At 42.8% G+C, this 57,671-nt stretch carries 43 protein-coding genes (2 of these 43 cut by a window edge); 29 read left to right on the top strand and 14 right to left on the bottom strand.

Annotation, left to right across the window (positions count from 1 at the left end; translation table 11 throughout):
* Positions 1-827 carry the 3' portion of a TonB-dependent receptor domain-containing protein gene (locus CDH51_RS16950; RefSeq protein WP_100629727.1) on the top strand. Its footprint begins 1,432 nt before the window's first position, so 827 of the gene's 2,259 nt are visible here — the last part of the coding sequence; the start codon falls outside the window, past its left edge; the stop codon is at positions 825-827.
* Between the two features lie 180 nt (positions 828-1,007).
* Here the strand turns inward: CDH51_RS16950 and CDH51_RS16945 are convergent, their stop codons facing one another.
* From CDH51_RS16945 to CDH51_RS16935, 3 genes are all read right to left on the bottom strand, one after another.
* Positions 1,008-1,571 carry a hypothetical protein gene (locus CDH51_RS16945; RefSeq protein ID WP_100629726.1) on the bottom strand — a complete coding sequence of 188 codons (564 nt, stop codon included), beginning with the start codon at positions 1,569-1,571 and terminating at the stop codon, positions 1,008-1,010.
* Positions 1,572-1,780: 209 nt separating this feature from the next.
* On the bottom strand, positions 1,781-2,692 hold the full coding sequence (gene moaCB / locus CDH51_RS16940; protein ID WP_100629725.1) for a bifunctional molybdenum cofactor biosynthesis protein MoaC/MoaB: 912 nt from the start codon (positions 2,690-2,692) through the stop codon (positions 1,781-1,783).
* Positions 2,693-3,952 carry a pyridoxal phosphate-dependent decarboxylase family protein gene (locus tag CDH51_RS16935; RefSeq protein WP_232724846.1) on the bottom strand — a complete coding sequence of 420 codons (1,260 nt, stop codon included), beginning with the start codon at positions 3,950-3,952 and terminating at the stop codon, positions 2,693-2,695.
* Positions 3,953-4,274: 322 nt separating this feature from the next.
* On the opposite strand from CDH51_RS16935, the gene CDH51_RS16930 reads away from it, so the two are divergent.
* The 5 genes from CDH51_RS16930 (at position 4,275) to madM (ending at position 9,217) form a co-directional block, all read left to right on the top strand.
* Positions 4,275-4,763: a DoxX family membrane protein gene (locus CDH51_RS16930; protein ID WP_100629724.1), complete on the top strand. Its 489-nt coding sequence runs from the start codon at positions 4,275-4,277 to the stop codon at positions 4,761-4,763.
* A 13-nt stretch (positions 4,764-4,776) separates the two neighbouring features.
* The gene (locus CDH51_RS16925) at positions 4,777-6,405 is read left to right on the top strand and encodes a Gfo/Idh/MocA family protein (RefSeq protein ID WP_100629865.1); all 1,629 of its coding nucleotides are present in this window, start codon (positions 4,777-4,779) and stop codon (positions 6,403-6,405) included.
* Between the two features lie 213 nt (positions 6,406-6,618).
* Positions 6,619-8,094 (top strand): acyl-CoA synthetase, encoded by a 1,476-nt coding sequence (locus tag CDH51_RS16920; protein WP_100629723.1) that lies wholly within the window; start codon positions 6,619-6,621, stop codon positions 8,092-8,094.
* A gap of 3 nt (positions 8,095-8,097) precedes the next feature.
* A complete protein-coding gene (madL, locus tag CDH51_RS16915; RefSeq protein ID WP_100629722.1) occupies positions 8,098-8,466 on the top strand; it encodes a malonate transporter subunit MadL in 369 nt (122 codons plus the stop codon).
* The gene (madM, locus tag CDH51_RS16910; protein ID WP_100629721.1) at positions 8,459-9,217 is read left to right on the top strand and encodes a malonate transporter subunit MadM; all 759 of its coding nucleotides are present in this window, start codon (positions 8,459-8,461) and stop codon (positions 9,215-9,217) included. The genes madL and madM overlap by 8 nt, the downstream gene beginning before the upstream one ends.
* Before the next feature lie 56 nt (positions 9,218-9,273).
* Here the strand turns inward: madM and CDH51_RS16905 are convergent, their stop codons facing one another.
* Positions 9,274-10,647 carry a hypothetical protein gene (locus CDH51_RS16905; protein ID WP_100629720.1) on the bottom strand — a complete coding sequence of 458 codons (1,374 nt, stop codon included), beginning with the start codon at positions 10,645-10,647 and terminating at the stop codon, positions 9,274-9,276.
* Positions 10,640-11,212, bottom strand: a complete 573-nt coding sequence (locus tag CDH51_RS16900; RefSeq protein WP_100629719.1) for an RNA polymerase sigma factor — start codon at positions 11,210-11,212, stop codon at positions 10,640-10,642. The genes CDH51_RS16905 and CDH51_RS16900 overlap by 8 nt, the downstream gene beginning before the upstream one ends.
* A gap of 132 nt (positions 11,213-11,344) precedes the next feature.
* On the opposite strand from CDH51_RS16900, the gene CDH51_RS16895 reads away from it, so the two are divergent.
* The 3 genes from CDH51_RS16895 to CDH51_RS16885 all read left to right on the top strand — a co-directional run bounded on the left by CDH51_RS16895 (position 11,345) and on the right by CDH51_RS16885 (position 13,348).
* The gene (locus CDH51_RS16895) at positions 11,345-11,977 is read left to right on the top strand and encodes an outer membrane beta-barrel protein (RefSeq protein WP_100629718.1); all 633 of its coding nucleotides are present in this window, start codon (positions 11,345-11,347) and stop codon (positions 11,975-11,977) included.
* Between the two features lies 1 nt (position 11,978).
* Positions 11,979-12,407, top strand: coding sequence for a hypothetical protein (locus CDH51_RS16890; protein WP_100629717.1), 429 nt, complete (start codon positions 11,979-11,981; stop codon positions 12,405-12,407).
* A gap of 86 nt (positions 12,408-12,493) precedes the next feature.
* Complete coding sequence (locus CDH51_RS16885; RefSeq protein ID WP_100629864.1) at positions 12,494-13,348, top strand: N-acetylmuramoyl-L-alanine amidase-like domain-containing protein; 855 nt, start codon at positions 12,494-12,496, stop codon at positions 13,346-13,348.
* A 140-nt stretch (positions 13,349-13,488) separates the two neighbouring features.
* Here CDH51_RS16885 and CDH51_RS16880 read toward each other — a convergent pair whose 3' ends face one another.
* The 5 genes from CDH51_RS16880 to CDH51_RS16860 all read right to left on the bottom strand — a co-directional run bounded on the left by CDH51_RS16880 (position 13,489) and on the right by CDH51_RS16860 (position 20,905).
* Positions 13,489-15,135 carry a M1 family metallopeptidase gene (locus CDH51_RS16880; protein ID WP_100629716.1) on the bottom strand — a complete coding sequence of 549 codons (1,647 nt, stop codon included), beginning with the start codon at positions 15,133-15,135 and terminating at the stop codon, positions 13,489-13,491.
* Between the two features lie 56 nt (positions 15,136-15,191).
* The gene (locus CDH51_RS16875; protein WP_100629715.1) at positions 15,192-17,381 is read right to left on the bottom strand and encodes a S9 family peptidase; all 2,190 of its coding nucleotides are present in this window, start codon (positions 17,379-17,381) and stop codon (positions 15,192-15,194) included.
* Positions 17,382-17,468: 87 nt separating this feature from the next.
* Positions 17,469-18,920, bottom strand: coding sequence for a CotH kinase family protein (locus CDH51_RS16870; RefSeq protein WP_100629714.1), 1,452 nt, complete (start codon positions 18,918-18,920; stop codon positions 17,469-17,471).
* A 302-nt stretch (positions 18,921-19,222) separates the two neighbouring features.
* On the bottom strand, positions 19,223-19,717 hold the full coding sequence (locus tag CDH51_RS16865; protein ID WP_100629713.1) for a cupin domain-containing protein: 495 nt from the start codon (positions 19,715-19,717) through the stop codon (positions 19,223-19,225).
* A 150-nt stretch (positions 19,718-19,867) separates the two neighbouring features.
* Entirely contained in the window at positions 19,868-20,905 is a 1,038-nt protein-coding gene (locus CDH51_RS16860; protein ID WP_100629712.1) for a cytochrome-c peroxidase, read from the bottom strand.
* 180 nt (positions 20,906-21,085) lie between these two features.
* Here CDH51_RS16860 and CDH51_RS16855 point away from each other — a divergent pair, with 180 nt between their 5' ends.
* The 3 genes from CDH51_RS16855 (at position 21,086) to CDH51_RS16845 (ending at position 23,789) form a co-directional block, all read left to right on the top strand.
* A complete protein-coding gene (locus tag CDH51_RS16855) occupies positions 21,086-22,387 on the top strand; it encodes an aminotransferase class I/II-fold pyridoxal phosphate-dependent enzyme (protein WP_100629711.1) in 1,302 nt (433 codons plus the stop codon).
* Positions 22,388-22,397: 10 nt separating this feature from the next.
* Positions 22,398-23,477 carry a serine hydrolase domain-containing protein gene (locus tag CDH51_RS16850; protein ID WP_157807147.1) on the top strand — a complete coding sequence of 360 codons (1,080 nt, stop codon included), beginning with the start codon at positions 22,398-22,400 and terminating at the stop codon, positions 23,475-23,477.
* Positions 23,478-23,597: 120 nt separating this feature from the next.
* The gene (locus CDH51_RS16845) at positions 23,598-23,789 is read left to right on the top strand and encodes a hypothetical protein (RefSeq protein WP_100629709.1); all 192 of its coding nucleotides are present in this window, start codon (positions 23,598-23,600) and stop codon (positions 23,787-23,789) included.
* Between the two features lie 74 nt (positions 23,790-23,863).
* Here CDH51_RS16845 and CDH51_RS16840 read toward each other — a convergent pair whose 3' ends face one another.
* The 3 genes from CDH51_RS16840 to CDH51_RS16830 all read right to left on the bottom strand — a co-directional run bounded on the left by CDH51_RS16840 (position 23,864) and on the right by CDH51_RS16830 (position 29,963).
* Complete coding sequence (locus CDH51_RS16840) at positions 23,864-25,567, bottom strand: sulfatase family protein (protein ID WP_100629708.1); 1,704 nt, start codon at positions 25,565-25,567, stop codon at positions 23,864-23,866.
* A 14-nt stretch (positions 25,568-25,581) separates the two neighbouring features.
* Positions 25,582-27,273, bottom strand: a complete 1,692-nt coding sequence (locus CDH51_RS16835) for a sulfatase family protein (protein WP_100629707.1) — start codon at positions 27,271-27,273, stop codon at positions 25,582-25,584.
* Between the two features lie 263 nt (positions 27,274-27,536).
* Positions 27,537-29,963, bottom strand: coding sequence for a TonB-dependent receptor (locus CDH51_RS16830; protein WP_100629706.1), 2,427 nt, complete (start codon positions 29,961-29,963; stop codon positions 27,537-27,539).
* Positions 29,964-30,180: 217 nt separating this feature from the next.
* Here CDH51_RS16830 and CDH51_RS16825 point away from each other — a divergent pair, with 217 nt between their 5' ends.
* The 3 genes from CDH51_RS16825 to CDH51_RS16815 all read left to right on the top strand — a co-directional run bounded on the left by CDH51_RS16825 (position 30,181) and on the right by CDH51_RS16815 (position 34,305).
* Entirely contained in the window at positions 30,181-31,611 is a 1,431-nt protein-coding gene (locus tag CDH51_RS16825) for a sulfatase (RefSeq protein WP_100629705.1), read from the top strand.
* 2 nt (positions 31,612-31,613) lie between these two features.
* Complete coding sequence (locus CDH51_RS16820; protein WP_100629704.1) at positions 31,614-33,071, top strand: sulfatase-like hydrolase/transferase; 1,458 nt, start codon at positions 31,614-31,616, stop codon at positions 33,069-33,071.
* A gap of 70 nt (positions 33,072-33,141) precedes the next feature.
* The gene (locus tag CDH51_RS16815; RefSeq protein WP_232724845.1) at positions 33,142-34,305 is read left to right on the top strand and encodes a sialidase family protein; all 1,164 of its coding nucleotides are present in this window, start codon (positions 33,142-33,144) and stop codon (positions 34,303-34,305) included.
* 130 nt (positions 34,306-34,435) lie between these two features.
* Here CDH51_RS16815 and CDH51_RS16810 read toward each other — a convergent pair whose 3' ends face one another.
* A complete protein-coding gene (locus tag CDH51_RS16810) occupies positions 34,436-36,568 on the bottom strand; it encodes a glycoside hydrolase family 97 protein (RefSeq protein ID WP_198514331.1) in 2,133 nt (710 codons plus the stop codon).
* Between the two features lie 118 nt (positions 36,569-36,686).
* Here CDH51_RS16810 and CDH51_RS16805 point away from each other — a divergent pair, with 118 nt between their 5' ends.
* The 14 genes from CDH51_RS16805 to CDH51_RS16740 form a co-directional block, all read left to right on the top strand.
* Positions 36,687-38,117, top strand: coding sequence for a PhoPQ-activated pathogenicity-related family protein (locus CDH51_RS16805; RefSeq protein ID WP_100629702.1), 1,431 nt, complete (start codon positions 36,687-36,689; stop codon positions 38,115-38,117).
* A 12-nt stretch (positions 38,118-38,129) separates the two neighbouring features.
* Positions 38,130-39,323 carry an alpha/beta hydrolase family protein gene (locus CDH51_RS16800; RefSeq protein WP_157807146.1) on the top strand — a complete coding sequence of 398 codons (1,194 nt, stop codon included), beginning with the start codon at positions 38,130-38,132 and terminating at the stop codon, positions 39,321-39,323.
* Between the two features lie 56 nt (positions 39,324-39,379).
* Positions 39,380-40,381 carry a sialidase family protein gene (locus CDH51_RS16795; protein WP_100629700.1) on the top strand — a complete coding sequence of 334 codons (1,002 nt, stop codon included), beginning with the start codon at positions 39,380-39,382 and terminating at the stop codon, positions 40,379-40,381.
* Entirely contained in the window at positions 40,378-41,310 is a 933-nt protein-coding gene (locus tag CDH51_RS16790) for a dihydrodipicolinate synthase family protein (RefSeq protein WP_100629699.1), read from the top strand. Before CDH51_RS16795 ends, CDH51_RS16790 begins: the two co-directional genes overlap by 4 nt.
* Complete coding sequence (locus tag CDH51_RS16785; protein ID WP_100629698.1) at positions 41,310-42,797, top strand: sodium:solute symporter; 1,488 nt, start codon at positions 41,310-41,312, stop codon at positions 42,795-42,797. Before CDH51_RS16790 ends, CDH51_RS16785 begins: the two co-directional genes overlap by 1 nt.
* Positions 42,798-42,894: 97 nt before the next feature.
* A complete protein-coding gene (locus CDH51_RS16780) occupies positions 42,895-44,361 on the top strand; it encodes a Gfo/Idh/MocA family protein (protein WP_100629697.1) in 1,467 nt (488 codons plus the stop codon).
* A gap of 95 nt (positions 44,362-44,456) precedes the next feature.
* Positions 44,457-45,872, top strand: coding sequence for an ADP-ribosylglycohydrolase family protein (locus CDH51_RS16775; RefSeq protein WP_100629696.1), 1,416 nt, complete (start codon positions 44,457-44,459; stop codon positions 45,870-45,872).
* 10 nt (positions 45,873-45,882) lie between these two features.
* Positions 45,883-46,080, top strand: a complete 198-nt coding sequence (locus tag CDH51_RS16770) for a hypothetical protein (RefSeq protein WP_026947267.1) — start codon at positions 45,883-45,885, stop codon at positions 46,078-46,080.
* 134 nt (positions 46,081-46,214) lie between these two features.
* A complete protein-coding gene (locus tag CDH51_RS16765) occupies positions 46,215-46,721 on the top strand; it encodes a heme-binding domain-containing protein (RefSeq protein WP_100629695.1) in 507 nt (168 codons plus the stop codon).
* A 51-nt stretch (positions 46,722-46,772) separates the two neighbouring features.
* The gene (locus CDH51_RS16760) at positions 46,773-47,777 is read left to right on the top strand and encodes a Gfo/Idh/MocA family protein (protein ID WP_100629694.1); all 1,005 of its coding nucleotides are present in this window, start codon (positions 46,773-46,775) and stop codon (positions 47,775-47,777) included.
* 469 nt (positions 47,778-48,246) lie between these two features.
* Complete coding sequence (locus tag CDH51_RS16755; RefSeq protein WP_100629693.1) at positions 48,247-52,386, top strand: PAS domain S-box protein; 4,140 nt, start codon at positions 48,247-48,249, stop codon at positions 52,384-52,386.
* Positions 52,387-52,954: 568 nt separating this feature from the next.
* Positions 52,955-54,337 (top strand): DUF6600 domain-containing protein, encoded by a 1,383-nt coding sequence (locus CDH51_RS16750; protein WP_100629692.1) that lies wholly within the window; start codon positions 52,955-52,957, stop codon positions 54,335-54,337.
* Positions 54,338-54,464: 127 nt separating this feature from the next.
* Positions 54,465-57,605 (top strand): VPS10 domain-containing protein, encoded by a 3,141-nt coding sequence (locus CDH51_RS16745; protein ID WP_100629691.1) that lies wholly within the window; start codon positions 54,465-54,467, stop codon positions 57,603-57,605.
* A protein-coding gene (locus CDH51_RS16740) for a glycosyltransferase 61 family protein (RefSeq protein WP_100629690.1) crosses the window boundary here: on the top strand, positions 57,602-57,671 show its 5' portion. Its footprint extends 902 nt past the window's final position; only the first 70 of its 972 coding nucleotides appear in the window; the start codon lies at positions 57,602-57,604; its stop codon lies off the right edge, out of view. Before CDH51_RS16745 ends, CDH51_RS16740 begins: the two co-directional genes overlap by 4 nt.

Below are 57,671 nucleotides of genomic sequence, written 5' to 3'. Positions count from 1 at the left end.
CCGAGGAATTTATCCAACTGAATCCAGATACTAAAAACACCCAAATCAATCCAGGAATCAGTTTGGGTTGGCAACATAGCTTGGGAAAAGCTTGGTCTTTGGGCATTTGGGCAGCTAGTGTGCAGCGAAGTGGAAGCCTTCTGGAGCGCTACATTAATTTTCTACCTGTGGGACTGGATCCCTGGGAAATGGTCGGTGACCCTCAGATCAATCCTGAAACAAATAATCAGATTGACTTGGTGGTAGGTTTTGAAAAAGAGAAAGTCTTTGCAGAAGTGACCTTATTCGGTTCCTACTTGACTAATTACATTTCCTCTGTCAAAACAGATCTAAATCCACGTCTTCCAAGCAGTCCTGGCGTTCGTCGTTTCGTTAATTTGGATGAAGCTTTAAAAGCTGGGGTTGAGGTATCATTTAGACACCAAATCATTCCCAATCTATCCCATTCCTTGGATCTAGCCTATACCTATGGCGAGGATTTGGGTCTAGATGCTCCGCTTCCCGAGATCGCTCCCTTGGATGTAAGATATCGGATGATGGGACAGTTTGTAGAGGGAAAATTGCAGACAGGATTAAATTTCCGTTTCGTCAGTCAGCAAAATCGAGTATCTGAAGTATTTGGAGAAGGAAAAACACCCGGATTCAATTTGATAGACTGGGATATCAGCTATCCGCTATTCTCTAATCTGCTTCTCAAAGGAGGAATTCAAAATATCCTTGATGAGACTTACTATGAACATTTGACTCGACCCATTGGAATGAATAAAACTCCCATGTATTCACCAGGAAGAAATTTCTTCTTGATGCTAAGCTTTAAGTTTCCTTAAATAGAAATAAACAGGTCTTTAAAAATAAAAAAGCCGCTTGGGTTCTTTCACTCGAACCCAGCGGCTTTTTCAATTTACATATAATCGATCCTGCCTGCAACGGGCGGGGATTCCATACCGACCTTCGGTACGGGATAGGCTATGACCTTCAAGAAAAAATTATAAGCATATGAAAATACTTTAAAGCCTAACCGATAATCCAGCATTCAAGAGTCCTCTGAATCCAAAACCTGCCTCTGCGAATAAAGCGATATTATTTCCGAAACGAATTCCGATGGGCGTAATTTGATACGCAAAAGCTACTCCCTGTTCAGACTCATTGCCACGTTCTGCCGAAAGAAAAGAGCCTCCTGCAGCTAACGAACCATAAAGAGAATAGGCCTCCTTATTCACATAGCGGAGATCAACTCTTGGCATGACCGTAATAAAACGATCCTTAGAAGTAATATTGGCTTGTGAAGGCGACTCATAAATAACATCCAATTTTTCGTATCCAAAATCAAGACCAAAAGAAATCCGATTGGAAGGGTTGAATAGTAGTGAAAAGATTAAAGCCCCTCCAGAGGAAATATCTGTCTTCTCATACCCAGCTAATCCTCCGACTATACTATTACTTAAAACAGACCCTATGGCTTGCGCTGAGAGAACGCCATAACCAGCTCGTACCTCAACTTTGGATTCTTGTGCATTGGAATCGAATACGATTACCAACATAATTACGAGACCTAACACTAATTTTTTCATGATTTCAAAGTTTAACGCGCTCCTTGTTGAACGTATAGAATATAATCAAAAACTGGGTAAAAACCTAACTTAAAAGCATTTAAATAATTGAAAATCATATATTTAAAAAGCTATTCTTGCTGAGTTTTTTATTTGAAAAAGTACTCCTGAAGACAAATCATCAAACAGATATCAAATGGTACCGAGTTTTTAATCTCTTCCCTTAAAACTCAATCATGCTTCGACCCTTCCATCACTTTGAAAATATGAAGGATAGCTGGGAAAACCGCATCCATAGATTCGGCAGCTCCCTTAGTAGATCCAGGCAAACCCAAGACCAGGGTATTACCAATCAAGCCGGCTACAGATCGGGAAAGCATGGCATAAGGCGTACGCTGCTGACCATAGTTTCGGATCGCTTCTTCAATCCCCGGCACTCTTCTTTCCAAAATTGATTCCAAGGATTCTGGTGTCACGTCTCTGGGAGATAATCCAGTTCCGCCGGTAAAAATCAACAGGTCAATTCCAGCTTTCGAGGCATCCTTCGCAAGACTTTGAATCTGCTGAGAATCGTCAGGGATCACTGTTTTTTCCAAGACCTTTACCCCATGTTTTTCCAGTCTTTCACGAATCGCCTCCCCAGCTCGGTCCTCTCCTTTTCCTTGGGAAATAGAATCAGAGCAAACCACCACCCGGGCGGAAATATTCCTTTCCGAACTAGGAGTACGGTCAGATTTACCTCCCCTCTTTTCCACGAGCTTGATCTGCTCAATACTAACTCCTTTATCGATCGGCTTGAGCATATCGTACATGGTCAAAGCCACTACGGAAGCAGCATGCATCGCTTCCACCTCTACGCCTGTCTTGTAAATAGTATGGATCTCCACCAAGACTTTGACCTCCATCTCCTCGATTTCATAGCTGACTGAGGTAAACTCGATGGGAAGTGGATGGCAATCAGGAATCATATCGGCAGTACGCTTAGCCGCAAAAAGTCCAGCCACACGAGCACATTCCAAAACGTCGCCTTTCGGAACGGTTCTTTGCTTGATAGCTTGGATGGTTTGAGGTTTACTGACTTTCACGATAGCCTGAGCGATCGCTTTCCGAAGGGTACTGCTTTTATGCGTAATATCGACCATTTATGAGGGATTTGGATGCTCGCAAGATACCATATCCTGAATAAAATCCTTCAAGTGCTCGATCTCCACATGATCCATCAGGACGATTTTGTACCATTGATTAGACTCATCATGGGTCTGTGGCACGAGATTGTATTTGTGGGCAAGTTCCTCGGGAACGCATTCAGACCTGATGGTGACGATATTCATCTCGGGCTCGCGGAAATAAGTTACGCCCAACTGATCGAGCTGCTTACAAAGCCAATTGGTACGCATCTTAATCACTGAGATTTTCTCATACCACTTGTGTGGTCCATAGGTGGTAAGGATTACCCAAACTGCCACGGCATTGGCTCCGGACCGGCTTCCACATAGGGTCAAGTCCATCCCCTCCACATATTGGGCTTCCGAGGTGAGTACATTTTCGATGAGGCCTTTTCGACACACAAAAATCCCCGTTCCATAGGGTGCCTGAAGCATCTTATGTGCGTCTATGGTAATGGAAGTAATGTCAGGATTGGTAAAGTTGATTTGGTTTTCGAAGTCTCCAAAAGGATAAACAAATCCACCGTATGCCCCATCTATATGCAGTCTGAAAGGAAGTTGGTATTCCTTCAAGGCATCTGTGAAAACTGCAGGATCATCCACAGAACCAAACATGGTGGTACCCATATTGGCTACGACGATGAAATATTTTTTTCCCTTTCCAAGTGCTGCTTTAATACTTCCCCGAACAGCTTCAGGACTGACATCCCGAGTCTCGGTATCGACCGGGACTTTCTCCCAATCCAACATCAATAAATTGGCAGATTTGGGAATGGAATAATGGGTGTCCTCAGAGGCCAAAATGATAATCTCATCGACCTTTGCCCCAAACTTTTTCATGAACTCATTTCTATAAATCCAAATTGCCTGAGCATTAGCTTCTGTCCCACCCGGAGAAATGTAACCATCAAATTGATCTTCCTCAATTTTAAATAAATCTACTGCCATCATTTTCAGCACTTCCTGCTCGATGGCCTGCGTCCCTTTGAATGCAAATTCTGAGGTCCCAAAAGTATGGCAACCTATATGATTGGGGTTGGCTATGTAGGTACTTAGAACCGGCATTTCACGAAGAAAAAGAGATTCATTGGTAAATACCTTTTCATCCAAGCGGGATGCAGGGTAACCCAAATTGGCATCTTTTGAAAAGTCTACATTGTCCTTCAAAGCTTGTTGAACCCGATTCAATCGTTGCTCAGCATTCAGCTTTTTCCAATATTTCATTTCAATCATCATGATTCCTACTCTTTTATGCGAAACAAAGTTAGTCCTGCTATTCGGGAATAAAATTGACTTTCATCAGGTTTTGAAAAAGGCTTTCATTCTACAGCCTTAAATCTTCTTCGCACAGTTCTTGGCTGCTGTTTTTTCCAAGAATAGCTTCGAAATCACCTCTCCTTATATTCCTAAAATGAGAAAATTGAAAGAGATAAATTCATCTGAAAATCAATTAGTTGCCGATACTAGGGAAAGGGAAACATCATTCCATCAACTGACTTTCCTCATACTATTTTAGTATAGGATCCCCTAATATCGTTCAACAAAAACCCGAAAAACTATGTCGGCATCTCAACCCTTATCATCAGCACAAACCATCGCTTTGGTATTGTTGCGACTATTTGTGGGATGGCATTTTCTCTATGAAGGTGTCATCAAACTTTACACCCCCTCCTGGACGGCCAAAGGCTATCTGCTTAGTGCGACCTACATGGAATCTTTTTTCCATTGGCTAGGCAGCGATTCCATGATTTCGTTAGTAGACACCTTGAATGTTGCTACATTGATTTTAGTAGGTGCAGCCCTTATTCTTGGTTTTCGCACCAAGATCGCCAGTATCTTGGGGATCGGTCTATTGCTTCTCTATTATTTGGCACATCCACCCTTTCCGGGACATCCCCAAGGTATCACCGAAGGAAGCTATTGGATCATCAATAAAAACCTCATTGAGGCAGTAGCCTTAGTAGTGATTTACCTATTTCCTACCTCGATGAGCTTTGGTTTGGAAAGATTATTCCATAAAAAAGAAATCAAAACTCAATCCACTTAAACCCAAAGAAATCATGTCAACAGATAAAAAACTATTTGGTGGATTTTCAAGAAGAGACTGGCTAAAAAGTGTGGCAGGTCTCCCAATTTTGGGCTCTGTTTGGGCAGCCGGATGGGATACTACCGAAAAATCAAAACTTGAAAAAGAACTGCTTTTAGAAAGATTAAACATCAAAGCCAGTCCACCGCCACCCTCGGGATCCATGGAAGGAAACCCGGTTCGAATTGGATTGATTGGCTTTGGGATACGCGGAGAGCAATTGATGCGGGCCTTGGGATTTGCTACCAATGAATGGTTGGAAGCAATGGCAATATCCAGTCAAGAGGACCCAAATGACAAAAGACTAGAAGACTTCAAAGCTCAGGAAAACCTCAATGTCAAATTGGTGGGAGTCTGTGATATTTTTGACGTAAGAGCTGAGGATGCTCTTCGCTCTTTTAATACTCCTGATAATCCCTGCAAAAGATACCCGACTTATTTGGACTTAATTCATAGCGGAGATGTAGACGCTGTAATCATTGCTACTCCAGATCATTGGCATGCTCCCATGGCGCAGGCAGCAATTGAAGCGGGAGTTCATGTCTATGTAGAAAAGCCCATGACCCATACAGTTTCGGAGACTTATCTACTACGGGATGCCGTAAGAAGAAATCCAGGGGCTGTACTCGCTGTTGGACATCAGCATCGACAGACTTTAAGCTTTCTGACTGCCCAGGATGCCATTTCTAAAAATACCCTCGGTCACATATCCCTTGTTGTCACCAACACAAACCGAAACGACGATAATGGAGCTTGGCAATATAGAATTCACCCCGATGCTTCTCCAGAAACCATTGATTGGAATGCCTTTTTGGGGAATGCCCCTTTTGTTCCATTTAACAAGGAGCATTTCTTTCGCTGGAGAAAATGGTGGGCTTATGGTTCTGGACTATCCGGAGACCTATTGACCCATGACTATGACCGGATTAATTGTGTTTTGAATATGGGAATTCCAAAATATGTAACTGCGTCCGGAGGAGTATACACCCATCGAGATGGCAGGAATGTACCGGACGTCATGCAAGTGAATATGGATTTCCCTGAGTTTAGCTCCGGATCCAGTCAGGAAAGTGGAAAAGAAAAAGGAATGAGCCTAGTTTACAGTGCAACCTTGGGGAATCAATTTGACCGGGGCACTGTACTCATGGGGCATGATGCCAGTATGGAACTTGGAAACATCCTGACTATCTACGCTGATCCTCGATCTACCCAATACAAGGAAATGATTCAAGATGGAAGGATTGATCCGGCCGTTCCGATCTATCAATACGACCCAAGCGCAAATGGAGTAGATGCTGTCACCTCGGCCACTGCTAAGTATTTTGCCAACAAAGGATTGCTGTGGACTTACCGAGATGGAAAGCGGGTTGACTCAACCTTCCTTCATATCCGGGAATGGCTCAGCTGTATTAGAAATGGTGGAAATCCAAGCTGTGGTATAGATGAAGGATTTGAAGAGGCAATCACCGCTCATATGGCAGGCTTGTCATATAAAACTGGAAGAAGAATGGAGTGGGACGAGGAGACAGAAAAAATCATCACCCTCCCAGAAGAGGAATTGGACGCCATTCTTCTAGATAACTCGGTAAGCTATGTCAGCTAGTCAATTTTAATTCGTCGTTTAGTACTTACAATAAGCCGCCAACCCTAGAGGCTGAACTAACATTCAGCCTCTTTTTATTACCCACATTTTACGAGGACGGTTGGTTTATTTCGAAAATTGCCCCGATTTTGAAGCCCTCCTTTCAAATTGAGACTTGATTAACCAAGGAATTTTGGAATGGAATAAAATCATATTTAAAAAGCCTACTCTCACATGATTCAATTAATTGAAAATGCCTTTCAATTCCCTTCACGAATAGCTGTTTTAGATCAAGGGCAGCACCACTCTTACCAACACTTATTGGATAGAAGCGCAGTGATTGCCAGGAGTCTGCTCGCTACGCAAAGGGATTTGAATCAAGAAAGAGTAGCTTTTATCATCCCCCCTTCTTTTGACTACCTGGCTGTTCAGTGGGGTATTTGGCGGGCAGGCGGGATTGCGGTGCCACTCTGCACCTCTTACCCTATACCTTCCCTAGAATATGTCATTGATGACACAAAAGCCAGTTTTTTGATCGTAGCTCCAGAGTTTGAAGACTTACTTTCTCCATTGAGAGCTCGGGAGGATTTAACCTATCTATCCAGCAAAGATTTCGATAATCAGCCATCCTCTCATCTTCCTGATATTGACCCATTGAGAGGAGCTATGATTTTATACACGAGTGGCACCACGAGTTTACCCAAGGGAGTGTTAAGCTCACACCAGACCATCACCGCCCAAATCAAAAGCCTGGTTCAAGCTTGGAAATGGTCAGAAAATGATCACATTTTATCGATTCTGCCTTTGCACCATGTACATGGAATCATCAATGTCAATTCCTGTGCTTTATGGTCAGGTGCAAAAGTTCAGTTTTTACCTCAATTCGATGCTGCAAAAGTCTTTGACATCTTCAATGAAGGTAAGGTAAATGTATTTATGGCTGTGCCTACGATCTACTTCAAATTGATCGCTTTCTATGAAACTCTATCAGGCTCCGAGCAGGAAGAAATACAAAAGGCACTGAAAAAATTTAGATTCATGGTCTCTGGCTCTGCTGCTTTGCCGGTTTCTGTCATGGAAAAATGGAAGGGAATTTCAGGCCACACTTTATTGGAGCGATATGGAATGACGGAAATAGGCATGGCGATCAGCAATCCTTATGATGGAGAGCGAAGACCAGGCCATATCGGGCAGGCCCTCCCGAGCGTTTCGGTGAGAGTTTGTGATGAAGAAGGAAAAGAGGTCCCTCCAGGTAAATCAGGGGAAATCCAAGTCACGGGAGACACGGTTTTCTCTGAGTATTGGGGTAAGCATGAAGCCACCGCCAAAGCCTTTACCAAAGATGGATGGTTTAAGACCGGAGACATTGCTATTGTGGAAGATGGCTACTTTCGAATTCTTGGGAGAGATTCGGTAGATATTATCAAATCCGGAGGATACAAAATCTCAGCTTTGGAAATAGAAGAGAAAATCCGCGCACATGAGGCTATCAAAGATTGCGGAGTGGTGGGAATCCAAGATGAAGAATGGGGTGAGAAAGTGGTAGCCGCGCTAGTTACCGACCAAAATATTGATATTTCAGAATTAAAAAATTGGCTTCGAACGCAACTTCCATCCTACAAAATCCCCAAAGAATTTATCTTCTTGGAAGAATTGCCACGAAACGCACTCGGTAAAGTGACCAAAAATGAACTCAAAAAACTATTCTAAATCATGACTATTTACGGAGTAGCTCTTCTAGCCCTTGCCTTTATCCTAGGACAATGGGTGGGAGTGCTTTTGGGGGATTGGCTAGGAATCCAAGCAAATGTTGGTGGTGTCGGTTTTGCCATGACTTTCTTAATGCTTGGCAAGGAATGGTTGGTCCAAAAAAATCAAATGAGTCCAGAAATGACTGGAGGCATTGCTTTTTGGAGCAAAATGTATATCCCCGTTGTCATCGCCATGGCAGCCAGTCTGAATGTAAAATCCGCAGTTTCTTCTGGAAGTTTGGCACTGATAGCAGGAATAATTCCCGTTTTGGCTGGTTTCCTCATCTTTCCTTGGATTATGAAAAAGTTTCATCCTCGATACCATGGATAAGCTAGTTGAATTGATAGGAAAAAACGGGCTGATTTTTGGTTTCGTGGTCATTGGATTTGTTTTTATCATAGGCGATATTTTATCCAAGACTGTTTTCCGTTCTAAAATTCCCGGTTCTGCGGTTTCTATCTTTCTAGGCTTGGTTTTAGGCTACTTGGGAGGGCTTTGGACTGACGGAGAAAAGGGAATCTCTGATCTTTCACTCTTTGCCGGAGTGGGGATTTTGGGTGGTTCGATGTTTCGGGATTTTACGATAGTAGCCACCGCATTGGGAGCAAATTTGGAGCTTATCCGAAAAGCAGGTTGGTTAGGTTTAGTTTCCTTATTGATCGGTATAATCTTATTTTTCATCCTAGGAGTTTCGATAGCCTTTGCTTGGGGTATTCGGGACGCCGCTAGTTTGTGTACCATCGGTGCAGGTGCTTGTACCTACATCGTCGGTCCGATCACCGGTGCTGCTGTTGGCGCTTCGTCGGAGGTAATTGCCTTGAGTATTGCTATCGGCGTTGTAAAAACCATCGCTGTTACAATTTTCACCCCTATTGCAGCTAAAAAAATCGGACTCTTTAGTCCAGAATCCGCCATGGCATTCGGAGGAATCATGGGGACTTCAAGTGGGGTAGCTGCAGGGTTAGCCGCAACTGACCCCAAACTAGTTCCTTATGGTGCCGTAACTGCCACTTTCTACACGGGCGTTGGTTGCTTACTTTGCCCCTCTCTTTTCTATCTAATTCTCACCTTCTTTTTCTAAGACAAATGATTTAATAGATAGATCTAGGCTTTGTCTAACTTAATCACCAGGAGAAATTATTTCCCCAAGAAAACATTCACTCCTATCCCTACTTCCAAGCCATGCATCCTGTCCTGTAACAGACCAGGCCGAGAAATCGGAAGCCAATAGTGACTTCTCAAGAATAACCCAAGACGCTTGGTCATCAAATAGTTGGTACCGATTCCTACTTTCAGGTGACTGAGGTTGAACTCGCTGGAACTAGTACTTCCATATTGGTATTCGACTTCCGAAAAATTTTCAAACTCATAAGTAAAGTCCTGTTTTGAGAGATAATTACCCATTAGCGCGAAACTACTTTCAAAGCTAAATCCGCTGTAATACAAGCTTCTCCACCTAAGTTCTAGTGGAAAAAACCACTGCCTGTTGATGACGTAAATTTCATCCAAGGAATTAATATCGGAAGGGATATTGGGAAGCTCATTTACTACTGAAGATGGCAGAGAGAGGATTTCTTCATCGTCCAGTTCGCCTTCGACATTATTTCGAATAGCTCCGAGGTAAACACCCCAGCCACTTTCCCATTCGAGACCCAAATGAATGTTTTGTTGGAAGGGGGTATAGTATTCCACCAAATTGCTGATCGGGAAAAGCAAGGACCCACCCAATTCTAGATGAAGCATGGGCTTGCTTTTTTCTGGTACAGGAGCCTGATTGAGATTGCTTGTATCTCCTTCTACGAGTTCCTTTTCGGATTTGAAAACATATTTTTCCTGAGGAGCTACCGATGGAGCAGCCATACTTCTTCGTACTGGTGTGGAATTGGCTTGCTGCTGAGAATTCATGTCAGGCATCACAGCATTTCCCGTCTGCACTTTTAATTCCCCAATGGAAATTTGGCTTGAATCTACCTGAGATAACTTAGGCACAAACTTGACTGCTTCTTTAATTGAAGAAGAGTCTGTACTATTCTGTTGATCAGAAATCCCTTTCTCTTCTTTTCCAAATTCAAAATCATTTTTGGTTTGCGCCGTGGATGAATTCCACGTTTCAGAAACTGGATTTTGAAAATTAACTTCATTGGAAGAACCTAAACCAAAGGCTGATTGATAGCTTTGAACTTCATTCAGATACACCTTCTTGTAAACATAAACTGTATCGACCACATAAACCGTATCTCTTCTAAATACCGTGTCTGTAGCAGAAAGTAAGGGTTTAGCCTCCATCTGAGCAACCTCCTGTGAAGTTTTTTCACCCCACTGATGCCATGCAAGGGAAGTGAGAAAGAGTACCGATGCAAACAAATACGGCATACTCCAATGCTTCCAAAATGGAATAGCGGGAGGATTCAGAAGCGGAGCAAAACTCTGCCACGCCTGATCGGCCTCATTACCGGAAACTTCCTCCAGTTTAGCTTTTATGTTCTCTTCAAAATTATCTCGCTTATCCATGATTTTGCTGCTTGATAATGTGCTGATTTGCCAATGCTTTTTGCAGTTTTGCTTTGGCCTTGGAATAATTTGACTTGGAAGTACCTTCGGAGATTCCGAGTTCCTCGGCGATTTCACGATGATTGTAACCTTCTACGGCGTAGAGCGAAAATACCATCCGGTATGCCGGTGGCAACTCTTGCACTAGTGCCAGAATTTCATCTGCACTGATTTTTTCCAGAATGCCTTCGTCGAAAATCATTGCGCTCTCCTCTCCTTCGTAGTCCGTGTATCTATCCTGATAGCGCTTGAGTCGGCGATAGTGATCAATCGAGGCATTCACCATGATTCTTCTGATCCAACCCCCAAAGCTGAGTTCGGGCGAATACTGATCCAATTGCCTGAAAACTTTCAGCATACCCTCATTGACCACTGATTGGGCTTCGTCCAAATCACGCGTGTAGCGTTTGCTGACGGAGATAGCTAAAGGGTAGGCAAGCTTAAAAAGCCTTTCCTGGGCTTTTCGCTTACCATTTTGGCAGTCTCGGATCAAATCCTGTAAATCCTGTGAGTTGGGTAGATTCATTTCAAGGGTATCACGATCAAATGTCTATAAAGAGTTGCCTCACCTTCTCAAAAAAATATTTCTACCCCCAGGCAACGCTTTGATTTACTTCCATCGTAATGAAAGCAAAACAGACTAATTGCACATACTACCATGAAAAAAACCTTTTTGTTTATCGCATTCATCAGTTTATCACTGACTAGCCTAAAAGCTCAGGAAGATCCGGAGACACTCTTCGATGGCAAGCTTTCATTCTCCAACTTGGGTGTATTTGTAGACCCAGGATTTCAGGCGACCCAGGTGGCAGGTGAAAACACCGGCTACTTTCTTTTCCGAGGTGGCATGACCTTTGGAGACAAACTAAGCCTCGGAGGCTTCTATGGACAAATGGTCAACGATATCCGTCCAGCCTCATTCGAAAACATTCTCCCAGCACGTGCCCATGTGGATTCCTACCAGGCCGGAGGTTTTATCGAGTACACGCTCCAGGCATCTAAAATGGTCCATCTGACATTTCCTCTTTCCTTCGGAATAATGGAACTCGAGGTAGATGAAGAAGGTAGAGATTTCGATTATGAGGAAACCAAGACCTTCTTTGTCGAACCCGGTGCTCAGGTAGAGGTAAACCTTCATCGCTTTGCACGGCTGCATGCAGGTGTGGGCTATCGGGTGATGACCGGATCCATCGAAGATTTCCCAGGAGTCCCTGAGGCAGGCAATGCCCTGACCTTCCAAATCGGACTAAAAATGGGCGTATTCAACTTCAACCAACTTAAAAACCGATAAAATGAAACGACTATCTCTTTTTATTCTACTGCTTGGATTGTATTCCTGTGAGCTAGACGGAAATAGCAGCTCCAGCACCTCCGATATTGGCGCAGAGCAACTTCGCAATGATCTGAATATTACTTCAGGGCTAAGAATCGTGCAGTATATCGACGACGGAGAAGATGAGACAGATGATTTTGACGATTTTCTTTTCCGCTTTTCCACAGACGGGACTGTCACAGCCACCCGGGGAAATGAAGTCGTGGAAGGATCCTATCGCGTTTTCAGAGACGATGGGCAGACTGAGTTGGAATTGGACTTTCCATCCACCTCAATTCTGGATGACTTGGATGATGACTGGTATTTCAGAGGAAAAGCCAACAACCGACTGACCTTCGAAGACGACGACGATGACAACGATTTCGAAAGGCTAGTATTTGAATTCTAAACCATTCTATCTCCTTTATTCGACAGCGGTCAGATTTGGCCACTGTTTTTTTATGGGTACTTCCCAAAATTTCTATCTTCGCTGATATGAATAAGCTAAGCAAAACGATTCCTGGTCTGATCTTAATTTTTCTACTTCTCCCCTTCTTTGGGAATGCTCAAACCGTCTGTACACCCGAATCCCGTGCTCGACTGGAGAAAGCCCTTGCTTTGCTACCGACTCTTGATGCCAATTCATCAATTAATGATCTGGTTTTTGACATCGGTAAAAGCTTTATGGGTACGCCCTACGTGGAGAAAACCCTGGAAATTCCCGGTCCTGAGCAATTGGTCATCGACTTGCAGGGGGTGGACTGCACTACCTATCTGGAAACAGTGGTGACCTTGGCACGAATGGCCAAAGAAGGGAAGAACGATTTTGAAACCTTTGAAAAGGAACTGGAACTCGTTCGGTATCGAAGCGGTAAAAATGAAGGCTACCCCTCTCGATTACACTACTTTTCGGATTGGATTGCAATCAATGAAGAGAAAGGAATTTTGACAGATATCACTGAGCAAATCGGTGGAATTCCCTATGAAAACAAGCCAACATTTATGACTGAAAATCCTCAGTTTTATCCCCAGCTTAGCAATCGGGAAAATGTGGAGCAATTGCAAAACATAGAAGCTTCGATAAGACTTCGGGATTATTTTTTCATCCCAAAAGACCAAATCAGTGCTCATGAAAATCAAATCCAATCTGGAGACTTGATCGCGATCACTACCTCAATTTCTAATCTGGATATGGTACACGTGGGTTTTGCTGTGGAGCAGAACGGTCGAATTCATTTGATGCATGCGAGTTCGGCTAATCAAGAAGTAGAAATCTCCGAAAAGCCCCTGCATGATTATTTAGCAGGCAATAGAAGCCAATCCGGAATTATGGTGGCCAGACTTAAGTAATTAACCCGAAGGGCAAAAACCCAGTTCTATTTTGCTAAAGATATATTTCCATTGTATTTCACCCGTATTTCCTCCAACTTCTAACTCCCCACCTTCCTTCTTCCCACTTCCTACTCCCTTCTTCCTACTCCCTACTCCTCTCACCTCATCTTCGAAATCCCCACATAATAATCCGGATCCACCTGAATGGCTGCCTCCTTTTTGACCTGCAATTCCTGCCAAGCTGTATTGGGCTGAAGTCTGATTTTTTCTTCTCCAATCATAATATCCACAGGCATATCGAAGGAAGGCACACAGCTAGTCCAGCGGTAGTTGAGGGTTTTATTATCTGAAAAATAATACTCCAAGACCGGAATAGCCGTTTCTCTCAGATACTGATCAAAAAAGGGCCTTAAATCCACCCCTACCTGCTGGGAAATATAGTTTTCGACTTGTCGAGTTGATACGGTTTGATGATAAAACTCCTCATTTAATCCCCGAAGAATACTTCTCCATTTTTCATCATCCTCAATGATTTCCCGAAGGGTGTTGAGCATATTACCTCCCTTGTAATACATATCTCCCGAGCCCCTTCGATTCACCCCATAGATCCCAATGACAGGAATTTGATTAGCAATATTCATTCGGGTTCCTCGCACATATTCCTGTCCTGCCTCTTTTCCAAAATGGTAGTCCAAAAAGAGACTTTCAGAGTAATTGGTAAAACTCTCATGAATCCACATATCGGCCACATCCCGATAGGTGATATTATTTGCAAACCACTCATGTCCAGCCTCATGGATAATGATAAAGTCAAATTTCAATCCCCAGCCTGTTCCGCTGAGATCACGGCCCAAATAGCCATTTTGATAGCCATTGCCATAGGTGACGGCACTTTGATGCTCCATGCCTAAGTAAGGCACCTCAATGAGTTTGAAACCATCCTCATAGAATGGATATGGACCAAACCAATACTCAAAAGCCTCCATCATTTTTATGGCATCCTGAAATTGCTTCTCTGCTCTTTTTAGATTTTCTCGAAGCACGTAATAATCCATGGTCAAAGTGCCCTTTTCACCTTCATACTCTTCCCCAAAATGTACATAGTCTCCGATACTGATATTGACTCCATAATCATTGATGGGATTGGAGACAAACCAATGGAAAGTTTTGGTGGTCTCATTTTCATCCACCTTTCGAAGTCGACCATTGGAAACATCCATCAGGTCTTTGGGTACCGTCACCGAAATCAGCATACTATCCACCTCATCCGCAGGATGATCTTTGGTTGGCCACCAGATACTCGAACCGATACCCTGATTGGAATTGGCGATGAAATGCTTGCCATTGGAGTCTTTTTGCCAGGTAATCCCCCCATCCCAAGGTGGACGGACGGCTACCTTGGGTTTTCCTTCGTAGAAAATTTCTAGCTCATTGAAGGCTCCTTTTTCCTGACTTTTCTGAAGTGAAATAAAATGCGCAGCGCCTTCCCGCTTAAAGGAAAGCTCCACCCCATCCTGCTTGACTGCAGTGATATTCAATGGCTGCTGCAAGTCAATTTGAAGTGTTTGAGCAGGTTCTTTGACTTGATAGCGTACTAGATTTTTACCCTGGATAGCTTGTGTTTTGGGAAAAACTTCCACCGAAAGATGATAGTAATTCAGGTCCCACCATGCTCGCTCTGGAGTAATACTCCCTCTTAAAGTATCTGCTCGAGTAATGACATCCTGCGCAAAAGCAGCGTTAAACAACCCAAAGATCAAAGCCATACAGCCGATCCATCTCAAAAAGCCTTTTCTTATAGACATAAACTAATTCCTAATTCCTAATTCCTAATTCCTAATTCCTAATTTTCAATCCCGGCTTAAATCCCTCCTGGAGGACAATGTTTCTTCAAGAAGTCTGTGTACAATTTTCGCAAGTGAGCATTGGTTCCCATCCCTTCAGAGATAGAATGCGAGCGATTCGGATAGGACATAAACTGAAATAATTTTCCATGCTTGATCAATTCGTTGACCAGCATATCCGCATTCGCATAATGCACATTGTCATCGGCAGTGCCGTGGATATAGAGGAGGTTTCCTTCCAAGTTTTTGGCATGGGTGATAGGTGAACCAGCAATAAAGTCCTCTAGGTTTTCCTGAGGCAATCCCATGTAGCGCTCCTGATAGATATTATCATAAGTCAACTGATTCGCAACGGCGGCAATGGAAATACCGGTTTTGTAGATTTCAGGGTATTGGAAAAGTAAGTTTAGAGTTGCTGAACCTCCACCGGACCATCCCCAGACGGCTATACGCTCGGGATCTACATAGTCCCATTCCAAAATCTGTTTGGCAGCTTCAGCTTGATCTGAAATATTCAATCGCCCGATCTTTCGATAGATACTTTTCCGCCATGCCCGACCTTTCGGAGCAGGTGTTCCGCGATTGTCCAGGGAAATATAGATATAGCCATCCTCGGCCATATCTCCATCATAAAGGCGATTTCTACCTACCCCATAGGTATCTTTGACATTCGCTCCCCAAGGCTCTGTATAGACATAAAATACGACCGGATATTTTTTCGTGGGATCAAAATTGGTTGGCTTGACCATCCAACCGTCCATTTCGGTTCCATCATCCAAAGTCACGGTAAAAAACTCCATACCCGTATCATCAGGCTTTTTTACTGAGACTCCCATCTGTTCCCCCATCGATAGGAAATCATGATCAGGAAGTGAAATCCAATCGGTGACAGATCGCGTGTAGTGATTTTGACCACGATAGAGGGCAAACTTACCCGAGGGTGAAATCTGATAATCGTGGGTCCCCTCCCAAACTGGAGGAGTAAGCTTTTCAGCTTCTCCACTACCATCCCAACGCGTTCGGTAAAGATACTTTTGGGTGGCATTATCAGGGGAAGCGTGGAAATAAACCCAGCCTTCGGCCTCGTCCACATGCAGGAGATTTATCACATCATATTCTCCGCGAGTGACAAGCTGCTCTTTTCCATCCAATCCAATTCGATAGACATGTCGCCAGCCGTCTTTTTCTGAGAGCCAGACAAACTCCTTTCCTTCGCTTACCCAAGGAAATCGATGTCGATAGGTCAAGGCATATACATTGTCCCAAGTAGACATCACATCGATCCAAGCTTCATCCATTTCTTCATGGATTACCTCCGCTTGATTTTGAGGTACATTCACTGCATAAACCTTCGAATGATTTTGCTTGCGATTCAATTGCTGCACGAGCAATAAGTCAGGGTTGTTCCACTCCATCCTCGGCAAATAATGCTGTGCCGGGTCCCCCGGAATATTCAACCAAGTAGTTTTTTGACTGGAAAGATCAACCACACCAATTTTTGCAGGAGATGGAGACTCCCCTACTTTGGGGTATTCCACGGGAATGATTTGAGAATAAACCGAATCGGTATTATTGATCATATAAAAATCCCGAATCTGATTGGCGTCCAGCTGCCAATAAGCTATCTTCTTGCTATCCGGGCTCCATTGAAATCCATCTCTACAGGCAAACTCCTCTTCATAGGCCCAGTCAAAAGTGCCATTGATCAGCTTGCGGTTTCCATCGGTAGTCAAAGCGGTAATTTCCCCACTGTTTAAATCCTCTACATAGAGATTGTACTCACTGACATAGGCGGCCTTTTGGCCATCCGGAGAAATCTTAGCAAAGCGAAGCGAGGACTCCGGCAAACCCTTCCCGATTTGCTGAAGCTTTTTGCTATTCAAGTCCAAAACCCAATAGTCACCTTGGGTATCCAATCGCCAAACTCGCTTGGTATTGGTGTAGATCAAAACCTTATCTCGATCTTGGGAAAAAGAGAAGTCCCGAATCGCCAAAGGCCTTCCTTCCGGCGTTTGAAGCCAAGAAGATGGAATAAAAGTTTCTGGAGTATTTTCTGGTAAACTATACTTTAAAATACTGTTGTTTTCAGCAACGAAGTAAGTATTCCCATCCAAAGACCATTGCTTAGTTTGGGCTTTGGATAGGTTGATAAGAAAGCACAGATTAAGGAAAAGGATCCCTAGTCGGAGGAGGATTGATTTTTTCATAGGGGAAAATAAGCCTAAAAATCAATTCTCTCAAGATTCTAGCAAATTATAGAATCCTGTTCAATGAAATTTGCTAGGTCCTAACTCTCACATACTGCCGATCTCTGAATCCATCCAGCTGATACGGTCTGTCAAAAATGATTTCAAATTTGAGATTGACTCCTCGTAATTGACCCCAATTCCCTGATCCCATTTCTCATAATTCCGTTCAATAGCACCATTTTGGATCAATTGATTTACACTGGAATCTACGATCCCCTGAATATTGGATTCACTTAACGGTCCCTTTCTGAAGAAAGCCCATCGTTCTTTTAGTTCTTGTTTGAAAGTTTCATCCTCAAGCAATTTAGACCACCAAAAAGGAACCATCCAAGGATCTTCACCTACATAATTATTGTAATTAATCACCCAATCATTAGCAGGAATCCTTTCACCTTCATCAAACCCAATATTGAAATCCCAAACGGGGCCCATAGCCAATTTTCCATCCCGATCTTTGGTGAGGAAGGTACTAATCCGATATGCATCGACATTCCTGCATAGTTCATTGATAATAAAATAATCCAAAAATGAATTTAACTCTATGTATTCCAGATAATTAGGAGCCTGACCGGGAATTGGTTCCTCTAGAAGTGAATGTTCGAATTGGTTGATATAATTTTGAATAAAGGTCTTTTGGTCGGCAGTAAGGTCCTCCGCTTTTGGGTACTCATAGTTAAAATAAGTCTCTTGAAATAGCATAGGATGGTAGGGCGCTCCAAAAGGAGAAAAGTCCAAGAGCTGACCGGAAATTCCGAAATCACTTCGAAAAGAATTGAATTCGGTGTAGCGGGCATCATCTTCCCAATTTCCCATGAAATAGGATAAGGGCTTACCGTCATGTTCGGGGCCAGCATCCGATTTGTCTATTTTGAGAATATATCCTCCTGAAATATTTTCAGATGAGGGTTTCAAGGATTTAATATCGATTCGTTCTGAATCTCTTTTCAGCTTTTCGCAGAAATAATAAACACCCAAATATTCTCCGTTGACTTCTACTTCAACAAACAAACCCCTACTGGCATACTTTCCGATTTCTAAAGAAAGGCGATATGCTACATGGTTAAAAATCAAGGATCTATCCCATGCATACTTTTCTTGGAGGTTGACCACATGTCCTATCAATCGCCAATCCTCTTCCTCGGGCAATCCAAAAAAAGAAACATCTACATCTTCACCACTTTCATCTATGGTTTCAAAGTTGAAGGACTTTTTATCTGACAATCGAAAAGAAGTTTTGCCTCGATATTCGATATCAATGCGTTGCTCTTGAATGAGTTTCTTTTGTTGATAAATTTTCATCCTTGCAGGAACTCCAGGCTCATAGGGAATTTCGCCATCTGTAGTGATTACCAAGTATGGGATTTCAGAATCTCCCATATCGATGGCGAACACTTGTCCATCATCGGATTTGGGTAAAAGAACCTCAGTTGGCTCTTTGCAGGAGATGAAAGAAAGAAAAAGGAGGAATAATATGGTGCTTAATTTAATTCTCAGCATTTGTAACGATTGATATTAGGACAGCCCGACTAAAATGTCGGCAGGTAAATTAATTAAAAAGAACTCTTCTTTTTCTACTCGGCTGCCTTATTTCGATTCAAACCCTGAATGATTGATCTTATGATCACCCAAAAAGAGTAAACTTTCCTAAAGATGAAATTTGATAATCATAAGCATCTTCCCTAATCAGAGGAAAAAGTGTCTTCGCATACATTCAAGAGAGTTCAGAATGAGCATTTTTGGGTAGTTTTTTATTTAAAAAAGTGATAATAGTACAATTCTGGAAAAGCCAGATCTAAATCTCAACGACCAAAATCATCCTGCAATCTGACAATATCGGCCTCGTCAGAAGGGTGATTTGAGTCGGTATGCTGCCAGATCTCAGCTACTACTCCCCAATCATCCAAGCCGATCAATCGATGACGCTCGCCCTGGTGCAATTTGATTTTATCACCTTTAGCTAAGGTATTTGTATCACCCTCCTCATCAGTCAAACTTGTAGCCACGGCAACTTTCCCCTCTATACATCTCCAGATTTCAGCGCGTCGAAAATGATACTGCCAACTCAATCTTTTTCCGGGAGCTACCAGCAAAATCTTTGGACTGAGTTTGCCAGAAATATTAATAGAGTCAAAATCTTCTTCCGGAAAAAAATGGCTTGCAAATTCCTTCGCTTGACTTTCATCAATCACCAAAAATCCACCCCAGGGCCTTTCTGAGTCCTCTTTGACAACAGTAAATCCTAAATCAGAAAGTTGAGATTTGGCTTGGGAAAAAATAGCTTCTTGTGACTGCATAAAATAATTCTTTCAAATACTCGAAGTCCAAAAATAAAGATGGAAATTAAAAAAAGGCCATTTTTTCATAGGAAATAGATGCAATTCTAAAGAAGAAAGCCCAAAGGCAGAACCTAAGGGCTTTTCATGCGCAAATTAAACCAAAACTAATCACTTGATCGCGATGACCTTAGGGTCAGGAGCGGCCGTCAAAGATTTGAGGAAAGCTACAATCTTGTCGACTTTAGCATCATCAAGTTTCTTTCCCAATTGTGTCTGAGCCATTATTTGCACGGCATTTCCCAAACTATCCACACTTCCATCATGGAAATAAGGATAGGTTTTTTCGATATTTCGAAGGCTAGGAGACTTAAAAAAGTACCGATCAGATTCACGTTTGGTGATATCATAGAGTCCGTTATCTATTTTCTCACTTCCTGTCAAGGTCCAGTAATCCTCATAGATTCCAAACTTTTGAATCATACCTCCACCTAAGGCCACCCCACTATGGCAAGTCGTACATCCTTCTTCCATAAAAATGGTCAACCCTTCTTTTTCTAGTGCGGAAAGCTTGGAATCATCACCATCTAAATAATCGTCAAATCTGCTTCGTGGATTTAATCTTCTCTCAAAAGCTCCGATGGCATCTCCAATATGATCAAAAGTCAAAGTCTCATGAGTTTGCTCCCCATAGACCTGCGCAAATTTTTCAACGTATTCCGGAATAGTTTTTAGCCGCTCAACAAGAAACTCTTCTGAAGGAATATTATGCTCCACAGGATTCAGGATAGGCATTCCTGCCTGTTCCTCCACATCTTTGGCTCTTCCATCCCAAAACTGCTGCTTATGCATATAGGCATACAAGGTGGTCGGTGAATTTCTTCCTCCTAATTCATGGGTATCACCCGGCGAGGTCGCTAAATTATCTACCCCGTAGGTATCAAGATTGTGGCAGGAATTACAGCTGATATTTCCATTTTTTGAGAGGCGTGTATCGAAATAGAGCATTTTTCCGAGTTCAACCTTTTCATAAGGGTTCGGACGATATTCACGAGGAGTAACGGATTGGAAAGTTTCCTGGGCTTTTTTCATCAACTCAGGCCTAAGTGGATCATCCGATTCAAATACTTGGTTATAAATAGTTTGGGTTTCTTTTTGACAAGAAGAAATAAGTCCCAAGAGCGAAAATAAAAGGATAAGGCGTTTCATTTTTGAATAATTTTTCTCAAAAATCGGCAGCCGTCAGGACTTCAATGGTGACCTGAATCACTATTTAAATTCAATAGATTTTATCTATTGATCATTCAAGTCTTATCACGGATAAGTGTGATTATTTTCATTTTAAAAAAAACCAGTACTTTCACTTTTGCAAAGAATCAACTAAAACACATGCTTTCTCAAATCGGAAAATCAGCTTCCAAAAAAGCCATGAGAGTGGATCTGGAAATCTACTATGAAGCCATGGAAAACCTTTATCACCCAAAGGATAATCCAGAAGGAACTTTTCCGATGAATATTGCAGAAAATCATCTTTGCTGGGATCAGCTACGGGAAAGAATCCAACAGGTAACCCGTGATAACGACATTCCCGAATGGGTCGCGAGTTACACGGATCCTGCCGGAGCTCCGAGCTTCCGGGAAGCTACAGCAGGATTTTTGGGTAAGTTTTTATTTCACTGCCCTGTTGATCCCGAAACCATTGCCTTTTCGGGAGGTGCTACTTCGGTAATAGAGATGACTAGTTTTTTGATTGCCGAACCGGGAGAAACAGCTGTGATTCCCGCACCAAGCTATCCGGTGTACACCGGCGATATTGGCACACTTCCCGGTGTGAAGCGATATGATTTGCAGCTACCGGGAGATTTCAGCAAAAGCGAGTATGATTTTGATTTAGAGCTTTTAGATACGGCAAAAACTGAGATTGAACAGGCTAGAAGTACTTTTCGAATGCTCATTCTGACAAGTCCTGATAATCCAACATGTAGAATCTATCGCGAGTCTGATCTGAGGAAAATCGCTGAGTGGTGCATGGATAATGAGGTCCATCTGATTGTCAATGAAATCTATGGACTATCACAACTGGATATCACACATCCTGATCTCAAGTCTGAGTATGAGCAACCTACGGCTTTTGTTTCCTTCGGCAAAATCATGGAAGAGTTCAAAAGCCCTTTCCTACATTTCTGGTATTCCTTTTCTAAAGATTTTGGGGTATCGGGATTTCGAATAGGCCTCCTTCACTCACACAATATGGATTTGATCCAAGCTTATCGAAATGCCGGTTTGGGTCATTCTATTTCTAACTACACTCAATGGGTGATGCAGGAAGTCCTGAATGATCACACCTTTCTTTCATCCTATTTCAAGGATTTTCAAAAGCTTCTTACTGAAGCCTATCTGGCTTTTACTAGAGGATTAAAAAAGCTTGAAATTCAATACAATCCTTCTAGGGGGAGCCTATTCGTATGGATGGATCTTTCCGAATTTTTGGAAGAAAAGAGCGAAGCTGGAGAAGAGAAGCTTTGGCTAGAAATCTACCATCAAACAGGTATTTTGCTAACGCCCACACAGGGTTTTGGGCATTCTCAGAAAGGATGGTATCGTGCAGTGATTACAAGCATTCACCCCTCAGAAATGGAAGTTGCATTAGGTAGGATGGAAAAATTCGTTCAAAAGAAGAGAAATGCTTAATTCCCGAAAAATGAGATTTTATTTCAGTTTATCCATTTGTTTTTTATTGGTTTCCAACTCCTATGGACAGGATTTTCAGACTATTCTTGAAAATGAACTCAATGAAAACTTACCTGGAATATCAGTCTGTATTCAATCCGTTGATAAGGTTTTTTCCTGGACAGGAGCAGCTGGTTTTGCAGATCAGGAATCAAAATCACCATTGCGATCGGATCAGACATTCCGCATAGCCAGCGTCACCAAAACCTATGTGGCAGCCGGGATTCTACGGTTAATGGAAAAGGGTTATTTGAGTTTGGAAGACCCTATATCAAAACATATCTCCCCAGAGCAAGCAGAAATTCTGTCGGAAGACTACGACCTAGACCAAATCACCATTCGGCAGACACTGAGGCATTCCGCAGGTTTTTTTGATCATACGAATGCGCCTGACTTTTTCAAAACCATTCTGGAAAAACCAGATCATCAATGGACCAGAACAAGTCAAATCAGGCTTGGAGTAGAACAGGGCGATCCTGTAGGAGCTCCGGGAAAACAGTTTAGCTATTCGGATATGGGTTATGTGATTTTGGGAGGAGTCATCGAAAAATACACTAACAAATCCCTGGATGCCGGCCTCAAAGAACTTTTGGGCTTAGAGAAATTGGGGCTGGATAGAACAGACTTTGAAGGAGAAGACTCCCTGACTGATCAGCTTAGAATTCATCAGTATTTTCAGGGAATGGACACCTTTGGGTGGAGTCCGTCTATAGATTACTACGGCGGTGGTGGTTTTCTTTCTACTACCTGTGAATTGGTGGATTTTTTTCAGGCACTATTTCAAGGAAAGGTCTTCGAAAACCCTGAGACTTTGAATATCATGTTGGAACCAGTCAGCTACCCAGAAAAGGCCAGTATGAATTATCAAATGGGTATGTATCAGGTAGAAATCAATGGAATGAAAGCCTATACCCATACCGGATTTTGGGGTACTCTGGTACTTTTTATTCCTGAGAAAAATCTATTTATGGCTGCGAATTATTCCAGTGTATGGAGAGGCGGAGCTGTGGCACCTGTTTTTGAAAAACTACTGGAAGAAATTACAAATTAAATATGTACTAAGCGGTCAATTGACTGTCCGAAAACAGAACAATTCAAGCCGGTTTAATTTTATAATCAACTCATAAATAAGCGATTACTTATTTGGCATTTCGCTTGTTGATTATTTATCATGCTAAACTTTCTCCTTTGGTTGATCCTTTTTGTGATTTGCTGGCCAATAGCAATCATTGCCTTGATATTGTACCCCATCGTGTGGTTACTTCTCCTCCCCTTCCGACTATTGGGATTGGCTGTGGATATTTCCTTTGATTTGGTGAGGAATATCTTTCAGCTTCCTTTCAGGATGATCGGGATGAAATAAAAAAGCCTTGATCCTTGTCTTGTTGCGGATCCAGATTGATCATCCTTTTAACGCTTCAGAACCAATGGTCAACATTATCGGGATTCGATCTCTTTTCTTCTCTGTTTAATGGCTTCGGCTCGCTCCTTATTTATTCCCCAAACTTTCCCAGCCTCAGCATCTTCCAAAAGCTGATTGATATAGCCTTGGCTTAATTGATTCGAGTCCTTGTATTTTTCCCGAAGGGCATCCAATCTTTGATGCAAATCAGCCTTGATCTCTGCATAAGCAGGATCGTTGTACACATTCTTCAATTCCATGGGATCGTTTTTCCGATCAATCAACTCCCACTCATCTTCTACAAAGTAATAGTGAATCAGCTTGTAATCCTGTGTCACAATGGCGTAATGGCGATTGACCATATGCTCTGCCGGATATTCGTAATAATGGTAGTAGACGGCATCCCGGGTCCATTGATCTTCATTTCCGGTAAGCAAAGGTATCATGCTTTCACCTTGCATTTCATCTGATGCGGGTATTCCCGCAGCCTCCAAAAATGTCTGTGCAAAATCCAGGTTTTGTACCAAAGCATCTGATTTTGTCCCAGGTTTCACTTTGCCTGGCCAAGCCACCAAAAGTGGGGTTTTGAAGCTTTCATCGTAAACAAAGCGCTTGTCATACCAGCCGTGCTCACCCAAGTAAAAGCCCTGATCAGAGGTATAAACGATGATGGTATTCTCCATCAAATCATTTGCTTCCAAATAATCCAAAAGCCTTCCTACATTTTCATCTACTGCTTTAATGGTCCCAAGGTAATCCTGCATGTAGCGCTGATATTTCCATCGCATCAGCTCTTCATCAGTCATTTTTGGATATTTCTCGATAAAATCGGCACTGATAGGGTCATAATACTTTTTGAAGTTCTCAGCCTGGGATGGAGTGAATCGTTTGATTTGATTGATAAATCTGATGGTATCATAACCTCCGACATCTGCAATTCCCAGTTGCTTAAGTACCTCCGGCTTGAGTTTATTGTCACCTGACCAACCCATGTGATCCAAGATATTCATTTCAGCCTCAGCAGCGGGTGATGTACGTCCAGAGTAATGGTCAAATAGCGTAGCCGGCTCGGGAAAGGTCCTTTTCGTGAATTCTTCCATATGACGCTCTGCCATCAGCCAAGGCCGGTGAGGTGACTTGTGCAGATACATGAGAAGAAAGGGATCTTCAGGATTTCTTTCTTTTTCCAACCAATCCAAAGTCATATCTGTGACTATGTCGGTCACATAGCCTTCCACCTGAATTCTCCCCTCATTTTTGGTAATGAAATCAGGATTGTAATAAGATCCCTGACCCGGTAAGATTTTAAATTGATCAAAGCCTTTGGGATTATTTCCAAAATGAAGCTTTCCAAACATAGCTGTCTGATAACCAGCATCCTGAAAGAGTTGCGGAAAAGTCACATTGGTGGTATCAAAAGGAAAGTGATTGTCAATTTTTCCATTGAGATGAGAATGCTTTCCAGTCAAAATCGTAGCTCGACTCGGAGCACATATCGAATTGGTCACAGAAGCTTGGGTAAAAAGCATCCCCATTTCTGCGATGCGGTCAATGTTTGGCGTCTCAATCAAATGATCACTATAGGCCGAAATCGCCTGATAGGCATGATCATCGGACATGATAAAAATGATATTGGGACGATCTAGAGCAGAGCTTTGCTCCTCTGTTTTACAAGCTGATAAAAGTCCTATTCCCAATAAAACGCCAAAGGCAACTCGCAATTTTTTTATGAGTCTCATGTTTTATCAAATGCTTATTCCTTCTCAGTGCTGAGCTTTCTATCCTTGAATATTTTATCCAAGAGATCCGTGTTTTTCCCTCCTGCGTAGGAATTGTTTTTTTGAAGGTAATCTAGGTATTCTTGCAGGTAGCGTTGAGAAATCTGAGAGTTGTCTCCATACTTTTCGCGCAAGCTATCCAATTTCTGATGCAGCTCTTCTCTGATCTCAGCATATTCAGGATCATCATAGACATTTTTCAACTCCATGGGATCATTAATCCGGTCGATCAATTCCCACTCATCGGTATCGAAATAATAATGAGTCAACTTATACTCCTTGGTCACAATGGCATAATGACGCTTTACCATGTGCACGGAAGGATATTCGTAATAATGATAATACACAGCATCCCGAGTCCACTCCCCTTCTCCTGTCAAGAGCGGTAAAAGGCTTTCACCTTGCATATCCGATGGAGCTTCGATTCCTGCTGCTGCCAAAAATGTCTGCGCAAAATCTAAGTTTTGAACCATCTCATCCGATTTTGACCCAGCAGCTACTTTTCCAGGCCAGGCCACCAAAAGCGGGGTTTTGAAACTTTCATCATACACAAAACGCTTGTCAAACCAACCATGCTCTCCCAAATAGAATCCCTGATCTGAGGTGTAAACGATGATGGTATTTTCCATCAAGCCATTTGCCTCGAGGTAGTCAATCACTCGACCTACATTTTCATCCACTGCCTTGATCGTCCCCAAATAGTCCTGCATGTAGCGCTGATATCGCCACTTCATCTTATCCTCATCCGTCATGGTAGGATAGGCTTTCTTGAAATCTTCAATCACCTTATTGTAAGACTCATCCCAAACGGCTCGTTGCTCCGCATTCATTCGCCCTACCTCACCTTCAAAGGCTGCCTTATCCCAACCAGAAGTTGGCTCCAAGCCCAATTCATCCATCACTTCAGGTGTGATTTTTGAATCGCCGGCCCAGTGCATGTCTTTGAGCAAATTCATCTCCGCTTCTTTGGCAGCACGGCCACGGCCTGAATAATCATCAAAAAGGGTAGCTGGCTCAGGAAAGGTTCGCTGAGTAAACTCTGCCACATGTCTGCCTGCAGGTAGCCATTCCCGGTGTGGGGCTTTATGCAAATAAAAAAGCAAGAAGGGATCTTCCTCTTTTCGCTCATTTTGTAGCCAGTCTAGGGTCATATCCGTGATAATATCCGTGACATAGCCCTCGACTTGAACTCTACCATCATTCTTTGTGATAAATTCAGGATTGTAATATTTCCCCTGACCTGGTAAGATTTTGAACTGATCAAAGCCTTTTGGATTGTTGCCAAAATGAAGCTTTCCAAACATGGCTGTCTGATAGCCAGCATCTTGAAAGAGTTGGGGAAAAGTCACATTGGTAGTGTCAAAAGGAAAATGATTATCCACCTTTCCATTGATATGAGAGTGCTTTCCTGTCAAAATCGTAGCTCTACTCGGAGCACAGATCGAATTGGTTACCGTGGCATTGGTAAAAAGCATTCCCATTTTTGCAATCCGATCAATATTGGGCGTCTCAATCAAGTGATCACTGTAGGCGGAAATGGCCTGATAGGCATGATCATCTGACATGATAAAAACGATGTTGGGACGCTCGGGGCTTCTCTCTTGCTTGCAGGAAAAAGCCAAAGTCAGGATTAAAAGACTTCCAATGAGGGCAATTGGTGATTTCATATGATTTGAGTTAGCTTTTCTAAGGTAATCATCCTAACTGCAAGGAGGAATACCAAACCCCGATATACTAGGCATCCAACACCATAATGAGTTCAGGAAAAGGATCGTGTGATTTTTTTCTTTAAGGAGCTTAATAAGTCTGGGGCTTGGAATAAAAGTAAAAAACTTCAGCTATGAATTGAACCCATTCATAGAATTTCACTGTAAATGAAAAAAGCCACCCTGAAAAATCAGAATGGCTCTTTAAGAAATTTTTGTTGCATTTAGAACTTCAGTCCGAATGTGAGATAGAATGTTCTTCCATCTGCAGGCATAATTCCAGGACCTGGATATCCACCTGCTCTGCGAGTGAAATACCGTTCATCAGTTAGATTATTCACTCCAGCTTTCAGGCTATGCTGCTTCCAAATATTCCAGGAAGCTGAAAGATCTTGTACTTGATAGGAAGGGATCAATCCGACGGTAGCTGCTGCATTAGGAGCAAGGGTATTTGAAGCGTCAGAATATGCTTCTCCTATATCACTCAACTGCCAAGTCATGGAAAATTTGCCCAAGCTGTAAGTTGCTCCGTACCGATTAATTTTTCTTGGTGCATTCTCAACCTGGTTTCCTTTGAGGTTCCTTTCTACAACTTGCCCATCATTGACAGTTTTGATCTCAAAGTTTCCATAAGTTGCATCAATGAATGCTAAGGATGCAAATAAATGAAGGTAGCCAAATCGAGAGCTCTCAAAAATCGCTGTGATAGGATCAAACTCCACATATCCCTCAAAGCCTTGGCTGATGGAATTTCCCAAATTTGTACGGAATTGATAGATACTTCCATCCTCTCTAGCTTGTGCGATAGTCCCAATTCTATCTTCATAATTAAGGCGAAAATAACTAACATCGAAATTAAGAGAAGGGAAAATAGAACCTCTTAACCCCAGGTCAAAGTTATACCCTTTTGAATCCTGCAAATTTGGATCGATCACATCCGTAGTTGCAGGAGGGGTAAGATCAGAAATCAATACAGGTCGATACGCTTGAGAAAAGTTGGTATAAAACTCAGTACTCTTGCCAAGATGGTATTCAGCACCCAAGCCTAGTAAAACGAAACTCCTTGTTCGCTCAACTGGATCTAAAAATTGGGGAACACCGTTGACCAGATTAAATTGACCTTGGTTTTCAGAACGGATATTTTCTAGACGTATACCCGCTGTGAAAAGAAACTTCTCATCTAGACGAAACACATTCTCTGCAAAAGCAGCAATGTTACTGTTGCTGTAATCCAACTTTCTACTGTAGTCTCCATTTGGCACGGAAAAATCCATATCCGCAGCACTTGTACCAACCCCTCTTTGATTTCGGTCAATATTTCCATTGAAATAGCGAACTCCTGTCATGAGAGTCTGTTCTTGACCAAACAATTCATAGGTCGAACTGAGACGAATTTCTGAACCATAAGTGGTGTAAAAGTCCCGATCAACTTGACGATTACCTAAATCATCTTCCTGATTAATTGGACGCATGAAACCCACACTATTCCTCTCTGCAAAGGTGCCGAACACTTTCCAACTCACCTTTGTGTTTTGAGAAAATAGGTATTCTGCGGAAATTGAAGGAATAAACCAAGGAGTATTAAACCAATTTCGACTGCGTGTGCTTTGTTGGGAATCATCTTCAAACTGAGCATCAGTCAGACCACCTGGCTGCTGAGTCTCGGTGGTCATGTAGGTCATTTCATAACCTAATTTTAGTCGATTACTGGCCGCATAGTTGATTTCCAAATGAGCATGGTCAGTATTGAAAAAACCATTTTCTCTCCATCCATCCCCTCTCCTTTTTTGATAATAGGCCGTGTAATTCCATTTCCCTTCAGTTCCTCCGATGTAATTGAAGGTGCTAAATAGCCCATTGCTTCCCACGGTATTAATTGATTCGGCTGTAAAACGAGTAGACTTATCTGGTTTTCTGAGCACAAAATTCATGAGACCTCCAAATTGGGGACCATATTGCAAAGAAGAGGCACCTCTGACAATCTCAATCTGCTCTACAACTTCCAATGGAGGAGTAAAATACGCTTCTGGATATCCCATCGGATCAGGAGTAATATCATAGCCATTCATTCGTACATTGAATTCCCATGAACGATTAGGGCTTAATCCTCTAGAAGCAACTCCTAGTTGGATCCCCGATCCATCATTTTCCCAAATAGAGATTCCTGGTGTTCTCCCAAAGACCTGCCGACTATTATTCATCGCCAGATTAGCATCAATTTCAGCGATTCGAATCACTTCATTTTTTTTACCGGCATTGATTCTGAAATCAGAAACTTCAGGTAATCTACCCTGGCCTAAAATTCCACGACTTGCTGAAACACTGAATTCAGAAAGTAATAAATCATCCTGCTTTAAAAGGATATCGAGTTCTTTGACCTCTCCCGCTTCTATCGAAAACTCCTGAGACCAATTTTGAAAACCTATTAAGCTGACTAATAATTGATAGGTTCCTTGAGGAAAATCCTTCAATTCATACATTCCTTTCAAATCTGACTGAACTCCCCGTACTGTACCCTTTAGATAGATAGAAGCACCCTCAATAGGAATTCCATTTTCGTCAGAAACCTCACCTTTCAAAATATTCTTCTGCGCAAGACCTTCTACTGAGAATAATATTGCAAATATTAAGAACCCGTATACAAATTTCATTTACTAATTTTATTTGGATTGATTTAAAATAGAGCCGCAAACTTACGCTAGCTGATTTTATTGAGCAATACTTATTTGGAAAAAATCCAAATAAAATTAACGCCTATTATATAACACTCAGAAAATGAATTCAATACATTTCTTCGGATATCCTATCCCCCTTTCTAGACAAGGAGCTTTTAAAAATGATGTATATTAAAATGATATTTTAAAGCCTATGAAGAGCCTGGTTCTGACACTATTATTTCTCATTCCTTTATTTTCATCAGCCCAAAAAAAACCAAGTAATGTTTTACTGATAATTGCTGATGACCTTACAACCACTGCATTGGGGTCCTATGGAAACGAGATGGTGAAAACACCAGTGCTGGATCAATTGGCCCAGGAAAGTTTTCTTTTTGAGCGTGCTTATTCTCAATATCCTGTCTGTGGTCCTTCCCGGGCTTCTTTGATGTTTGGTTATTATCCAACTGCCACTCAGACTTATGGATATGTGAGCGGAAGAGAAAATGTAGGTGATGAAAAGGAATCCCTAGCACAGTTTTTCAAGAACAGAGGCTATTACTCCGCACGTGTGAGTAAGATCTTCCATATGGGAGTTCCCATTGATATTGAGACCGGATCTGACGGGCAGGATGATCCGGCATCCTGGACTGAGAAATTCAATTCCCAAGGTCCAGAATGGAAGTCTGAGGGGTTTGCCGAATTGGTTCAAAATAACCCCGATGGAAGCATCGGAAGAAAGGGTGGCAATGTCATGACCATCGTTCATTCAGAAGGAGGCGATCAGGTCCAATCAGATGGAAAAACCGCTCAAAAAGCAATTGAGTTAATTCGAGAACATAAAAACGAGCCTTTCTTCCTAGCTGTAGGCCTGGTCAGGCCACATGTTCCCTTTGTGGCTCCAAAGGAATATTTTGCTCATTATCCCTGGCAGCAAATTGTTCCTCCTCCGGTAGTTGAAGGAGATTGGGAGGACATCCCAGAAAAAGGAATCAACTATGTGACTACCCAAAACTCTGAGATGAGTTATTCGCAAAAACAAAAGGCGATTGCTGCCTACTACGCCTCAGTCAGCTTTATGGATGCCCAAGTGGGAAAAATCTTGGCAACATTGAAGGAGGAAGGTTTGGATGACAACACGATCGTAATTTTCACTTCAGACCATGGATTTCACTTGGGAGAGCATGACTTTTGGATGAAAGTGTCCCTAAAAGAAGAATCTGTCAAAGTTCCGCTAATGCTCCGTGTTCCTGGCATGACTGCGGGAAAATCAGAGGCACTGGTCGAGTTAATTGATTTATATCCAACACTTTTGGATTTGACAGGATTTGAAATACCTACTGGGATTCAAGGGAAAAGCTTAGCTTCCATCCTCAAAGGAAAAGAAGAATCTGTTCGGGATTTTGCCTTTTCGGTAACTCAAGGAGGCAATACCTACTTGATTCGCAGTGATAGATGGGCTTACATTCAGTATGGTGAAAATGGAGAGGAAGGCATGGAATTGTTTGATATGCACCAAGACCCGGGACAGTTTGCCAATCTGGCAAATTTGGAAGCATTTCAACCCATAGTTTTGGAAATGCAGAAAATATTAGCCAAAAAAATTACCGAAGTTCGAAAAAATGATCTATTCATAACTTATTAGACATGAAGCTAATCTATACGATCCTTTTCTTTTCCTTGCTTTTTGCCTGTCAGGAAAAACAGCCAGCAAAATCTCCCAACGTTCTTTTCCTCTTTGCTGACGATCAGCGGGCGGATGCTTTGGGTATTTATGGAAACTCCTACATTCAGACTCCTACGATTGATCAACTGGCTCGGGAAGGCAGCCGCTTTACCAATGCTTACGTCATGGGTGGAAATCACGGGGCCATCTGTATGGCCAGCCGAGCAATGCTTTTTTCAGGAAAGAATCTTTTTAGAGTTTATGACAAACTCCAAGGCGAACATACCATGACTATGGATTTTGCGGCGGCGGGATACAAAACCTTTGGAACCGGAAAATGGCACAATGAACGAGAGGCTTTTGAAGCGAGTTTTCAGGAAGCTAAAAACGTGTATCTCGGTGGAATGGCCAATCATTATGACCTTCCTCTTCGAGACTTTGATGATAGTGGAAAGCTAGGCGAACCAGAACGCAAGGGTTATTCTACGGAGCTTTTTGCTCAGGCTGCTATTGATTTTATCCAAAGTCACAGTCAGACAAATCCCGATCAGCCATTTTTCGCTTATGTGGCCTTTACAGTGCCTCATGACCCCTATTCCCCGGAAGCTACTTACATCAATCACTATCCTGATGGTTCCCTTCCTTTGCCCGGAAACTACATGCCCTACCATCCCTTTGAATTCGATCATCTCACGGTAAGGGATGAAAATCTAACTGGATGGCCGCGAAAACCCGAAGTGATCCAGATGATTCTTTCAGACTATTATGCCTTGATCACCCATCTAGATGGCCAGATTCAAAGAATCCTGAATACTCTTAAAGAAACTGGACAGTACGAAAATACCATCATTGTCTATGCGGCTGATAACGGCCTTGCTGCAGGAAGTCACGGACTATTGGGCAAGCAAAGTCTCTACGAACACAGCTCAAAAATCCCTCTGATCATCAAAGGACCCAGAGTGCCTGCAGATCAGGAGTTGGATGCCTTTGCTTATATCCATGATCTTTATCCAACCTTGGCTGATTTGGCCGGTTTGCCTCAGCCAAAAGATATCGACGGCAAGAGCTTGGTTCCGGTAATTAGCGGTGATCAGGAGGGTGTGAGGGACGCTTTGTTTACCTCCTACCGAAATACCGTCCGGGCTGTAAGAGATAAAAAATTCAAGCTAATTCGCTATCCGGAACGGGATTATACCCAATTATTTGATTTGGAGAGGGATCCACTGGAACTGAATAATCTTGCCGAAAACCCAGCTTTCGCCAGCAAAAAAGAGGAACTTTTCCAATTAATGGCCGAATGGCAAGGGCAGTTTAAGGACACTGTTGCACTTACAGCCGATATCATCAAACCCATGGCCTACGATCCGGACACGCTCCAAAGAAAGCCTGACCAGTGGCAGCCGGAATACACGCTTAAGCGCTATTTCGAAGAGGATTAATTGCTTTTACAAGCTTCTTCATTGATGGGGATTGTTTATTTTGGCGGCAGAAACCCAAAATACCCTCATCTTGAAGAAGTTTGTTTTTTATTGCCTGTTCCAAATTTCAGGACTTCTCCTTTTTGCACAAGAAACTATCGTATTCGAAGCAGGTCAAGAAGGCCATGCGATCTACCGAATTCCAGCGATTATTGACTTACCGAATGGAGAGCTTTTGGCTTTTGCCGAAGGCAGGGTGAACGGCTCGGATGATTTTGGAGATGTGAATCTGGTGATGAAAAAAAGCTTGGACGGTGGCTACACCTGGTCTCCTATTCAGACCTTAGTGGATTACGATAGCCTCCAAGCTGGAAATCCAGCTCCAGTAGTGGATTTATTTGACCCCAAGTATCCTGAAGGAGTGGTTTTTCTCTTTTACAACACCGGCAACAATCATGAATATGATGTACGAATGAATCAGGGAGTCCGGGAAGTTTGGCTGATTAAATCCTATGACTTGGGTAAAACCTGGACCGAACCAGAAAACATCACTCCAAAGGTTCATCGCCCTAATAATCCTGATTTTAATCCGAACTACACTTTTTCAGAAGATTGGCGGCACTATGCCAATACCCCTGGCCATGCTTTCCAGTTTCAAAACGGACCCCACAAAGGGAGAATTTATGTCGCAGCCAATCACTCTCAAGGTGGTCCAAAAGACGACTGGTCGGACTATCAGGCACATGGTTTTTATACGGATGATAAAGGGGAAAGCTTTGGGCTTTCCGAATCGGTAGAATTTGGCGGCTCCAATGAATCCATCGCAGCTGAGCTATCCGATGGCCGGATGATTATGAGTTCGAGAAATCAGAAAGGAGACATCCGTCAGCGCATCATTTCTTACTCTTCAGACGGAGGTCAGACTTGGGAAAAAAATTACTTTGAGCCCCAACTCCCCGACCCGGTTTGTCAGGCTTCCATTTTGGATTTGGGAGAAAAGGATGGAAAAACAATCCTCGCTCATTCCAATGCTGCAGATGAAAAGGAACGGAATTATCTGACCGTCAAAATCAGCTACGATGAAGGAAAGACTTGGGACCATGTGATTCCGGTTGACTTCACTTCAGATCCAAAAAAACTCCCTTGGACGGCTTATTCCGATTTGGTCAAATTGGATGAAAACACGCTGGGAATTCTATACGAAAGGGATAATTACAGACAGATCGTATTCAAATCAGTCCGATGGAGGGATTGAATTTATGAAGTATAATATGGTTTTCTAATGATATAATGACCCTTCGACTCCGCTCAGGGCGACTGGACTTTAAAAGTATTTAAACCTATATAATTGCTATCTTATTTACCTTAAGTCTTTCCAAAAACCCTTACTTCAACTTTTTAACCCCTTTCAACTCTTCCTTACTTGCTTCCCGAATCCGAATGGCATAGCCTCCACCCGGAGCAGAAAATTGCTTCAAGACTGAATTAGCATCAACGGCAACTTTTCGGATCTCATAGGCTTGAGGATTGGTTTTATAGTGCGCATCAGCTTTATCCGAATAGATTTCCGCAAGGTAGGTTTTGTCTGCATCCAGAAAATCAAATTTGACCTCCCCTGTTCTACCTTCGAATCCATTGACATTTCCAACAAACCACTCTCCTGTATCCTTGGCCTTTCTGGCAATCGTTAAATAGTAACCGGGTTCAGCTTCTAGGTATAAGCTTTTTTCCCAATCCAAAGCCACATCCTTGATAAACTGAAAGGCATCTGGAAAGCGCATGTAATTTTCAGGATAGTCTGCAGCCATTTGCAAAGGAGAATACATAGTCACGTAAAGTGCCAACTGATTAGCCAAAGTGCTATTGACATGGGAACCATTGAATACGTCCATTTCAAATACTCCGGGCGTGTAATCCATCGGTCCACCTATCTGTCTTGTGAAAGGCAAAATGGTCACGTGATTTGCCTTATTTCCTCCGAATGCTTGATATTCTGTCCCTCTTGCCGATTCATTTGCGATTAGATTTGGCCAAGTTCGGGCTACTCCTGTAGGCCTCACCGCCTCGTGTGCATTGACCATGATTTGGTACTCAGCTGCTTTTTCGACCGCATATTGATAGTGATTCACTAGCCACTGACTGTAATGATATTCACCTCTGGGTAGCATATCCCCCACATAGCCACTCTTCACCGCAGGATATCCATAGTCCTTCATCAATTGATAAGCCTCATCTAGATGTCGCTCATAATTCCGAACTGAAGAGGAGGTCTCATGGTGCATGATCATTTTCACGCCCTTTTCTTTAGCATAAGCTGTAATCCCATCCAAGTCAAAATCCGGATATGGGGTCACAAAATCAAACACATAGTCTTTGGAATTGCCAAACCAATCCTCCCAGCCGATATTCCAGCCCTCTACGAGAACCCCGTCGAATCCATGTTCCGCAGCAAAATCGATGTACTTTTTCACATTCTCAGTGGTAGCGCCATGTCGCCCGTTTGGTTTAACAGTTGAGAAATCAGTAACCCCTAGCTTCACCGCCTTCAATTCATCCGTGTAGGACCAAGAACTTTGCCCGGTGATCATTTCCCACCATACCCCGACATATTTCATGGGCTTGATCCAGGAAGTATCCTCAATTTTGGAAGGCTCATTCAGATTATAGGTAATTCGGGAAGCCAAAATATCTCCTGCTTTTTCACCTACTATTACTGTTCTCCAAGGGGTCTGAGCCGGTGTCAGTAGATAGCCCTTATCTCCCTGCACATCCGGTGTAAGGTGAGATTGAAAAACCATCGCACGATCATCCAATTCGAGGTGCATTGCCGGATAATCGATCAATGCCGCTTCGTGAATATTGATATAAAGGCCATCGGTAGATTTCATCATAAGGGATGTCTGAACACCCGTCTCGGAAAAGGGCGTTTGAGATGCATTCGGGGTAATTGCCGTCTCCATCAGGCCTCGGATTTCTGAAAGCTTGGACTCGGTATAGTCGTATTCTTGGGTGTCATAATCTCCTGGTATCCAAAAAGCAGTGTGATCTCCAGTCATGGCAAACTGACTCAATTCTTCCGTGATCACAAAATGCCCCATATTTTCCTGCACCGGAAACTCATAGCGGAAACCCAATCCTGTATCAAAAAGGCGAAATCGGATATTTATCTTGCGCTTGGATGCTTGATGCATAAGCTCGACCAAAAGCTCCTGATGATGATCCCGAATCTCGCTTTCCTCTCCCCAGACGGGAGTCCATGTCTCATCATAAGTACTTTCCGAAGAATTGATAATTTGAAATCCCTGTATCAAATCGGTCGAGTCGTTTTTCAAATCAAACCCCAATCGGCTTGATTTGATCACGGGTTTATTCTTGAAATTCAGCTGATAGGTTGGGGCACCGGCTGCGTCAAGGGAAAAAGCTAGCTGCATTTCTCCATTTGGAGATTTGATCTCCTGCCCAAAAACTGTCCCGAAACCAAATAAGAATAGGATTAAATAACTGGCTCTCAAATTCATAATCGTCAATTTCATTATATTCAATCGAGCGAATTAGCTCTTCTCTTGTTGACTGAATTTAAAATTATTAGTTTTTACCTATTATTCACTAGTAACAATAGCCCCAAACCCAGAAAAAATGCAAACAAAATCTTATTTCTTAGTCCTAATAATTGCCTTAGGTATTTTCGCTTGCCAAGGCCCTGAAGAAAAATCGCCTGAAGAAGAACCTAGCCAAATCGACTTGCTCGAGGCCTATGTTCAATCGGAATCACCGGACTTTTCCTATGAAATAGTGCATTCCGCCCCGGGAGAAGAAATGGATTTTCACGTTCTGAAAATGTACTCCCAAAAGTGGCTCAGCGATTCTTTGGTGGATGAAACCCATTGGTGGCATTGGGTGTCGATCTTAGTTCCAAAAAACACTACCCATCAAACAGGAATGCTCTGGATCGGAGGAGGAAGCCGGGAAACTGAGATGCCTCAGGAGCCTGATGCCCTGCTAAAAGCAGCAGCCTCTCAGACCAATTCCATTGTCGCTCAAATCCACAATGTACCCTTTCAACCTTTGACATTTGCTGGAGATCCGGAAGGCGAGCGCTATGAAGATGCCATCATTGCTTATGGCTGGAGGAAGTTTTTGGAAGGCGGAGCCAAAGACGAAGATGCTATCTGGCTAGCTCGGTTTCCTATGACAAAAGCCGCTAAACTAGCCATGGACGCCATTCAAGAAGTGGTCAAAGAAAACTACCAGAAAGATTTGAATAACTTTTTTGTGGCGGGAGCCTCAAAGCGAGGTTGGACTACCTGGACCACAGCTGCTACCGATGACCGGGTGGTAGCTATCGCACCGGTTGTGATTGATATGCTCAATCTGGAGCCTTCCTTCATGCACCACTGGCGAAACTATGGATTCTGGGCACCTGCAGTAGACAATTATGTGCAAGAAGGAATCATGGATTGGATAGGAACTCCGGAGTTTGATCGCTTGCTGGAGATTACGGAACCTTACTCTTTTATCGATGAGTTAGACTTGCCCAAACTTCTGATCAATGCAGCAGGAGATCAGTTTTTCCAACCTGATAGTTGGGAGTTTTATTGGAATGAATTGCAAGGCGAAAAGCACGTTCAGTACGTCCCAAATTTCGGTCATGATCTGAGTGAATCGGATGCGCTTCCAAACCTGATTTCCTTTTACAATTCAGTATTAGAAAATGAAAAGCGACCGGAATACTCTTGGCGAATAGAAGGTAACACTATTCACGTCAAAGTTAATCCTGATCAGATGCCTGTTTCTGTCAAATTATGGTCGGCTTACAATCCGCTTTCCAGAGATTTCAGAGTTGATGAATTTGGTCCCAACTGGGTAGCAGAAGAAATCGCCATGCCTGCAGAAGGAGAGCTTGAGGTCAATATGCAGATTCCTGATGAGGGTTTTAGAGGGTATTTTGTAGAATTAACCTTTGCTGGAGAGACACCACTCAAAGTGACTTCTGGGATAGAAATCCTGCCTACAGAATATCCATTTGAGCCTTTTGTGCCTTCTCGGGTAGCAGCTGAGGCAAATTAAACCTAAGAAATCATGCAAACTCGGCTCAAATTACTGGCTGTTTTTTTACCCATTTTACTCACATCAAAGATGGCACTATCTCAAGTCAATTACGATGAAAGCAAGGTTCCTCCCCTTCACCTTCCTTCTATTTTCATAAGCGAAAAAGGCAAAGTCATCGATTCAAAGAAGGATTGGGAAAATCACCGAAGACCGGAAATTTTCAGGCTTTTTGAATCTGAAGTTTACGGTCAAATTCCAAAGGACATCGATAAAGTTAGCTTTGAAGTGAATGAAAGAGCCAATCATGAATTTAACTCCATTGCCAAACTTGAAGAAGTTGATATTAAAATCCAGCGTGGAGATGGCTCCCATGTAATGCGACTTAATGTCTTTTTACCCAAGGAGTCCAATGGTCCCTATCCCATTATTTTGCTTATCAACCATCGTGCCCCAGAAGAAGATGGTTCGCTTGCTGAGGAAGGGTACTGGCCTGTTGCTGAGTTGATCGAAAGAGGTTTTGCCACAGCTTCTTTTCATGCAGAAACGGTAGCACCCGATGACACGACAAGGTATGTGAATGGGATTTTGAGTAATCTCTATCCAGAGCAAAAGGAAAAAAGTGATGGTCTGAAAGCTTTAGGAGCCTGGGGATGGGGAGCGATTAGGGCCATGGATTACTTTGAGCAGCACGAAGGAATTAATGCCTCAAAATCTGTTTTGGTGGGGCACTCCAGATCGGGGAAAGCGGCTCTTTGGGCTTCTGCCAATGACCCTCGTTGGGCAATCACGTATTCCAATGAGTCTGGCTGCGGAGGGGCTGCTTTGTCAAAAAGGAAGTTTGGAGAAACTGTAGAAATCATCAATAATCGATTCACGCATTGGTTCGCGGAGAATTTCCGGAAGTACAATGGTGCTGAAGAATCGCTTCCACTCGACCAGCACATGTTGCCAGCACTGATCGCTCCGAGAGCGGTTTACTATGCGAGCGCAAAAGCTGATGAGTGGGCCGATCCAAAAGGTGAATATCTTGGGCTGCAGATCGGTAGTGAGGTCTTTTCCAAGATTTATGCAAAGGAGAGTCCTTTTAAAACCACCTGGGAAGAACTGAACGGCCCGGTATCGTCAAAAACTTTGGGCTACCATATCCGGGAAGGTGAGCATGGACTTACCTGGGAAGACTGGAGTATTTTTCTGGAATTTGCCAAAAAATCTCTAGGAATCTAAATAAACCGCTATTCCCAACACCTATTCAAAACTTTCCATCTCAAGCTCCTTGTACTATGGCCATATTGATTCAATTGATTGGAATACTCTTTCAAATCACCAGTTCCGATTCTGAAAAAATAAACCCCAAAATCATCAGCCAAGAGTTTATCTATGAAAATGCACCCTTTCCTTCCTGCCATGCCTCAACTTTGATCGAAACGGAGGATGGTATTTTAGCTGCTTGGTTTGGTGGAACCTATGAGCGTCATCCGGATGTCAGTATTTATACCTCTTTGAGAGATCAAAAAGGATGGTCCACCCCCACTTTGGTAGCCGATGGAATTGAAAATGAGGTCTTCAGAAATCCAACTTGGAATCCTGTTTTATATCAAAAATCAGATGGTGAAATCCTGCTTTTCTACAAAGAAGGACCAAATCCTCGTGAATGGTGGGGACTCTATAAAAAGTCAAACGATGGAGGAAAGTCCTGGTCCAAAGCTATTCAAACTCCACCGGGGTTTTTGGGGCCGGTAAAAAATAAAAGTGTGAAGCTTTCGGATGGAAACTTGATGCATCCCTCAAGTTTTGAAACTAATGGAGTTTGGACAAGCCATATGGAATTCACGAATGCTGATCTTGAAAACTGGAGAAAGGTGGAAGTTCCCGGTTCTTTTCAGGCTATTCAGCCAACTGTACTTTTTCATGGGAATGAAAAAGTACAGATTCTCACCAGAACTCAGGAAGGGGTTATTGCAACGTCCTTTTCAGAAGACAATGGTAAAACCTGGACTGAATTAAGTTCTACCGGATTGGTGCATAATGGTTCTGGAATAGATGCAGTGACCTTAGAAGATGGCTACCACCTTTTGGTCTGTAATTTAATTCCTAAGGGTAGGAATAAGCTAAGTCTCTTGGGATCAGCTGATGGTCTCAAATGGGAGGAGATTTTGGTTTTGGAAGATGAAAAGTCCGGAGAGTTTAGCTATCCTGCCATCATTCAAGCCAAAGACGGAAGCATCCATCTGACCTATACCTATCAGCGCGAAAAAATCAAATACGTACACCTCAGCCTATGAACCCAAAACCCACTTTTACTGGGATAATTCCCCCCTTGGTGACTCCACTTTTGCCGGATTTTACCTTGGACAGCTTTTCTCTGGAAAAAATACTGAACCATGTCATTGATGCGGGAGTGCATGGTGTCTTCATCTTAGGAACAACCGGAGAATCACCTTCACTGCAGCAAAAGATTAAGATTCAGATGATCCGAGAAACCTGTAAACTCGTGAATGACAGAGTTCCTGTTTTGGTGGGAATAACTGATTGCTCGATGGGAAATAGCCTTGAGCTAGCTGAAATGGCCAAAAATTATGGGGCAGATGTGCTTGTAGCTGCCCCGCCCTTTTACATGAATATCAGTCAGGAGGATCTGGAAAAGTATTATCGGGATCTAGCCAATCGAACAGAGTTACCGCTTTTGCTTTACAATATTCCTTCCCATGCCAAAACCCCATTGGAAATCGAGACAGTGGAGAGATTGTCTTCCCATCCCAATATCCTAGGAATCAAAGACAGTACAGACAGTAAAGAATACCTTTCCCAATTAAGCGAGACTTTCAGACCTCATTCAGACTTTATCCTGCTGATGGGGCCGGAAGAGCGATTGCTCGATGCACTTCAGCATGGCTTTTCAGGTGGAGTGAGTGGTGGGGCCAATGCCTTTCCTGAGGTCTATGTCAAATGCTATGAAAGCTTCATCGAAGGGAAGAAAGAAAAAGCTCGGGAATACCAAAACCTCATTTGGGAAATCAGCCAAGAGCTGTACCACCATGTATCCCATCCCTCCTCCTATCTCAAAGGGCTGAAAGAATGCATGAAACTTTCGCATTTGTCTGGTGGAATCTTATCCCCTCCCCAAAGGAGCTTCACAGAAGAGGAAAGACAGACATTCCACAAGAAGTTTGAAAGAATCAAGTCCAAAATCCACAAATTTCTGGAGGAATAATGGCTGATCTGCCGATTTGGGACACCCTGGTTTTTATTCTTTACCTATTGCTGATCTTAGGTTTTGGCGTTTCTTTTTCATTTCGAAAGCGGACCGCTAAAGACTTTACCACCGGAGGTGGAAGGCTACCTGCTTGGGCAATTGGCATGTCAATATTTGCAACCTTCGTGAGTAGTATCAGCTTTTTAGCTTTGCCTGGCAATGCTTATCTAAGCAATTGGAATGGCTTTGTTTTTAGTCTTTCCATTCCCCTAGCAGCTTGGATTGCAGTTCGATACTTCGTTCCTCACTACAGGAGCATTTCCAGTGATTCGGCATATTTCTATTTGGAAGAGCGCTTTGGGCCATGGGCGAGAATTTATGCCTCCACTTGCTATTTGCTCACCCAGCTCGCCCGCATGGGAGCCATTCTATACCTGCTTGCCTTACCCATGCACTTCCTTTTTGGCTGGAGTATCGAATGGGTGATCGCCATGACTGGACTGATCGTAGTCATCTATGCCATGCTGGGAGGGATCGAAGCTGTGGTTTGGACAGATGCAATCCAAGGCTTGATTTTAATTGGAGGAGCGATTATTTGCCTCGGAATGATTTTCTGGAAAATTCCAGGAGGTGCTTCCCAGCTGCTGGAAATAGCCGACACCAATGAAAAATTCAGTCTAGGAAGCTTTGACTGGGATTTTGGGAGCTCCACATTTTGGATGATTTTGGTCTATGGCCTTTTCATCAATCTTCAAAACTTTGGGATCGATCAGAGCTACGTACAGCGATATATCACTGCTAAAAGTGATCAAGACGCCAAGCGATCCACCTGGCTGGGAAGTTTGCTTTATATTCCAGTTTCTGCCCTTTTCTTTTTTATTGGGACCGCGCTGTTTGCTTATTATCAGACTCAGCCACAAAACTTACCTGAAGGCATTCAGGCAGACAGCATCTTTCCCTACTTTATCGTAACGGAGTTACCCATTGGCTTAACGGGTTTATTGATTGCCTCCCTTTTCGCTGCAGGTATGAGTACGCTTTCCACCAGTATCAATAGCTCGGCGACGGTAATTCTCTCCGATCATGTCAAAAAGTATTTGCGGCCCAACCTTTCCAGCAAAAGGGATCTCAAAGTACTCCGGCTTTCCTCCCTGGCTATGGGGCTTTTGGCAATTCTTGTGGGCTTAGCTTTCAATGGAGTTAGGAGTGCCTTGGATGCCTGGTGGGCATTGGCTTCTATTTTCAGCGGTGGAATTCTCGGACTGTTTTTACTGGGAATAGTGGTAAAAACGTGCCCTAGCAGGTATGCTGCTTTGGCAACTTTCATCGGGGTCTTACTTATAGCATGGGTAAGTCTTAGTCCGAGTTTAAGCCAAGGAGGAGAATCCAAAATAGTTTGGCTCAGCTCTTTTCATCCAAATATGAGCATTGTGCTAGGCACGACGGGGATTTTTTTAGTGGGTTTTCTATTGACTTTAGCCTTTCAGAAAAAAAATAAAGCCTAAAATCAACCATTTGAATAGTAATATTTCAAATTATCAGCCCGAGGGCTTAACTTAAGATTTCAATCATCAATAATATTAAACCCTAACAAAATCGATTATGAAGGAACCCGAGAAACCTAATTCTGGACAATCCAGGAGAGAATTTATAAAAAATGCCGCTCTCGCCTCTTCCGTATTCATTGTACCAAGACATGTACTGGGAGGCGCAGGCTTTACAGCTCCTTCTGACCAGTTGAATTTGGCTGCGATAGGCGCAGGTGGAAAAGGTGCGAGTGATATTGAATTGGCATCCGTAGGCGGAAGAGAGCGGGTGGTAGCACTTTGTGATGTAGATTTTGCAGGATCTGCCAAGCGCTCGGTAGACAATTTCCCAAATGCAAAACTTTACGCAGACTACCGGGAGATGCTGGACAAGGAAAAAGACATTGATGCGGTGACAATATCCACTCCCGATCATGTGCATGGACCTGCTGCCAAGTATGCCATGGAGCGAGGAAAACATGTCTACGTTCAAAAGCCCATGACCCACAATATCCGGGAGGCCAGAATGCTGACCGAAATGGCTCGATCTCAAAAGGTAGTCACCCAAATGGGTAATCAGGGTGGTTCCAATCCCCTCCTGAAACTCGTTCAAAAATGGGTAGATGAAGATCGAATCGGCGCCGTTTCCAAGGTACAGGTTTGGACCAATCGTCCAGTATGGCCTCAGGGTGGAGCTTTTCCAAAGGCAGAGCCAGGAGCAAAGCCTGACGCTTTGGAGTGGGATTTATGGCTCGGCCCAGCACCTGAGATTCCTTTCACCCCAAATCTTCATCCATTCAACTGGAGAGGTTGGTGGGATTACGGAACAGGCGCATTAGGTGACGTAGGATGTCACTTGATCGATATTCCATTCCGGACCTTGGGACTTCATTACCCAAAAGATGCCGAATGTAGTGTAGGGTCCGTTTTCAGTCAGATGTGGACCCCTGATTACCATCCGGAAGGTTGCCCAGCTTCCTCCTTTATTACCTTACATTTTGATGCGACTGCCAAAAGCAAATCACCCATCGAAATGACTTGGATGGATGGAGGTATCAGACCTGCACACCCTGATATCATTCCGGCTAACGATGATATCGGAGGTGCTAATTCTGCCAACGGAGTGCTTATCATCGGTGAAAAAGGGATTATTTCGACCAATATCAATGATTCGTCTCCACTCATGCCTAAGCTTTATCTCAATGACGGCACCAAAGAAGAGGGTCCTCAAAACGAAGATGGTATGGAGCGGGAATATGGCCATCAGCGGCTTTGGGTAGAGGCTTGTAAGGCTGGTTTCAACTCGCCAGAGCATCAAGGCTTGACTTCCTCCTTTGATTACGCCGGTCCGATGACAGAGACAGTCTTGATGGGTAACTTGGCGATCAGAAGCTACATGCTCAGAAGAGAAAATGCTCAGGGTCGTCAGGAATTCTTTGCCCGTAAAAAGCTCCTTTGGGATGGTGAAAACATGCGAATCACCAATCTGGAAGAAGCCAATCAGTTTGTCGGAAGACAATATCGCAAGGGATTTGAGGTGTAAAAATCTCAAAACAGATCAATCAAAACCCTTTCATTGAGAAATGAAGGGGTTTTTCATTATAATAGAATGTTCTTATCGATCAATTCAATTTCTAAATGCAAAAACCAAGACTCAATAAAACCTCAAATTTCGCAATCATTTTCCTTTTAGCTATCACACTTTTGGCCTGTGAAGAAAAGTCTATTGAGAACATTTCTGTTACAAAGAACCCACAACTCAACTATTCGGAATACCAGGCTTCCGGAAAAGAGATTCAGGTTTCCCGGGCAAAATATGCCGACCAGCTTTATGGCTTTTGGCTAGGCCAATGCATCGCCAACTGGACCGGACTGATCACCGAAATGGATAAAATCGGTGGTGAAGGAAAAGACGGCAAAGGCGCAGGATTTTACACTCGGGAAAATTGGGGAGGCCTAGACCAACCTGCTATTTGGGAAGATACTGTTCCAGAATATGGCAGAAAGATTGACTTTGTTTTGGTTGGAGAAGATAGTATTTGGGGAGCGGATGATGATACAGATATCGAGTATATGTATCAGTACCTTACTTTTCAGCATCAAACTACCCAGCTGAGCCCGGAGCAGATTCGAGACGGCTGGTTGAAGCATATCTACTCGGATGAAAACACACCCTTTATCGGAAAAGACGGAAAATCCCCCGAAAACTACCTTTGGGTATCCAATCAACGGGCGCACGATCTGATGCGGGAAGGAATGCTCCCGCCAGCTACCGGTTCACCCGAGAACAATTCCGATTATGAAATGATCGATGCCCAGCTCACTACTGAGATCTTTGGCCTTTTTGCACCAGGAAGACCGGATATTGCTCTCGAAATCGCCTCACTTCCTATTCAAACTACCGCAAGAGAAAATGCCGAGTGGGCCTCCCAATTTTATGTAGTCATGCACTCATTGGCTGCTACGGTGGATACTACACAATCCCTCAAAGACCAAGTCTTTGGGCTCGCAAAAGCTGCAAGAGCCTATTTACCAGCCGAATCTCAAGTAGCCAGTATGTATGACTTTGTCTGGGAAAGCTATCAGCAAGGCAAACCATGGGAAGAAACCCGAGATAGCTTGCATACACTGTATCAGATTCAGAAAAAGGACGGATACGAATGGTATTACAAGGACCCAGCCTGCCATGGATGCTTTGCCTCAGGCATCAACTTCGGAGCGGGTTTGGTCAGCCTTTTCTATGGAGGAGGAGATCTAAAGGAAACAATCAAAATCGGAACTTTGGCTGGTTGGGATTCGGATAATCCAACTGCTACTTGGGGAGGATTGATCGGTTTTTTGATAGGAAAAGAGGGAATAGAAAAAGCCTTTGGTCAAAAGCTCTCCAATCGATTTTATATTCATCGGACCCGTGGTGGATTCCCCAATGATGGAGTTGACACCTTCGAAAATATGGCCGAAACAGGAATCATGATCGTTGACCGCGTGGTACAGGAGCGGATGAATGGAGGAGTAGACCTTGAGAATAATCGCTACCTAATTCCAAAAAATTAAATTTATAGAAATGCAAAAGAAAACACTTCGATGGCTGATTCAGTCGGTATCTGGATTGCTTTTGACGGGTACTGGACTTTCCATGTGCATTGATGCAGGACTCAACAAACTATCTGGTGAACCTTGGTTTTGGTACGGAACTGCGGGGCTGATAGTATTTCAGGCTGGCTTGAGCTTGGTGATTGATGGAGTTCGATTTAGGAAATAAAGAATTAAGCGAATCTTAAGATATAAAGCATATTTTATCAAAAATTTAGGATGAAATTAGGGTAAGTATTAAGTCCATCATTAGTAAACCTCAAGGAAAAAACCCTGTCTAATCCTTAACTAACCCTCCCAGCCATGTTTAAAAAAATCACAATCGCTTTTCTAGCGCTCCTTGTTCTAATCCAGTTTATCCCTGTGGAAAAAAATGATAGTAATGACATGGAGTTTGATATCTCAAAAAGTTACCAAATCGGAGATAATGTCGCCACTATCCTCAAAGGGGCATGTAATGACTGCCATACCAACCTGACCCGTTATCCTTGGTATTCAAACATTCAACCTGTCAAATATTTTTTGGCAGACCATGTGAATGATGGTAAAAGGCATTTGAATTTTTCCGAATTCACCAACCTTCCTCTCGCTTTGCAAAACCACAAGTTTGAAGAAGTAATTGAAATGGTAGAAGAGAAAGAAATGCCCTTGGAGTCCTACACCTATTTTGGACTTCACCCTGAAGCCAACTTAAGCGAAGAAGAGCGTCAGGCATTGATCAACTGGGCAAAGGATCAAATGGCTTATTTGGCAGCCACCTACCCTGCCGATAGCCTGGTCAGAAAAAGGAGGACCCCTCCAAGTCAATAAAAAACGCGATAAAATGGCCCGAATTTACCGGGTCATTTTTATTTTGAGCCTATGAAGAAAATTAAAGAAGAGGAAGTTCGATGGGGAATCATCGGGGTTGGGAATGTATGCGAAGTCAAATCGGCCCCTTCCATGAATTTGATCCAAAACAGCCGCTTGGTAGCTGTCATGCGAAGGAATGAGGAGAAGGTAAAAGACTTCGCAAACCGACATCAAGTTCCCAAATGGTATACCCAAGCCGAGGAACTGATAAATGATCCCGAGGTCAATGCCATTTACATCGCCACGCCTCCAAATATGCACCTACCCTACACCGAACTGGCTGCCAAGGCTGGAAAACCCGTATATGTAGAAAAACCCATGGCTCGAACCTACGCTGAATGTCTGAGCATGATCCAAGCTTGTGAAAAAGCGCAGGTTCCAATATACGTAGCCTACTATCGAAGAGCATTACCACATTTTGTCAAAATCAAGGAGCTTCTTGAGCAAGGAGAAATTGGGGCTGTACGCACCGTTCATATTCAGATGCGACAGGAGCCCGAACCGGAAATCATCGCGCAATTAGAGAATAATTGGCGGGTAGATCCGGAGATTGCCGGAGGAGGATATTTTTATGATCTCGCCTCGCATCAAATGGATTTGCTTCAATTCTTTTTTGGGAAGATCATACAGGCTTCCGGATTTCAAAGTAATCAAGCTGGTCTCTACGAGGCAGAAGACACGGTCGTTGGCAGCTTTGCATTTGAAAATGGCACAATGGGAACCGGAAATTGGAGTTTTGCCAGCGCTAAGGAAAACCAGATCGATCAAATCATCATTGATGGCAGTCTAGGCCAAATCCGATTTGAGACCTTTGGAAAAGGAGAATTCTACCTCAAAAAGGATGGTGACAGCGAAAAGCATTTTCAATTTGATTTACCCAAACACATTCAGCAGCCTTTGATTCAATTGATTGTGGATGATTTACTAGGAAAAAACCAGAGTCCCAGTACGGGTGAAACCGCCTCATCGACCAATTGGGTTTTGGAGAGGTTGACAGGAGGAAGAGGGAAGTAGGAAGATGGGAAAGGGAATTGGAAGTAAGTGGTAAGTAGTAAATGGTAAGTAGTAAGTGGTTAGTGGCTAGTAAGAGATGGGATTAGGGAGAAGGAATTAGGAAGTGGGAAGTAAGTGGGGAGGATTTCTATCCTTCATTCTAAAAAGAGTTTTTACAAACCAAGTAAATTATTTTTTTTGGACTTCAAATAAAAGCTCTTTCACTTTTATAGACATCTGCTTTATTTTTAATTAAATATTAAAAAATTCATATATATAGAATCTAAATCTAATTACGTAAATTCAAAAATTCAGATTCTTAAAAAAATTAAAGGCAAATTGCTTAGTCTTTATCACCCTAATTAATATTTATTTACTTCGTTATTTCTCATACTCTACTTCGGAGTGAAGGTAAGTTTTAATACAAGTTTAAGACACTTAGTATTTTAACTCATTAATTAAGCAAGTGCTTTTGCTTAGAATAAGCTAGATGGAAAAAAGTATAAAAGACGTCGATTTTCTCGACTTAATCCCTTTGTCATCGCTTTTGGTGGACTTGGAAGAGGAGAAGATTATCTATCAGAATGCAGCAGCAGCAAAGTTGTTTGGCTATTCAACAAAAGAGGTTTCTGGGCAAATCCTAAGCAACCTGATACCACTTCATACCCTTGGAGAATTTAAGACTAGGGGTTCAAAAGTAGAAAACAGTCAATTAGGTCATCATTTGGGAATTTTCCCTGTTCAGACCAAAACAGGCCTAGTTTTAAAGGCAAATATTTATGGACAAAAGATTTCTTATCTGGAAAAGTCCTCCATTCTTTTGATCTGCTCGGAAATAGTTTCCAATGATTCACATCTTTATTCTTCAACACAGGATCTTTCAGAAGAATTACTGTTTAATCAGTCAATCTTAGAAAATAGTCTTGACTGCGTTACAATCATGAATGGTGAGGGGCTGATTTCATTTATGAATTCGAATAGCCTAGACCAAATGGAGATTGAAGGCTTTTCAAATTATAAAAATACTTCATGGCTTGAGTTGTGGGAAGAAGAATATCAAGACCTCCTTCAATCCTCCATTTCAAAAGCAGTTTCTGGAAAAACGACAAATTTGACTCTGATTTCCAAAACCCAAAAGGGAAATCAAAAATGGTGGAAAATAGTACTATCGCCTGTCGAAAATAAATCAAATACCTCAATACAAGTGATGGCAGTCCAAAAAGACATCACCTTAATTAAGGACTTGGAAGAGAAGCTTACAAAATCCAATGAGATTGAGCTGGGAATGAAAGCATCCCAAAGATTAGCTCAGTTGGGAACATGGTATTACGATATTATTAATCAAGTTGCTGAATGGTCAGAGGAAACGTACAGAATCTGGGGGCTAAACCCCAATATTGGAAATGTAAGTTTTGAACAGCATAAAGACTTGGTTCATCCCAAGGATTGGGAGCGGTTTAATTCAGTAATTAACCACGCTATTCAACATGCGGTGCCTTATAAAATGGAGTTGGAATTACTCCGAGAAGATGGCACTTATAAAACAGTCAACACTATTGGTGCACCGGTTTTTGATGATAATAATAAGCTGATTGCCTTTCGGGGAACCACTCAAGATATTTCTGATCGGGTTCTTATTGAAAAGGAATTAAAACTTGCCAAAGAAAAAGCAGAAAAAAACCAATACGCAATGGCCCAAGCTAGTACCCTAGCTAAAATTGGCTATTGCGAACATGATTTTGGAAAAAACACACTGTCTTGGTCAGATTATGTTTTTCAACTATATGGGCTAATCCCCAGTGATGAACCTCTGGGATATGAAGAAGCCAATAGATATTTCGACAAGGTTTCTCAAGAAAAGATTGCTAAAGCTACTTCAGAACTCAAGCAATTTGGCACCTCCTATGACCTGGAGCTGAAGATGATTAATTCCAAGAATGAGGAATTATTTGTACGTAAAGTAATGCAACCCATTTTCAATGAAAAGAACGAGATAATTGGGGAAAGAGGAGTTGTCCAAAACATCACAGAGGGTAAACACCTACAGGAGCTAAATCGTGAGGTCGCCAGGATGGTGAAAATCGGTAGTTGGAGTGTTGATTTGGTCGAGCAAAAAGTTTTTTGGTCCGAACAGATTCACCAATTACATGAAACAGACCCCAAAAGCTATATTCCTACCCTTGACGAAGGAATTAACTTTTATAGAGCAGACTTCAGGGAAATGGTTCAAGAAGTGGTAGAGAATGCCATGAAAACCGGGGAAGAATGGGACTTTGAAGCAGTAATTGTAACAGCTAAAAATAATGAGGTATGGGTTCGGTCTTTAGGCCATGCTGAGTTTGAAAATGGAAGATGTATCCGATTATATGGTGGGTTTCAAGATATAAATGCACGAAAAAAGGCAGAAGAAGAGAAGAACAGGTTTCAAGAGACTCTCGAAAATAGTCTCAATGAGATATACATGTTTGATTCAGAGACGCTTCGTTTTAGCTACGTAAATAAGGGAGCCTTATCAAACCTTGGTTTTACTGAAAAAGAAGTAGTAAACCTGACACCTGTTGACATCAAACCTGAATTTTCGGAAGCTTCTTTCAGAGAATTTGTAAAACCTCTGATTACCAAAGAATTGGACAAGCTTGTGTTTTTTACAAATCACAGGCGGAAGGATGGCAGTTTATACCCCGTAGAAGTGCATTTGAAATTGGTAGAAGAGATCAATTACAAGAATTTCATAGCAATTATTCTAGACATCACTGAGCGCAAAAAAGCTGAGGAAGATTTGCTATCAGCATCAGAAAGACTGAGACTGGCCACTACATCTGTAAAAATGGGAATCTGGGATTGGGATGTTGCAAATGACAAACTAATCTGGGATGATAAAATGTATGAACTCTATGGAGTTGAAAGGTCAAATTTTGACGGGGCAGTAAGTGCTTGGCAAAACGGTCTGCATCCAGATGATTATGAACTGGCAAATAAAGCCTTAATCGATGCAGTTTCTGACAAAGGTGATTTCCACTCCGAATTTCGAGTAGTTTGGCCTGACGGCTCCATTCATTATATCGAAGCAAATGCAATTGTTTCTAGAGATGAAACGGGTAAGGCTATACGTCTGATTGGCGGAAATATAGACATCACCGAGCGAAAAAAATCCGAAGAGGAAATCTTACGAGCAAATGAACGATTCGAAAAGGTAACAGAAGCCACCGATGATGCCATCTGGGATTGGGATATAGTAAATGATATCATCTATCGTTCGGATGCGATTGATTCATTTTTTGGTGAGGGAACCCCCAAGACCTTGGGCTATTCGGAAATCTGGAATGCACCCTTCCACCCCGAAGACATAGATGAAATCAAGAAAAGTCTTGATGGAGCTATAAATAATCCATATATCAACAAATGGAGATCAGACTATCGAATACTAAAACCCAATTGGGATATTGTGTATGTAATCGATCAAGGGGTCATCGTAAGGGATGAAAACGGCAAAGCTATTCGGATAGTAGGTGCCATGGCTGATATTACAGAGCAAAAGTTATTCGAAAACGAAAATATTTTCAAGGCCAACCTACTAAAAAGAATAGGTCAGGCCGCTATTTCCACTGATTTAAGTGGAACAATTAATTTCTGGAATAAGGCAGCTGAGGAAATCTACGGATGGACTGCACAGGAGGCAATTGGAAAAAATATTGACACACTCATTCCAAGCGACCTCAGTGCTCAACAATCATCTGAAATACTAACCCTAATAGAAAGTGGAAAAACGTGGTTAGGAGAATTTCAAGTTAGAAGAAAAAATGGAACCTTCTTTCCTGTTCGCGTATCCAATGCCCCAGTATATGATGAGAAAAACCAACGAGTCGGAATGATCGGTATTTCTTCTGATATATCGGAAGAAAAAGAGAACCAAGAGTTATTGAATCGATACACAGCAGATCTTGAGAGATCAAATAAAGAGCTAGAGCAGTTTGCTTATGTAGCATCTCACGACTTACAAGAACCTCTCAGAATGGTTTCCAGCTTTATGGATCAACTCCAAAGGAAATATGGAAATCTTTTGGATGAAAAAGCCAATCAATATATCTACTTCGCCAGTGACGGTGCTAAGCGAATGAAACAAATTATCCTTGAACTCCTGGAGTATTCTAGAGTTGGAAGACATGCAGATGAAAAGGAAAAGGTAGATCTGAACGAAATTATTTCAGAATATAAATTACTCAGAAGGAAAATAATTTCTGAAAAATCAGCTGTAATCACTTGCTCTAAATTACCTGTTTTATTTAGCCACAAAGTTGTATTTACACAAATCTTCCATGCTTTATTGGATAATGCCATGAAGTATTCAGGAGTAGATAAACCACCTTTAATTGAAATAAAAGAAGAAGACAAAGGAAAAGAATGGGTCTTTTCAGTAAAAGATAATGGCATCGGAATAGATTCTGAGGACCATGAAAAAATATTTATCATATTTCAACGCTTATATAACCCTAAATTTCCAAGAGGCACAGGTATTGGTCTTTCAATCGCGAAAAAGCAGGTTGATTTGGTGGGAGGAAAAATCTGGGTTGATTCTGTTTTGGGTGAAGGATCAACTTTTTATTTCACAATCCCGAAAACAAACGAATAAAGGTAACTCTTGGGTAAATCAACTTGATCCCATTATGAAGCTTAATTTTTCGTGAATCCTGTTAGATTATTCCTATCAAAATTCATTCAGTAGTTTAATAATAAAGAGCTAAATACAGTTTGATTCAAAGAAGGGATATAGATGTATACCAAACTTTGAACACCGAGCCTTGAACTTTTAAACCCTGATTTGAAAAAAATCAAAATTTTTTAAGCAAAAATTAAGAAAGGCCTAAAAACCCGAAAACGGCCTTTTTCCGTTTAGATTTTTAAATAAAGGAATTGCCTTCCTGGATTTTTTCAAATTGACAAAATCCAATTAATTAATTTTTTTATAAATGTATATTAATTCAACCATTATTTTTTATCTATATATTTTTTAGCATCGAACCTTAATTAATTTTTTTACGAATAAGAGAATAAAATCAAACAGATTTTCTTAAAGAATTGAAAACTGGCCTGATTTTAGTTTTAGTAGGCATGCATCCTTTTTCCAAATAATTGCATCTGGAAAATAGAAGCAAGCACTAAACCTGCCCCGATTATTTGTCAACCTAAACCAACACAGCATGAAAACCTCACTTCTCACCCGATGGATCACTGGCCTGATGATGGGCGTATTCTCCCTGAGTCTTTTGGCCTCCACCCCTAGCAAAGCTGAAGCCTACCACGGCATTTCCTTTCAGGTATTTTATGATGAACTGATGCCTTATGGAGACTGGGTACGCGATGCAAGACATGGCTTTATCTGGCTTCCGGCAGTAGGTCCGGACTTTCATCCTTATGGCACCAATGGACACTGGGCTATGACTGAGTTTGGCAATACCTGGGTATCCTACTATGACTGGGGATGGGCACCATTTCACTACGGCCGCTGGTATTTTGATGACTTCTACAGAAGCTGGGCTTGGATTCCAGGCTATGAATGGGGCCCTGCTTGGGTGAGTTGGAGAACAGGCGGTGGATACTATGGATGGGCACCTCTTGGACCGAGACTTTCTGTGAGTGTACAGATTGGTATTCCTAGCTTTCATTGGGTATTTCTCCCGCAGCGAAGAATCTACGATCGATATGCTTGGAGATACTATGCACCACATCGTACCCGTATCAAAATCATCAATCGTACCACTGTCATCAATAATACAGTCGTGTACAACAACAATACCTACAATGCAGGTCCGAGCAGTCGGGAAATCCGACGGGTAACTGGAAGAAATGTACCCGTCTATCGACTAGAGAATAGCGCGAGACCGGGCCGAGTAGCAGTATCCAACAATCGGGTAAGCATGTATAGACCTGAGCTATCCGAGCGAAGTAGTAGAACAGTGCAGGCAAGACCTTCCAGAGTCCTTGAGTCCAATGAAGCGCGAAGCCGAAGATCTGTGAATGCTACTAGTCCAAACCGAAGCCGAAGTTTGGAAAACGCTCCTAGCAATAGATCTGCAAGTCCTGCTGTCAGAAATAACTCTCGAGTAGACCGGTCTAGCCAGGCTCCTTCACGAACTAGCGGAAGGCAAATGTCTCCTAGATCGAGTCAAAGCAAGACCTTCGAAGCTAGGCCCTATGAAGCACCAAGACAAAGTAATAGAAGTGGTCAGGTGGGACAGAGATCAAGGAACCGAGAAGGAAGCGTAAGATCGAGCGCACCATCGCAAAATCGCCGGCCATCTTCGGGCAGAGTGCAGGAATCTACGCGAAGCTCTTCTGTAAAAAAAGCTACTACTCCGAGCAGAGGTAAATCAATGCAGTCCTCACCTAGTCGGTCAAATACCCGAGTTCAGGCTCCAAGCACAAGCAAAAGCAGGACTCAGGCTCCTTCTCGCAGCAGTTCGCGAGTACAGTCATCGAGCAAAAGCAACTCTAGAGTAGCTACTCCGAGTAGAAGCAGCTCTAGTCAAAAAAGCAGCTCCAGATCATCAAGTAGTTCAAGAGGAAACTCTAGAAATAACTGATAGAATCCCTTAACAAAAGGAAGCCATCTCAATTTTTGAGATGGCTTTTTTTATTGGCTTAAAAGAAAAAACGGATTTAACAGAATTTCGAGTCAATTCCCTAACTTAAAGCCAAAACCACCAAATCATGAAGAAAAGCATCTTTTTGGTCCTGACACTTCTCGTTTTTGAAGTAGCAGGCCAAGTCAATTTTGATCAAAATCTCCCTATCAAATACCGAAATATCGGCCCTTATCGGGGAGGCCGCTCGGTCACTGCCACCGGTGTTGTCAATGATCCTTTGACCTACTACTTTGGCACCACAGGCGGAGGACTCTGGAAAACCAGCGATGCCGGACAGCATTGGGAGAATATCTCCGATGGATTTTTTACCACAGGTTCGGTAGGTGCTGTGGCCGTAGCCGAAAGCAATCCCAACATCCTCTATGTAGGCATGGGTGAACACGCACCTCGAGGAGTCATGACCTCTTACGGCGACGGAGTTTTCAAATCCACCGATGCCGGCAAAACCTGGAAAAAATTGGGATTGGAGAAAACCCAGCATATCTCACGAATCCAAATCCACCCCACCAATCCTGACATTGTTTATGTAGCAGCACAAGGAGCTTTGTATGCTCCCAATGAAGATCGGGGCGTGTACAAATCAACTAATGGAGGCGAAACTTGGGAGAAAGTCCTTTTTGTGGACAATATGACTGGAGCTGTGGAGCTTTCCATGGACATGAATTTCCCCGAAATCCTTTATGCCGCCATGTGGGAACACCAGCGTTTTCCTTGGCAAGTGAAATCAGGCGGTCCGGGTTCGGGCATGTACAAATCCACAGATTCTGGAAAAACCTGGAAGAAAATAGAAAAGGGCCTACCCGAGGAAAAAGGGAAAATGGCCGTCTCCGTTTCCCGAGCCAATTCCAATAAGGTCTATGCTCTGATCGAGAGCGATACCTACAAAGACTTGGGTGGTTTGTTTGTATCCAATGATGCCGGAGAAAGCTGGTCTTTGATCAACAAGGACAATCGACTTACGCAACGGGCTTGGTATTACATCGAAGTTTTTGCAGACCCCAATGATGAAAACACAGTTTGGGTGCAAAGTGCCCCTATGCTGAAGTCCTTCGACGGAGGGAAAAGCTTTGAGGCAATTGACGGAGCCCATGGAGATTACCATGATCTCTGGATCAACCCGAAGAACTCCAAAAACATGATTTTGGCAGATGATGGAGGAGGTTCGATCACCTTCAACGGAGGCCAAACCTGGTCCACGCAAAACAACATGCCGACCGCTCAATTTTATCGGATCAACACCGATAATCAGTTCCCCTACCGAATCTATGGAGGACAGCAGGACAATACTTCCGTTGTGATTTCCAGCCTGGCTTTGGGTCGTGGAGGAATCGGTGAAGAGCATTGGAACTACTCCGCAGGCGGGGAAAGCGCCTTCTTGGCCTTCGATCCGGATGATCCGCGATATGTCTTGGGAGGAAGTTATCAGGGAACGATCGAGGTTTTGGATATGCAGACTCAGGGCTCGACCAATATCATGGCCGCACCCATTCAATACCTTGGAATGAGCGCTGAGGATATGAAATACCGATTCAACTGGAATGCCCCGATCATTTGGTCTCAGCACGAGCCAAATACCTTTTATCATGGAGCTCAAGTACTGTTGAAAACTCAGGATTGGGGAAAAACCTGGACAGAAGTCTCCCCTGATCTGACCAGAAACGAGAAGGAAAAGCAAGGGACACCCGGTGTACCCTTTACCAATGAAGCTGTAGGCGCTGAAAACTATGGAACCTTAGCCTATGTGATCGAAAGCCCACATGAAGCCGGAGTCATCTGGACAGGAAGCGATGACGGATTGGTTCACTTGACTCGGGACAATGGAAAAACCTGGACCAATGTGACTCCAAAAGGATTGCAGGAAACCTTGGTGAATGCCATCGACGTCTCTCCCCACGATCCGGCTACGGCCTACATCGCCACCACCCGCTACAAATTCAACGATTATACCCCAGCCATCTACAAAACCACCGACTACGGAAAGACCTGGACCAATATCTCCATGGGAATTCCTTACGGAGCCTTTACACGGGTGGTTCGGGAAGATACCGAACAAGAGGGATTGCTTTTCGCAGGAACTGAACAAGGCATGTATATCTCAAGAGATGGAGGAGCGAATTGGAATTCCTTCCAACTCAACCTTCCCATCACTCCCATCACCGATCTGAAAGTGGCACACAATGATCTGATTGTAGCGACTTCGGGGCGCTCTTTTTGGATTTTGGACGAACTGAATGTAGTGCGGGAAGTGAAAGAAAAAGTAAATCAAATCACTCTTTATACGCCTGAGGATGCCCTTTTGGGCAATTGGTATTCCAGCATGAATGGAGGAAACCTGGATGATTTTACAGGAACCCATCCTTTTCAGGGCTTGAATCCAGCCAATGGCATGGTCATTCATTATTCGCTTCCTGAATCATTTGCAGACTCTACTGAATTGACCTTGGAGATTATGGATGCGCAAGGGAACATGGTACGGAAAATTTCCTCCAAACGGGATCCTGAAGCCAAAACTTGGGCAGGTGGTCCACCGATGGAACCGACCATTTCCACCCGAAAAGGATTAAATCGTTTTGTGTGGGATCTCCGCTTCCCTACCCTTCCGGGCATCGAGAATGTCTACATCGAATCGAATTACCGAGGACACAAAGCCATTCCTGGCACCTACACCCTACGCTTAACAGCTGATGGAAAAAGCGCTGAGGCAAAAGCTGAAATCAAAGATATTCCTGCATACAAGCTGACTACAGCGGACTATCAAGCCTACCATGCCTGGATGAGCCAACTGGAATCAGAAGTCAAGACCATGCATGACATGATCAATACCGCCAAAGATTACCAAGACCAACTAGCAGAACTCCTCACAAGACTGGAAGGAAAAGCAGCATATGCTGGACTGAAAACCGAAGGAGAAAAACTACTGAAAGAACTCAAGGCTTGGGATGAGGAGATGGTACAGCGTCGATCCACGGCTTACGATGACGTCGAGAACTTCCCGAATAAGTTTACCGCCAACTTCCTCTTTATGATGAATCATGGCGAAAGCTCCATTCCAAGAGTCAACGAAGGAACCAAAGCCGAGTACGCCCGACTGATGGAAGATTGGAAACCACTGAAAGCCGAAGGAGAACGACTGATTCAGACTGCCATCCCAGCCTTTAATCAGCTGGCAAAGGAAAAGGGTGTTGGAGTTTTGTTTGTGGAATGAAAGACATCAAGATAATAGCCGACTCCAAAAAGGGAGGTGATTTGGGGAATTATTGGCATTATATGC

This window comes from Algoriphagus formosus, from assembly GCF_002807035.1.
GTDB classification, from domain to species: domain Bacteria; phylum Bacteroidota; class Bacteroidia; order Cytophagales; family Cyclobacteriaceae; genus Algoriphagus; species Algoriphagus formosus.
This window is presented reverse-complemented; position numbering and strand designations above follow the sequence as displayed.

Coding starts and splice junctions, on each gene's coding strand:
- CDH51_RS16865 (WP_100629713.1), bottom strand. CDS start 19,717: ATGCAGTCACAAGAAGCTATTTTTTCCCAAGCCAAATCTCAACTTTCT.
- CDH51_RS16830 (WP_100629706.1), bottom strand. CDS start 29,963: ATGAAATTTGTATACGGGTTCTTAATATTTGCAATATTATTCTCAGTA.
- CDH51_RS16880 (WP_100629716.1), bottom strand. CDS start 15,135: ATGTCTATAAGAAAAGGCTTTTTGAGATGGATCGGCTGTATGGCTTTG.
- CDH51_RS16820 (WP_100629704.1), top strand. CDS start 31,614: ATGAAGCTAATCTATACGATCCTTTTCTTTTCCTTGCTTTTTGCCTGT.
- CDH51_RS16790 (WP_100629699.1), top strand. CDS start 40,378: ATGAACCCAAAACCCACTTTTACTGGGATAATTCCCCCCTTGGTGACT.
- CDH51_RS16945 (WP_100629726.1), bottom strand. CDS start 1,571: ATGAAAAAATTAGTGTTAGGTCTCGTAATTATGTTGGTAATCGTATTC.
- CDH51_RS16900 (WP_100629719.1), bottom strand. CDS start 11,212: ATGAATCTACCCAACTCACAGGATTTACAGGATTTGATCCGAGACTGC.
- madM (WP_100629721.1), top strand. CDS start 8,459: ATGGATAAGCTAGTTGAATTGATAGGAAAAAACGGGCTGATTTTTGGT.
- CDH51_RS16870 (WP_100629714.1), bottom strand. CDS start 18,920: ATGCTGAGAATTAAATTAAGCACCATATTATTCCTCCTTTTTCTTTCT.
- CDH51_RS16780 (WP_100629697.1), top strand. CDS start 42,895: ATGAAGGAACCCGAGAAACCTAATTCTGGACAATCCAGGAGAGAATTT.
- CDH51_RS16785 (WP_100629698.1), top strand. CDS start 41,310: ATGGCTGATCTGCCGATTTGGGACACCCTGGTTTTTATTCTTTACCTA.
- CDH51_RS16800 (WP_157807146.1), top strand. CDS start 38,130: ATGCAAACTCGGCTCAAATTACTGGCTGTTTTTTTACCCATTTTACTC.
- CDH51_RS16810 (WP_198514331.1), bottom strand. CDS start 36,568: ATGAATTTGAGAGCCAGTTATTTAATCCTATTCTTATTTGGTTTCGGG.
- CDH51_RS16890 (WP_100629717.1), top strand. CDS start 11,979: ATGAAACGACTATCTCTTTTTATTCTACTGCTTGGATTGTATTCCTGT.
- CDH51_RS16805 (WP_100629702.1), top strand. CDS start 36,687: ATGCAAACAAAATCTTATTTCTTAGTCCTAATAATTGCCTTAGGTATT.
- CDH51_RS16760 (WP_100629694.1), top strand. CDS start 46,773: ATGAAGAAAATTAAAGAAGAGGAAGTTCGATGGGGAATCATCGGGGTT.
- CDH51_RS16855 (WP_100629711.1), top strand. CDS start 21,086: ATGCTTTCTCAAATCGGAAAATCAGCTTCCAAAAAAGCCATGAGAGTG.
- CDH51_RS16825 (WP_100629705.1), top strand. CDS start 30,181: ATGAAGAGCCTGGTTCTGACACTATTATTTCTCATTCCTTTATTTTCA.
- CDH51_RS16895 (WP_100629718.1), top strand. CDS start 11,345: ATGAAAAAAACCTTTTTGTTTATCGCATTCATCAGTTTATCACTGACT.
- CDH51_RS16920 (WP_100629723.1), top strand. CDS start 6,619: ATGATTCAATTAATTGAAAATGCCTTTCAATTCCCTTCACGAATAGCT.
- CDH51_RS16765 (WP_100629695.1), top strand. CDS start 46,215: ATGTTTAAAAAAATCACAATCGCTTTTCTAGCGCTCCTTGTTCTAATC.
- CDH51_RS16795 (WP_100629700.1), top strand. CDS start 39,380: ATGGCCATATTGATTCAATTGATTGGAATACTCTTTCAAATCACCAGT.
- CDH51_RS16850 (WP_157807147.1), top strand. CDS start 22,398: ATGAGATTTTATTTCAGTTTATCCATTTGTTTTTTATTGGTTTCCAAC.
- CDH51_RS16905 (WP_100629720.1), bottom strand. CDS start 10,647: ATGGATAAGCGAGATAATTTTGAAGAGAACATAAAAGCTAAACTGGAG.
- CDH51_RS16755 (WP_100629693.1), top strand. CDS start 48,247: ATGGAAAAAAGTATAAAAGACGTCGATTTTCTCGACTTAATCCCTTTG.
- CDH51_RS16845 (WP_100629709.1), top strand. CDS start 23,598: ATGCTAAACTTTCTCCTTTGGTTGATCCTTTTTGTGATTTGCTGGCCA.
- CDH51_RS16930 (WP_100629724.1), top strand. CDS start 4,275: ATGTCGGCATCTCAACCCTTATCATCAGCACAAACCATCGCTTTGGTA.
- CDH51_RS16925 (WP_100629865.1), top strand. CDS start 4,777: ATGTCAACAGATAAAAAACTATTTGGTGGATTTTCAAGAAGAGACTGG.
- CDH51_RS16875 (WP_100629715.1), bottom strand. CDS start 17,381: ATGAAAAAATCAATCCTCCTCCGACTAGGGATCCTTTTCCTTAATCTG.
- CDH51_RS16840 (WP_100629708.1), bottom strand. CDS start 25,567: ATGAGACTCATAAAAAAATTGCGAGTTGCCTTTGGCGTTTTATTGGGA.
- CDH51_RS16885 (WP_100629864.1), top strand. CDS start 12,494: ATGAATAAGCTAAGCAAAACGATTCCTGGTCTGATCTTAATTTTTCTA.
- CDH51_RS16745 (WP_100629691.1), top strand. CDS start 54,465: ATGAAGAAAAGCATCTTTTTGGTCCTGACACTTCTCGTTTTTGAAGTA.
- CDH51_RS16770 (WP_026947267.1), top strand. CDS start 45,883: ATGCAAAAGAAAACACTTCGATGGCTGATTCAGTCGGTATCTGGATTG.
- CDH51_RS16835 (WP_100629707.1), bottom strand. CDS start 27,273: ATGAAATCACCAATTGCCCTCATTGGAAGTCTTTTAATCCTGACTTTG.
- CDH51_RS16750 (WP_100629692.1), top strand. CDS start 52,955: ATGAAAACCTCACTTCTCACCCGATGGATCACTGGCCTGATGATGGGC.
- CDH51_RS16860 (WP_100629712.1), bottom strand. CDS start 20,905: ATGAAACGCCTTATCCTTTTATTTTCGCTCTTGGGACTTATTTCTTCT.
- madL (WP_100629722.1), top strand. CDS start 8,098: ATGACTATTTACGGAGTAGCTCTTCTAGCCCTTGCCTTTATCCTAGGA.
- moaCB (WP_100629725.1), bottom strand. CDS start 2,692: ATGGTCGATATTACGCATAAAAGCAGTACCCTTCGGAAAGCGATCGCT.
- CDH51_RS16935 (WP_232724846.1), bottom strand. CDS start 3,952: ATGATGATTGAAATGAAATATTGGAAAAAGCTGAATGCTGAGCAACGA.
- CDH51_RS16775 (WP_100629696.1), top strand. CDS start 44,457: ATGCAAAAACCAAGACTCAATAAAACCTCAAATTTCGCAATCATTTTC.